The sequence below is a fragment of the Nocardia sp. 852002-20019_SCH5090214 genome (assembly GCF_001665865.1).
Taxonomy (GTDB): domain Bacteria; phylum Actinomycetota; class Actinomycetes; order Mycobacteriales; family Mycobacteriaceae; genus Nocardia; species Nocardia nova.
In genome coordinates, this window is the sequence record NZ_LZMK01000221.1 from 1 (window position 1) to 56021 (window position 56021).

At 67.1% G+C, this 56021-nt stretch carries 57 protein-coding genes and 1 pseudogene (1 of these 58 running past the window's edge); 32 read left to right on the forward strand and 26 right to left on the reverse strand.

Going from position 1 to position 56021, the window contains the following annotated elements; all coding sequences use genetic code 11:
• Positions 1 to 117: 117 nt before the first annotated feature.
• The 4 genes from A5780_RS17750 to A5780_RS17765 form a co-directional block, all read right to left on the reverse strand.
• Positions 118 to 1032 (reverse strand): LLM class flavin-dependent oxidoreductase, encoded by a 915-nt coding sequence (locus A5780_RS17750; RefSeq protein WP_064908996.1) that lies wholly within the window; start codon positions 1030 to 1032, stop codon positions 118 to 120.
• A gap of 3 nt (positions 1033 to 1035) precedes the next feature.
• Positions 1036 to 2580 (reverse strand): AMP-binding protein, encoded by a 1545-nt coding sequence (locus tag A5780_RS17755; protein WP_064908997.1) that lies wholly within the window; start codon positions 2578 to 2580, stop codon positions 1036 to 1038.
• Between the two features lie 67 nt (positions 2581 to 2647).
• Positions 2648 to 3685, reverse strand: coding sequence for an alpha/beta hydrolase (locus A5780_RS17760; RefSeq protein ID WP_063009733.1), 1038 nt, complete (start codon positions 3683 to 3685; stop codon positions 2648 to 2650).
• A gap of 90 nt (positions 3686 to 3775) precedes the next feature.
• Positions 3776 to 5008, reverse strand: coding sequence for an NAD(P)/FAD-dependent oxidoreductase (locus A5780_RS17765; RefSeq protein WP_064908998.1), 1233 nt, complete (start codon positions 5006 to 5008; stop codon positions 3776 to 3778).
• A 104-nt stretch (positions 5009 to 5112) separates the two neighbouring features.
• On the opposite strand from A5780_RS17765, the gene A5780_RS17770 reads away from it, so the two are divergent.
• The 4 genes from A5780_RS17770 to A5780_RS17785 all read left to right on the forward strand — a co-directional run bounded on the left by A5780_RS17770 (position 5113) and on the right by A5780_RS17785 (position 8084).
• Positions 5113 to 5760, forward strand: a complete 648-nt coding sequence (locus A5780_RS17770) for a TetR/AcrR family transcriptional regulator (RefSeq protein ID WP_197521783.1) — start codon at positions 5113 to 5115, stop codon at positions 5758 to 5760.
• The gene (locus A5780_RS17775) at positions 5757 to 6098 is read left to right on the forward strand and encodes a nuclear transport factor 2 family protein (RefSeq protein WP_064909000.1); all 342 of its coding nucleotides are present in this window, start codon (positions 5757 to 5759) and stop codon (positions 6096 to 6098) included. Before A5780_RS17770 ends, A5780_RS17775 begins: the two co-directional genes overlap by 4 nt.
• 201 nt (positions 6099 to 6299) lie before the next feature.
• Entirely contained in the window at positions 6300 to 7070 is a 771-nt protein-coding gene (locus A5780_RS17780; protein WP_064909001.1) for an SDR family oxidoreductase, read from the forward strand.
• Between the two features lie 216 nt (positions 7071 to 7286).
• Positions 7287 to 8084 (forward strand): FadR/GntR family transcriptional regulator, encoded by a 798-nt coding sequence (locus A5780_RS17785; protein ID WP_338067205.1) that lies wholly within the window; start codon positions 7287 to 7289, stop codon positions 8082 to 8084.
• Between the two features lie 4 nt (positions 8085 to 8088).
• On the opposite strand, the gene A5780_RS17790 is transcribed toward A5780_RS17785, so the two are convergent.
• Positions 8089 to 8910, reverse strand: a complete 822-nt coding sequence (locus tag A5780_RS17790) for an enoyl-CoA hydratase/isomerase family protein (RefSeq protein WP_064909002.1) — start codon at positions 8908 to 8910, stop codon at positions 8089 to 8091.
• 228 nt (positions 8911 to 9138) lie between these two features.
• Here A5780_RS17790 and A5780_RS17795 point away from each other — a divergent pair, with 228 nt between their 5' ends.
• Together A5780_RS17795 and A5780_RS17800 are read left to right on the forward strand one after the other, a co-directional pair.
• The gene (locus tag A5780_RS17795) at positions 9139 to 10353 is read left to right on the forward strand and encodes an amidohydrolase family protein (protein ID WP_064909003.1); all 1215 of its coding nucleotides are present in this window, start codon (positions 9139 to 9141) and stop codon (positions 10351 to 10353) included.
• Between the two features lie 104 nt (positions 10354 to 10457).
• Positions 10458 to 11279, forward strand: coding sequence for an acyl-CoA thioesterase II (locus tag A5780_RS17800; RefSeq protein WP_064909004.1), 822 nt, complete (start codon positions 10458 to 10460; stop codon positions 11277 to 11279).
• Between the two features lie 76 nt (positions 11280 to 11355).
• Here A5780_RS17800 and A5780_RS17805 read toward each other — a convergent pair whose 3' ends face one another.
• The gene (locus tag A5780_RS17805) at positions 11356 to 12249 is read right to left on the reverse strand and encodes an enoyl-CoA hydratase (protein WP_064909005.1); all 894 of its coding nucleotides are present in this window, start codon (positions 12247 to 12249) and stop codon (positions 11356 to 11358) included.
• Positions 12250 to 12402: 153 nt separating this feature from the next.
• On the opposite strand from A5780_RS17805, the gene A5780_RS17810 reads away from it, so the two are divergent.
• On the forward strand, positions 12403 to 13059 hold the full coding sequence (locus tag A5780_RS17810) for a cysteine hydrolase (protein ID WP_082976539.1): 657 nt from the start codon (positions 12403 to 12405) through the stop codon (positions 13057 to 13059).
• An 11-nt stretch (positions 13060 to 13070) separates the two neighbouring features.
• Here A5780_RS17810 and A5780_RS17815 read toward each other — a convergent pair whose 3' ends face one another.
• Entirely contained in the window at positions 13071 to 13715 is a 645-nt protein-coding gene (locus A5780_RS17815; RefSeq protein WP_082976540.1) for a TetR/AcrR family transcriptional regulator, read from the reverse strand.
• 269 nt (positions 13716 to 13984) lie between these two features.
• Here A5780_RS17815 and A5780_RS17820 point away from each other — a divergent pair, with 269 nt between their 5' ends.
• Positions 13985 to 14749 (forward strand): FadR/GntR family transcriptional regulator, encoded by a 765-nt coding sequence (locus A5780_RS17820; RefSeq protein WP_064909007.1) that lies wholly within the window; start codon positions 13985 to 13987, stop codon positions 14747 to 14749.
• Between the two features lie 69 nt (positions 14750 to 14818).
• Here the strand turns inward: A5780_RS17820 and A5780_RS17825 are convergent, their stop codons facing one another.
• Both A5780_RS17825 and A5780_RS17830 read right to left on the reverse strand, forming a co-directional pair.
• Positions 14819 to 15979, reverse strand: a complete 1161-nt coding sequence (locus tag A5780_RS17825) for a thiolase (RefSeq protein ID WP_064909008.1) — start codon at positions 15977 to 15979, stop codon at positions 14819 to 14821.
• Positions 15976 to 17169 carry an OB-fold domain-containing protein gene (locus A5780_RS17830; RefSeq protein WP_064909009.1) on the reverse strand — a complete coding sequence of 398 codons (1194 nt, stop codon included), beginning with the start codon at positions 17167 to 17169 and terminating at the stop codon, positions 15976 to 15978. Before A5780_RS17830 ends, A5780_RS17825 begins: the two co-directional genes overlap by 4 nt.
• Before the next feature lie 732 nt (positions 17170 to 17901).
• On the opposite strand from A5780_RS17830, the pseudogene A5780_RS43140 reads away from it, so the two are divergent.
• From A5780_RS43140 to A5780_RS17870, 9 genes and pseudogenes are all read left to right on the forward strand, one after another.
• Positions 17902 to 18039, forward strand: a pseudogene (locus A5780_RS43140) (zinc ribbon domain-containing protein); the annotation flags it as partial.
• 9 nt (positions 18040 to 18048) lie between these two features.
• Positions 18049 to 18312: an OB-fold domain-containing protein gene (locus tag A5780_RS17835; protein WP_342749323.1), complete on the forward strand. Its 264-nt coding sequence runs from the start codon at positions 18049 to 18051 to the stop codon at positions 18310 to 18312.
• Positions 18305 to 19498, forward strand: coding sequence for a thiolase family protein (locus A5780_RS17840; RefSeq protein ID WP_063009707.1), 1194 nt, complete (start codon positions 18305 to 18307; stop codon positions 19496 to 19498). Before A5780_RS17835 ends, A5780_RS17840 begins: the two co-directional genes overlap by 8 nt.
• A gap of 16 nt (positions 19499 to 19514) precedes the next feature.
• Positions 19515 to 20996, forward strand: a complete 1482-nt coding sequence (locus tag A5780_RS17845; protein ID WP_064909011.1) for an aldehyde dehydrogenase family protein — start codon at positions 19515 to 19517, stop codon at positions 20994 to 20996.
• Positions 20997 to 21044: 48 nt separating this feature from the next.
• Positions 21045 to 22256: a CaiB/BaiF CoA-transferase family protein gene (locus tag A5780_RS17850; protein ID WP_064909012.1), complete on the forward strand. Its 1212-nt coding sequence runs from the start codon at positions 21045 to 21047 to the stop codon at positions 22254 to 22256.
• 55 nt (positions 22257 to 22311) lie between these two features.
• On the forward strand, positions 22312 to 23151 hold the full coding sequence (locus A5780_RS17855; protein ID WP_064909058.1) for a mycofactocin-coupled SDR family oxidoreductase: 840 nt from the start codon (positions 22312 to 22314) through the stop codon (positions 23149 to 23151).
• A 65-nt stretch (positions 23152 to 23216) separates the two neighbouring features.
• Positions 23217 to 24080, forward strand: coding sequence for a 3-carboxyethylcatechol 2,3-dioxygenase (locus A5780_RS17860; protein WP_197521784.1), 864 nt, complete (start codon positions 23217 to 23219; stop codon positions 24078 to 24080).
• A 30-nt stretch (positions 24081 to 24110) separates the two neighbouring features.
• Positions 24111 to 24698: a nuclear transport factor 2 family protein gene (locus A5780_RS17865; protein WP_064909013.1), complete on the forward strand. Its 588-nt coding sequence runs from the start codon at positions 24111 to 24113 to the stop codon at positions 24696 to 24698.
• A gap of 96 nt (positions 24699 to 24794) precedes the next feature.
• The gene (locus A5780_RS17870) at positions 24795 to 25298 is read left to right on the forward strand and encodes a nuclear transport factor 2 family protein (protein ID WP_064909014.1); all 504 of its coding nucleotides are present in this window, start codon (positions 24795 to 24797) and stop codon (positions 25296 to 25298) included.
• Positions 25299 to 25395: 97 nt separating this feature from the next.
• Here the strand turns inward: A5780_RS17870 and A5780_RS17875 are convergent, their stop codons facing one another.
• The 4 genes from A5780_RS17875 to A5780_RS17890 are packed head-to-tail and all read right to left on the reverse strand — an operon-like array spanning position 25396 to position 29176.
• Entirely contained in the window at positions 25396 to 26250 is an 855-nt protein-coding gene (locus tag A5780_RS17875) for a crotonase/enoyl-CoA hydratase family protein (RefSeq protein ID WP_156769546.1), read from the reverse strand.
• Entirely contained in the window at positions 26247 to 27344 is a 1098-nt protein-coding gene (locus A5780_RS17880; protein ID WP_304528422.1) for a CaiB/BaiF CoA-transferase family protein, read from the reverse strand. Before A5780_RS17880 ends, A5780_RS17875 begins: the two co-directional genes overlap by 4 nt.
• Positions 27337 to 27642, reverse strand: coding sequence for a hypothetical protein (locus A5780_RS17885; protein WP_064909015.1), 306 nt, complete (start codon positions 27640 to 27642; stop codon positions 27337 to 27339). The genes A5780_RS17880 and A5780_RS17885 overlap by 8 nt, the downstream gene beginning before the upstream one ends.
• A 25-nt stretch (positions 27643 to 27667) precedes the next feature.
• Positions 27668 to 29176 (reverse strand): class I adenylate-forming enzyme family protein, encoded by a 1509-nt coding sequence (locus A5780_RS17890; protein ID WP_064909016.1) that lies wholly within the window; start codon positions 29174 to 29176, stop codon positions 27668 to 27670.
• Positions 29177 to 29520: 344 nt separating this feature from the next.
• On the opposite strand from A5780_RS17890, the gene A5780_RS17895 reads away from it, so the two are divergent.
• Entirely contained in the window at positions 29521 to 30705 is a 1185-nt protein-coding gene (locus tag A5780_RS17895; protein ID WP_064909017.1) for a CaiB/BaiF CoA-transferase family protein, read from the forward strand.
• A gap of 20 nt (positions 30706 to 30725) precedes the next feature.
• Here the strand turns inward: A5780_RS17895 and A5780_RS17900 are convergent, their stop codons facing one another.
• Genes A5780_RS17900 through A5780_RS17915 form a run of 4 tightly spaced genes read right to left on the reverse strand, consistent with a single transcriptional unit; the run spans position 30726 to position 34081 of the window.
• Positions 30726 to 32060: a TetR/AcrR family transcriptional regulator gene (locus tag A5780_RS17900; protein WP_064909018.1), complete on the reverse strand. Its 1335-nt coding sequence runs from the start codon at positions 32058 to 32060 to the stop codon at positions 30726 to 30728.
• 34 nt (positions 32061 to 32094) lie between these two features.
• The gene (locus A5780_RS17905; protein ID WP_064909019.1) at positions 32095 to 32541 is read right to left on the reverse strand and encodes a MaoC/PaaZ C-terminal domain-containing protein; all 447 of its coding nucleotides are present in this window, start codon (positions 32539 to 32541) and stop codon (positions 32095 to 32097) included.
• Positions 32538 to 32984: a MaoC family dehydratase N-terminal domain-containing protein gene (locus A5780_RS17910; protein WP_064909020.1), complete on the reverse strand. Its 447-nt coding sequence runs from the start codon at positions 32982 to 32984 to the stop codon at positions 32538 to 32540. Before A5780_RS17910 ends, A5780_RS17905 begins: the two co-directional genes overlap by 4 nt.
• Entirely contained in the window at positions 32981 to 34081 is a 1101-nt protein-coding gene (locus A5780_RS17915; protein WP_064909021.1) for a phosphotransferase family protein, read from the reverse strand. The genes A5780_RS17910 and A5780_RS17915 overlap by 4 nt, the downstream gene beginning before the upstream one ends.
• Before the next feature lie 84 nt (positions 34082 to 34165).
• Here A5780_RS17915 and A5780_RS17920 point away from each other — a divergent pair, with 84 nt between their 5' ends.
• The 3 genes from A5780_RS17920 to A5780_RS17930 all read left to right on the forward strand — a co-directional run bounded on the left by A5780_RS17920 (position 34166) and on the right by A5780_RS17930 (position 37941).
• Positions 34166 to 35212, forward strand: coding sequence for a TIGR03857 family LLM class F420-dependent oxidoreductase (locus A5780_RS17920; RefSeq protein WP_064909022.1), 1047 nt, complete (start codon positions 34166 to 34168; stop codon positions 35210 to 35212).
• Positions 35213 to 35314: 102 nt separating this feature from the next.
• Positions 35315 to 36751: an aldehyde dehydrogenase gene (locus A5780_RS17925; protein WP_064909023.1), complete on the forward strand. Its 1437-nt coding sequence runs from the start codon at positions 35315 to 35317 to the stop codon at positions 36749 to 36751.
• Positions 36752 to 36804: 53 nt separating this feature from the next.
• Complete coding sequence (locus A5780_RS17930) at positions 36805 to 37941, forward strand: NDMA-dependent alcohol dehydrogenase (RefSeq protein ID WP_064909062.1); 1137 nt, start codon at positions 36805 to 36807, stop codon at positions 37939 to 37941.
• A gap of 49 nt (positions 37942 to 37990) precedes the next feature.
• Here A5780_RS17930 and A5780_RS17935 read toward each other — a convergent pair whose 3' ends face one another.
• Positions 37991 to 38782: an SDR family NAD(P)-dependent oxidoreductase gene (locus tag A5780_RS17935; protein WP_064909024.1), complete on the reverse strand. Its 792-nt coding sequence runs from the start codon at positions 38780 to 38782 to the stop codon at positions 37991 to 37993.
• Positions 38783 to 39032: 250 nt separating this feature from the next.
• Here A5780_RS17935 and A5780_RS17940 point away from each other — a divergent pair, with 250 nt between their 5' ends.
• The 6 genes from A5780_RS17940 to A5780_RS17965 all read left to right on the forward strand — a co-directional run bounded on the left by A5780_RS17940 (position 39033) and on the right by A5780_RS17965 (position 44296).
• A complete protein-coding gene (locus tag A5780_RS17940) occupies positions 39033 to 40247 on the forward strand; it encodes an amidohydrolase family protein (protein WP_223273598.1) in 1215 nt (404 codons plus the stop codon).
• 13 nt (positions 40248 to 40260) lie between these two features.
• Positions 40261 to 40485, forward strand: a complete 225-nt coding sequence (locus A5780_RS17945) for a hypothetical protein (RefSeq protein ID WP_063009677.1) — start codon at positions 40261 to 40263, stop codon at positions 40483 to 40485.
• A gap of 350 nt (positions 40486 to 40835) precedes the next feature.
• The gene (locus A5780_RS17950; protein ID WP_064909063.1) at positions 40836 to 42089 is read left to right on the forward strand and encodes a cytochrome P450; all 1254 of its coding nucleotides are present in this window, start codon (positions 40836 to 40838) and stop codon (positions 42087 to 42089) included.
• A complete protein-coding gene (locus A5780_RS17955) occupies positions 42086 to 42883 on the forward strand; it encodes an enoyl-CoA hydratase/isomerase family protein (protein WP_064909026.1) in 798 nt (265 codons plus the stop codon). The genes A5780_RS17950 and A5780_RS17955 overlap by 4 nt, the downstream gene beginning before the upstream one ends.
• A 39-nt stretch (positions 42884 to 42922) precedes the next feature.
• Positions 42923 to 43336, forward strand: coding sequence for a Zn-ribbon domain-containing OB-fold protein (locus A5780_RS17960; protein ID WP_064909027.1), 414 nt, complete (start codon positions 42923 to 42925; stop codon positions 43334 to 43336).
• Between the two features lie 36 nt (positions 43337 to 43372).
• The gene (locus tag A5780_RS17965) at positions 43373 to 44296 is read left to right on the forward strand and encodes an SDR family NAD(P)-dependent oxidoreductase (protein ID WP_064909028.1); all 924 of its coding nucleotides are present in this window, start codon (positions 43373 to 43375) and stop codon (positions 44294 to 44296) included.
• 88 nt (positions 44297 to 44384) lie between these two features.
• Here the strand turns inward: A5780_RS17965 and A5780_RS17970 are convergent, their stop codons facing one another.
• The 8 genes from A5780_RS17970 to A5780_RS18005 are packed head-to-tail and all read right to left on the reverse strand — an operon-like array spanning position 44385 to position 52065.
• Positions 44385 to 44591 carry a ferredoxin gene (locus tag A5780_RS17970; RefSeq protein ID WP_063009669.1) on the reverse strand — a complete coding sequence of 69 codons (207 nt, stop codon included), beginning with the start codon at positions 44589 to 44591 and terminating at the stop codon, positions 44385 to 44387.
• On the reverse strand, positions 44588 to 46132 hold the full coding sequence (locus A5780_RS17975) for a class I adenylate-forming enzyme family protein (protein ID WP_231982997.1): 1545 nt from the start codon (positions 46130 to 46132) through the stop codon (positions 44588 to 44590). Before A5780_RS17975 ends, A5780_RS17970 begins: the two co-directional genes overlap by 4 nt.
• The gene (locus tag A5780_RS17980) at positions 46129 to 47280 is read right to left on the reverse strand and encodes an acetyl-CoA acetyltransferase (protein ID WP_064909029.1); all 1152 of its coding nucleotides are present in this window, start codon (positions 47278 to 47280) and stop codon (positions 46129 to 46131) included. The genes A5780_RS17975 and A5780_RS17980 overlap by 4 nt, the downstream gene beginning before the upstream one ends.
• Positions 47277 to 48320, reverse strand: a complete 1044-nt coding sequence (locus A5780_RS17985; RefSeq protein WP_064909030.1) for an acyl-CoA dehydrogenase family protein — start codon at positions 48318 to 48320, stop codon at positions 47277 to 47279. The genes A5780_RS17980 and A5780_RS17985 overlap by 4 nt, the downstream gene beginning before the upstream one ends.
• Before the next feature lie 17 nt (positions 48321 to 48337).
• Positions 48338 to 49510 (reverse strand): acyl-CoA dehydrogenase family protein, encoded by a 1173-nt coding sequence (locus A5780_RS17990; protein WP_063009663.1) that lies wholly within the window; start codon positions 49508 to 49510, stop codon positions 48338 to 48340.
• 55 nt (positions 49511 to 49565) lie between these two features.
• Positions 49566 to 50354, reverse strand: a complete 789-nt coding sequence (locus A5780_RS17995; protein ID WP_304528423.1) for an aldolase/citrate lyase family protein — start codon at positions 50352 to 50354, stop codon at positions 49566 to 49568.
• A complete protein-coding gene (gene hpaH, locus A5780_RS18000) occupies positions 50354 to 51169 on the reverse strand; it encodes a 2-oxo-hept-4-ene-1,7-dioate hydratase (protein ID WP_064909032.1) in 816 nt (271 codons plus the stop codon). Before hpaH ends, A5780_RS17995 begins: the two co-directional genes overlap by 1 nt.
• 8 nt (positions 51170 to 51177) lie before the next feature.
• Positions 51178 to 52065 (reverse strand): alpha/beta fold hydrolase, encoded by an 888-nt coding sequence (locus A5780_RS18005; protein ID WP_064909033.1) that lies wholly within the window; start codon positions 52063 to 52065, stop codon positions 51178 to 51180.
• 243 nt (positions 52066 to 52308) lie between these two features.
• Between A5780_RS18005 and A5780_RS18010 the strand changes: the two genes are divergently transcribed.
• The 5 genes in view from A5780_RS18010 to A5780_RS18030 are tightly spaced (at most 32 nt apart) and all read left to right on the forward strand, a layout consistent with a single transcriptional unit that may run on beyond the window.
• On the forward strand, positions 52309 to 52584 hold the full coding sequence (locus A5780_RS18010) for a hypothetical protein (RefSeq protein WP_064909034.1): 276 nt from the start codon (positions 52309 to 52311) through the stop codon (positions 52582 to 52584).
• A 32-nt stretch (positions 52585 to 52616) separates the two neighbouring features.
• A complete protein-coding gene (locus A5780_RS18015) occupies positions 52617 to 53738 on the forward strand; it encodes a thiolase family protein (RefSeq protein ID WP_064909065.1) in 1122 nt (373 codons plus the stop codon).
• Positions 53735 to 54217, forward strand: coding sequence for a Zn-ribbon domain-containing OB-fold protein (locus tag A5780_RS18020; protein ID WP_064909035.1), 483 nt, complete (start codon positions 53735 to 53737; stop codon positions 54215 to 54217). The genes A5780_RS18015 and A5780_RS18020 overlap by 4 nt, the downstream gene beginning before the upstream one ends.
• Complete coding sequence (locus A5780_RS18025; protein ID WP_082856635.1) at positions 54214 to 55503, forward strand: aromatic ring-hydroxylating dioxygenase subunit alpha; 1290 nt, start codon at positions 54214 to 54216, stop codon at positions 55501 to 55503. Before A5780_RS18020 ends, A5780_RS18025 begins: the two co-directional genes overlap by 4 nt.
• Positions 55504 to 55506: 3 nt before the next feature.
• A protein-coding gene (locus A5780_RS18030) for an aromatic-ring-hydroxylating dioxygenase subunit beta (protein WP_063009652.1) crosses the window boundary here: on the forward strand, positions 55507 to 56021 show its 5' portion. It continues 4 nt past the right edge of the window; only the first 515 of its 519 coding nucleotides appear in the window; it begins with the start codon at positions 55507 to 55509; its stop codon lies beyond the right edge, outside the window.

Consider the following 56021-nt stretch of genomic DNA (forward strand, 5'->3'; position numbering starts at 1 on the left):
TCACGCTACCGACCACCGAAGCGTCACCAGGCAAAACATCAACCAGCAACTTGACGAAAACCATAGGGACACCCCCCTGACGTGGGGGCGACCAGGGCCTCGCGGCCGGTGGCGCACCTACCGATCCGCGGCCGCGCGCCGCAACGGCGCCGCGACCTGGGTGGCGAACAGGTCGAGCGTGCGTGCGGGGGCGTGATTGTGGAAGCGCAGGATGAACAGATCCACGCCCCGCGCCCGCTCGCGGGCGAAGTAGTCGACGAGTTCGGCCGGGGTGCCGACAACCGGTGGGCCCCAAGATGATTCGGGCATGCGCCGCAGAAGTTTCGCGCGCACGGCTTCGGGGTCGTCGCCGGGATGGACGAGGCCGACCGGATATTGTGCGGAGATGCGCGCGCTGCCGCGCAGCGGCGCCAGTTGGTCCATACGCTCGCGGGCGCCGGCGACACAGTTCCACCAGTCGGCGTATTCGGCGACCAGTGGCATCGTCAAGGTCGGCCCGCCGCCACCGATGTGGAACGGGATCCGGTCCTGTGCCGGTACGGGCAGTCCCCACGCGTCCCGCAACCGAAAGTGCTTGCCGGCGTAGTCGAAACGTTCACCGGTGAACATCAATCCCAGGATCTCGAGCGTCTCGGCCAGTCGTTGCGAGCGCACCCGCGGCGAACCGGCCTCGATGCCGAACCGGGCGAATTCCTCCTCGATCGACCCCCAGCCCAGGCCCAGATCCAGGCGGCCGCCGCTGATGCGATCCAGGGTCGCGGCCATCTTCGCCAGCACCGCCGGATGCCGCAATGGTGCACATCCGACCAGATGGCCCAGGCGGATTGTGGCGGTCGCGGTGGCGATGGCGGTGAGCAGAATCCAGCTGTCCGGCACATCCACCGGCGGGGCGGCGGGGGCGTAGAGATGATCCATGAGCCAGAACGAATCGAAACCCGCGTCCTCGGCCGTGCGAGCGGTGGCTATCACGGCATCCGGGCTGGTGTTGAACTGCGGGAGGAAGACCCCGAATTGTGGAATCGGCGCGGGCATCGGTCACAGCCTCGCCTGGGCCCAGTACGGGTCGCGCAGCAGCTTCTTGTACAGCTTTCCGTTGTCCTGGCGGGGAAGTTCGCGGGCGAAATCGATCGATCGCGGCCACTTGTAGGAGGCCAGCCGGCCACGGCAGTGGTCGAGTAGCCGCTGGGTCAGCTCAGGTCCCGCATCGGCCCAATCGGCGGGCTGGACAACGGCTTTGACCTGTTCGCCGAGTTCTGGGTCCGGCACTCCGAAGGCGGCCACATCGGCCACCTGCGGGTGCAGGATCAGCACATCCTCGATCTCGCGGGGATAGATGTTGACTCCGCCCGCGATGATCGTGAAATCACGCCGGTCGGTGAGATATAGATATCCGTCGGCATCCAGCTGCCCGATATCGCCGAGGGTATGCCAGTCCGGATGCTCCGGATGTGAGACGGCCGCGGTGCGCTCGGGGTCGCGGTGGTAGCTGAAGTTCGCGCCGGCGGTTTCGAAATAGACGGTGCCGATGTCGTCGTATGACAGTTCGTCGCCGTTGTCGTCGCAGATATGGACGGTGCAGCCCACCGGCCGCCCGACCGAGCCCGGATGGTCGAGCCATTGCTCGCTGGACAGGGCGGTGGTGCCGAAGTTCTCGGTGCCGGAGTAGTACTCGGTGATGATCGGCCCCCACCAGTCGATCATCTGCTTTTTGACCTCGATCGGGCACGGCGCCGCGGCGTGCACGGCCACCCGCATGCTGGACAGGTCGAAGCGGGACCGAATCCGCGGCGCCAGCTTCAGCATGCGCACGAACATCGTCGGTACCCACTGACTCGAGGTGACCGAGTATTCGTCGATGGCGCGCAGCGCGGCCTCGGCATCGAATTTCGGCATGATTGCCACCGTACCGCCGCTGCAGTGCACAAGACATGAAACACGCAGTGGCGCAGCATGGTACAGCGGAGCGGGGGACAGGAACACGGTGTCGGCATCGAGACCGAACAGGGCTCGCCCGCTGGGCAGTAACTCCGCGTCACCGTCGGCGGCCGGGTGATCGGGCAGCGGGTAGCGGATGCCCTTGGGCCGGCCGGTGGTGCCGGAGCTGTAGAGCATGAAGGTGCCGCGGACCTCCTGATCGTCCGGTCCGACGGAATACCGCGCGGCCGCGTCGTCCAGCGATTCGTAGGATGTGCTGGTGCCGTCGAGCATGAAACGCCGCACGACGTCGGGAGTGAGGTCGACGATCTGTTCGGCCACCGAGGCCAGCGCGGCGGTCGTGATGACCACCTTCGCGGTGCTGTCGTTGATCAGATAGGCGACCTCGGCGGCGGTCAGGTGGGAGTTGACCGGAGTGACGTACAGACCGGAATTGAGTCCCGCCCAGACCAGTTCGAAATATCTCAGGTGGTTCTCGGCGAGAACCACGTAGTGGTCGCCGGGCCGCAATCCGGCCTCCCGCAGCAGCCGGGCGAGCCGGTTCGCACCGGCGACCAGCTCGCCGTAGGTCTGCACGGCGCCGGTGGCGGTGTCGATCACCGCCGGCTTGTCCGGGGTGGATGCGGCGAAGTGGGCTGGATACACGAACTCTCCCGTTCTTGCTCGATGCGTTGTCATCCGCCGGCGTCGCCGTCGAACACGATGCGCGGCTTCATGATTCGCTGATGCTGTGCACCCATTCGGCGGCCCGGTCGAAGAACTCGGCGCTGTTGAGCGCCAGGTTCATCGAATGGCCCGATCCCGGCAGCACGTAGGTTTCGAGCTCCGCGCGGGGGAAGAACGGGCGTTCGGAGCTGTACAGAGCCGCGGCGCTGGAGCAATCGGTGAGCGAGCCGCCTGCTCCCTGCGCGCAGAAGACTTTGTCCGCGGTCCCGTTCGCGATGAGCACCGGCACCGCGATATCGAAAGTGGCGGGGATGAATACCGGGATGGTGGCCAGAATGCCGATAGTGCCGGCGGCGCGCGTGGCCTCGTCGGCGGCCACCACCTGGGGATCGGAGTCCCCCGGTGCGTGGAAGGCGGCCTGGCGGGCGCCCGGAACGCTCAGGTAACCCAGGTCGCCGGCGGGTATCCGACCCGCGGTGGCGGGATCGTCGAGTGCCGGACGTGCCGCGCCGACGATGGTGGCGATGCCGCCGGGCCCGGGAGCGTGTGACGCGCCGCTGACCAGGAGCCCGTCCACGTCGTGATAGGTCCCGGCCTCGAGCATCGAGGTCAGTGAGCCGAACGAGTGGCCCACCAGCACGACGTGGTTCCACGCCCGTCCCAGTGCCCCGGCGCGCGCGGCGCCGATGACCTCGTGCACGGCCTGGGCCGCCGACAACGCCGAGACCTGTACCCCGACCGGCTTGGAACTCTTGCCGACGCCGATCGGGTCGATGGCGAGGGTCGCCAATCCGGCGCGGGCGGCGTGCCGCACATAGGAGTAGCGGCCGTCGAATCCGGGGAAGTCCCAATAGGTCCGGTCGTAGGTGGCTCCGGGCACGAGTATCTGGAGTGCGGAGGACGGATCGGCCGGCCGGCAGTAGGTGCCCGCGATCCGGGCCTCGCGGTCGACGGTGACCGGGATGGAGACCTCCGTGCACCGGGGGCCGGCCGCCGGCGCGGCGGTGGCCGGTGCCGCCAGGCCCGCGAACGCTATGACCGCTATGACCGTCGGCCAGAACCGTACTGCCCGCAGACTTCTCATTCTCGACCCTTCCGCTGTGCCCCCGGTGTCGAGCATGCTAACAGCTAATAGGGTAATGAGATTACTTATTCATCTAATTGATGGCGGACCTCAGGTCAGGGCGAGCGTGGTCAGGATGTCGGGGCTGAAGGCTGCGGCCGGCGGCGTCCAGGGGCCGGAGTGGATGCCCCCGAGCGCCGCGTTCGTTTCCGGGCGCTCGGCCACCAGTTTCAGCATGCGTGCCCGCTTGGCGGTGCGGTCGGGCAGCCCGAACGCCGAGAGCATGTCGGTGAGTGCGGTGGCGAAACGCAGCCGGGCCATGCGCACGCTGCGCTCCTCGCTGTAGCCGCGCAAGCTCGCCGGAGTCCACGTCCGGTTGTCCAGCAGCGCTTCGGCGAGCAGCCGGGCATCGCGCAGGGCGATACTGAGTCCCTGGGCGCCGATGGGATTGCTCCACCCCGCCGCGTCGCCGATCAGCGCCACCCCGGGGACGACGGGGGTATCGGTCCAGGCGTCGGTCAACGGAAAGGTGGCGCAGGGGCCCAGGGGCTGCGCCGTGGCCAGGGCGTCGCCGCACGGCAGCGCCGGGGTGCGGTAGGCATCGAGGAATCGGCTGATCCGATCCGGCCCGGTGATGCGTTCCGGATCGGTGGTGCGGCGGCCCACGTAGAGCCGGATCCGCCCGTCGGCGCGCGGGATGACGATGTACTGGTTGCGACCGCTCACCGCGATCGTGGTCTCGGCGCGATCCCATGCGCCGTGGTCGTCGACGAGCATGCCCGACAGCATCACTCGCGGGCTGGTGATGGTGAACGGGATCTGGGTCGCGGTCCGGGTGGCCGAGTTCTTGCCGTCGGCGCCCACCACGATCCGGCAGTCCAGATGGTGTTCGGTTCCCGCGCTTTCGTAGTCGACCGATGGTGTCGCGCCGTGCCCGACGACGCAGCGTGCGACACCGCGCACGACCGTGGCGCCCGCCTTGGTCGCCGCGGTGGCCAAGGCCTCTCGCAGCTCGGGGTGGCCGACTCCGATGACGCCGGGCGCCTGCGGTACCACCGCGCTGAGATCGATCGCCCCGCGCCGCGCCCGGGCGATGTCGAGACTTTCGTCGTAGGGCACCATCCGGGTGATCACCGAGGCGCCGGCGGCGCCGGTGACGGCGTCGGCGATGCCGAGATCGATCGCTTCGAGAAATCCCCACGGCACCAGGGCCTCGCCGCGAACCTGGTCTCGGTAGACCGGCTCGCGCTCGAGTACGGTCACCGCCACCCCGGCGGCCGCCAGCCGGGCCGCCAATGCGCATCCGGCCACACCGCCGCCGATTATGACTGCGTCACAACGCATTCCATCCTCCTTCGGTTCATTTACTGGTGCATAATGAGATTCTCATTTACTGTGACATAATGATTCGCGGAACGCGAGAGAGGCTTGAGCACCCGGAGGTGTCGGTGGCGCGTCAGCGTGGTGGGACACAACCCGTTCCGTTGTCGGCGCAGGACATTCTCGAGGCCGCACTGCGGATCGTGCAGCGGTGTGGTCTGGATCGGCTGACGGTGCGCGCGGTCGCCGACGAGCTCGGGGTCACGCCGCCGGCGGTGCACTATCACCTGCGCGGCGGGGAGGATCTGGACGCTCGCGTGATCGAAGCGGTGGCCTCCCGCATCGAGATAGCCGTCGATCCCGAGGCGCATTGGGTGGATCAGTACGCCGATCTGGTGTCGAGCATGGACCGCGCGTTCCTGCGCTATCCGGGCACGGGCACTCGGGTGCTCACGGCCGCACGGGAATCCCCGGCCGCCGAACGCCTGACCGGTGCGGCGCTGTCGATTCTGCGCACCGCCGGGTTCGGCGCGGCGGACGCCGTCGACCTCTTCACGGCCACCTATCTGATGTTCGCCGGATGGCTGGTCACCCGCGGCCTGCGCGAGACCGGCGGCACCCATCCGGCGCTGATCGCCGCAGGTGTCACGGCACCGGACCTGGCAGACGGAACGGCGCTCGACCGGGCACTGCGGCGACTGCTGGAAAACGCTGCGGCGGCCCGGTCGGGCACCGGGAACGAACGAGACAATCCACGAGACGGGAGAAAACCATGACCGAAACGACCGCGATCGAACGCTACTTCGCCGCATGGAATGCCGGTGACGCCGACGCGATCATGGCAGCGCTCGATACCGATGTCGTACTCGAGGATGTGCCCAGCGGCCACGTCGCCCGCGGCCCCCGCGAGGCACGGGCTTTCGTCGCCGGGGCGCTGGAGAAGGCGCCCGGGGCCTCCTACGACGTGGTGAGCAGCCATATCAGCGGGGATGCATTCGTCGTGGAATGGATCATGCAACCGATCGGGTTGCGGGGCGCGTCGGTCGGCTCGCTGCGAGGGGGTCGCATCGGTACCAACCGCGATTATTGGAATGCGGGCCCGGCGCCGGCCTGAGAGTGTCCAACGGGGGTGCCTGCATGCCACCGCCGTGGCGGGTGTGGACCGGCTACCTACGGCGCAATCCGCTCTATCCGCAGAATTAGAATATTTAGATAACTGATTCTACTATGGGGGTGATATCGCCCAGCGTCGCGGCCGGGTGCCGTCAGGTGCTCGCGGTCGCGACGGGCGATCGGATCGAGACGAGGAGCAAATATGAATCTGGCCGACAGTGTGGTGTTGGTGACCGGTGGCGCGGGCGGACTCGGTGAGGCCGTGGTCCGGGAGGTCGCCGCGGCCGGTGCCGCGGTGGTCATCGCCGACCTCGCCGACGAGAAGGCCGAGAAACTCGCTGCCGACCTCGGCTCCAAGGTCAAGTACGTGCGCACCGACGTGACCGACGAGGACAGCGTGCGCAATGCGGTGGCCGAGGCCGGCAAGCTCGGCACCTTCCGGTACGCGGTGGTGGCGCACGGTGGTTTCGGCGTCGCGGAGAAGGTGGTCGGCAAGGATGGCAACCCGGCGAGCTTGACGGGCTTCACCAAGACGATCGACCTGTATCTGACCGGTACGTACAACGTGCTGCGCATCGCGGCGGCGGCCATCGCCGGGACCGAGCCCGACGAGGACGGGCAGCGCGGCGCCATCGTGGCCACGGCCAGCATCGCCGCCTTCGAGGGGCAGATCGGCCAGATCGCCTACTCGGCGGCCAAGGCCGGTGTGGTCGGCATGACCATCGTGGCGGCCCGCGACCTCGGGTCCCTGGGCATCCGGGTGGTCACTATCGCGCCGGGCACGATGCGCACGCCGATCATGGAGTCCGTCGGCGACGAGGCGCTGGCCAAATTCGCCGCCAACATCCCGAATCCGCGGCGGCTGGGAAAGCCGGAGGAATACGGTGCGCTCGCGCGCCACATCCTGGAGAACGCATACCTCAACGGCGAGACCATCCGGCTCGACGGTGCGCAGCGGTTCACCCCGCGGTGAGCGCGTGACCTGGGCCCGCCCCCGGGCGGGCCCACGTCGGCCGGGTCGTGGAGCTGAACGCTCGCCGGTTCTACCGCCTCCTTGCGGCCGCTCCGGCGCAGGTGGGCGCGGCGAGTTGAGCTCGCGCCGGCAGCGACCGCCGCCATGTCCGCAGTGCGCACAATTAGTTCTATTATATGATTCATTTAAGGTACCGTTCGGCGGTGGGAGGTAAGCGTGGCAGTCGATTCCCCGACCGGGGCGTCGCGTGGTGCCCAGCGGTCCCCGGCTCGCGGCACCACTCAGCGCGTCCGGGTGCCCAAGATGGCCGAACTCGTCGCTGCCGAACTGCGCCGCCGCATCATCCGGGGCGAATTGTCCGAAGGTGAGGCGCTGTCGTCCGAAACGGAGCTGATGAGCCGATTCGGGGTGTCGCGTCCGACCCTGCGCGAGGCGTATCGGGTGCTGGAGTCCGAACGGCTGATCGTCATCCGCCGCGGCGCCAACGGCGGGGCGCGCGTGCAGCCGCCGCGGCGTGAAGTCGCCGCCCGCTACGCGGGTTTCATCCTCGAGTATCAGGGTGCCTCGGTCAAAGACGTCTACGAAGCACGTGCCGCGCTCGAGGTGCCGAGCGTCGGCCGGTTGGCGCTGCGCCGGTCCGCGGCCGATCTGGCCGCGCTGACCGAGGCGCTCGACCGCTACGACGACGAATACGACCCGTCGCGGTCGATCCGGCTGCACGGCGAATTCCATCAGCTGGTGGTCCGGCTGGCCGGTAACGAAACCCTGACCCTGCTCTCGGAGATGGTGCATCACATCATCGAGACCGCCAACGTGACACTGCAACCCGACAGTGGTCCCTCCGCCGAGCGGGCCCGGCGCGACACCGGCAGGGTCCATCGCAAGCTGGTGGAGCTCATCCGTGGGCGAGATGCGCGCGCGGCCGAGGAACTGTGGCACCGTCACCTCGGCGAAGCCGAGGGCTACGTTCTCGGTGACGATGCGGCGACCAGCGTGCTGGATCTGCTCGGCTGAGAGCTCACAGCCGGCCGTCGCGGCGCAATTCGGCGGGCACCCAGTGCGGTGAGCGGCGCTGCTTGAATGCCTGAAAGCCTTCCAGTGCTTCGGGCCCGGCGAGGCTGGACTCCATCGCGATACGAGCGAAATGCCCGAGGTAGCCGTCCAGACTGGCCTTGATCTCCCGGCGCGCGGCCGGCGCGGTCCGGCAGATCTGGGCCAGGGCTTCGGTTGCGGCGCCGAGAAGTTCGTCGTGGGGCACCACCCGCGAAACGAGCCCCCAGTCCAGTGCCTCCTGCGCGGACAGTGTGCGCCCGGTGAGTAGCAAGTCGCGGGCGCGCACGACGCCGACCACGCGTGCGAGCACCTGGGCGTAGTAGGTATCGGCGATGCCGCGCAACAGTTCCGGGGCGCGGAAACTCGCCCGGTCGCTGACCACCGCCAGATCACTGCACAGAGCGATCATCAGGCCGCCGCCCTGGCACAGGCCGTTGACCGCGCACACCACGGGCTTGGCCGAACGGCGCAGCGTATCGAACGGCGTGACGTCCATTCCGAGCGCGGTTTCGAAATCCAGCCAGTCGTCGGTGCCGCTCTTGCCGAGGTCGCCGCCCGGGACGAAGGTGTCGCCCGTGCCGGTCAGCAGCAGTCCGGCCACGGCGGGATCGCGGTCGACCCGGTTGATCACGTACCGCAGACCGAAGTACATCGCCGGGGTCAGCGCGTTGCGTGCCTCCGGCCGGTCCACCGTGCAGACGGCGAATACGCCGTCGCGCTCGAAGCGAAGATACGGAGTGCCGAGCCAGTCGCCCGAGGGTGGTTTGGGCTGCTCCTGTGCGGACATCGTCTTCCCTTCGTCGGCGGAACCGATCCGATACGGCTAACTTATTATGCTGTATAGGCCGTAACGGCACTGGGGTTGACGATTAGATCAGAGTTTTAGGAATATTGTGCGATATATAGCCGCTGAACAGCTTCTATAAGTTTGACACTTTCGTCAAGTTGGTCCTATCGTAGAGATCGACTCAGTGGCCATGCCGCAGCAACCGCATTTTCGGACAGGGGACATCCCATGACGCAGTTCACCGACGCGCCGATCTTCGACGCCGATCAGCACATGTACGAGACGCCGGACGCGCTGACCCGCTATCTACCTGAGAAGTACCGCCGCGCAGTGCAATTCGTGCAGGTCGGGAACGCGGCGCGGATCGCGATCCTCGGCCGGATCACCGAATACATCCCGAACCCGACATTCGACCGGGTGGCCGCGCCGGGATCGTGGGAGAAGTTCTTCGCGGGTCAGAACGCCGAGGGCAAATCGCTGCGCGAGCTGTCGATCGGCATCGATGCCGAACCCTCGTTCCGGGAGCCTGGACCCCGCATCGCCGAACTCGACCGTCAGGGTGTCGATGAGGCGCTGATCTATCCGACGCTGGCCAATCTGGTCGAGCACTCCGCGGCCGAGGACCCCGAACTGGTGGTCGCGGTGATCCACGCGCTGAACCGTTGGATGCTCGACACCTGGGGCTACACCCATCAGGATCGGCTGTTCATGACACCGGTGATCAGCGCCGCCATGGTCGACGACGCCCGCCGGGAACTGGCCTATGTCGTGGAGAACGGGGCCAAGGTAGTGCTGATGAAGCCGGCTCCGGTGAAGGGCCTGCGGGGCTGGCGCTCGCCGGCGCTGCCGGAGTTCGACCCGTTCTGGAGTGATGTCGAGCAGGCGGGGATCCCGGTGGTATTCCACGCCAGTCAGCCGCCGCTGGACGGCTACATCAACCAGTGGGAACCGCCGGAAACCAACAACCACCTGGAGATGAGCGCGTTCCGCTGGATCGCGTTGGGGCACCGCGAAATCGCCGACATGATGACCAGCCTCATCTGCCACGGCACGCTGACCCGGTTCCCGAAGTTGCGCGTGGCCAGTGTGGAGAACGGCAGCGCCTGGATCCAGCCGCTGTTCGACGATTTCGAGGCCACGTACGCCAAAATGCCGCAGGCCTTCGACGAGCATCCGCACGAGGTGTTCCGCCGCAACATCTGGGTCAGCCCGTTCTGGGAGGGCAAGGTCGCCGATGTGGTGCACACCGTAGGCTGGGACAAGGTGCTGTTCGGTTCCGACTTTCCGCATCCGGAGGGCCTGACCGAACCGCGTGGCTTCTACAAATACGCCGAGGGCATGGACGAGCGGCGCACCCGCGACTTTATGGGTGACAACGCACGTCGTCTGCTCGGGCTTCCTGTGCGCAACCCCGCCGGTGACAGCGTGCCCGTCCCCGCCTAATCAAAATATATTGTGCCACACTGGTATTCGATGAGCGGTATGGCACACGCCGGTTGACGACCCGGTCGGCCCGGCGCGCGGGTGTGCGCCGAGAAAGGTGTGAGATGTCGCTGGAGTCGGCACCGATAGCGTCTGCGACGCTGCTGGATCTGCTGGAGCTGGAGCAGATCGATCGCGATCTGCACCGTTCGGTCGTGCTTTTCGACGAGCCGTTCTCGCTGTACGGGGGGCAGGTCGCCGCGCAGGCCCTGTACGCCGCCGGGCGGGCGGTACCACCGGGGCGATTGCCGCATTCGCTGCACTGTTACTACCTGCGCGGTGGCAGTGCGGCGCGGCCGGTGCTGTTCCGGGTCGACCGGGACCGCGACGGCCGGTCGTATTCGGCGCGCCGGGTGACCGCACTGCAGGATGGCGAAGTCATCTTCACGATGTCCGCGTCGTTCGCGACGCCGCGGCGCGACGCGGACCACGAGGTCGAGCCGATGCCCGACATCGCAGCGCCGGAGTTGCTGCCCGAGTGGGAATTCGAGCGCATGTGGTCGATGCAGGCGCGAGTGCCACCGCAGCGAACCCGCTCCACTCCGTGGCCGAGCCGGTTCTGGGCTCGCAGCGCGATCGAGCTGCCGGATTCGCCGCTCGTGCACGCCTGTGTCCTGACCTATCTGTCCGATACGTCAAGTGGTCTGGTGGATGTGCCCGGCGGCGCGCAGTGGGCGGGTTCGACTCTCGACCACACCGTGTGGTTCCATCGTCCGGCGCGATTGGACGAGTGGGTGCTGGTGGACCTGCTCCCGCGGACGGTAGCCGGAGGGCGGGGGCTCTACACCGGAACGGTTCGCCGGGCCGACGGCGCCACGGTGGCCACCCTGGCTCAGGAGTCGCTGTTCCGGGAGCCGCCGCCAGGCAGGCCCCTGCCGAAGATCTGAATCGCCGCCGCGGCTGTGAAACCTGATGCGCCGCCGGAAAATCCGGCGGCGCTCGGTCTCCACGGGGCGGCGGTCGTCACGGCGTGTGCTTGTCCGCGGGCCGCAGCGCGGAGGCCGTCCGCCAGTCCTCCAGTCCGTAGTCCACCGTGCCGACGTAGGTTTCGCCGCGCGAGATCTCACTCCAATGGGCGTGGTTGAGCTGATGGATCGTGAAGCAGGCGTCCAGCGCGGTGCTGAAGCCCTGGGCGTCCTGTGCCTGGTTGACCGAATCCTTGATCAGCAGCGCGGCCATCGACGGGACCTTGCCGATGCGGGCCGCGAATTCGACCGTTCGCTCCGATACGCTTTCGGCGGGGAAGATCTTGCTCACCATGCCGAGCGCATACGCCTGTTCGGCGTCGATCGAATCACCGGTCAGCAGTAGCTCTTTGGCTTTGCGAGGGCCGAACTCCCACGGGTGGGCGAAATATTCGACGCCGCACATGCCGAGCCGGGTGCCGACCACATCGGCGAAGACAGTGCCCTCGGCGGCCACGATGAGATCGCAGCACCATGCCAGCATGAGTCCGGCCGAAAGGACTTTGCCGTGCACCTGGGCGATGGTGATCTTGCGCAGCTGTCGCCAGCGCTTGGTGTTCTCGAAATAGTAATGCCACTCTTGACGCAGCCGCGATTCGGCGCCGTCGAGAGTGCCTCCGTTGCATTGGAAACTCGGATGCTGGTCGGGTCCGGGCTCGCGTTCGGCGACGCTCTCGGCGGTGCCCAGATCATGTCCGGCCGAGAATGCGGGACCGTCGCCGCACAGAACCACCACGCGGACTGTGTCGTCGGCTTCGGCGCGTTCGAAGGCCTCGCCCAATTCCACGAGCATCCCACGGTTCTGGGCGTTGCGCGCCTGCGGCCGGTTCAGGGTGATGCGTGCGATGCGGCCCTGTTCGAGAGTTTCGTAGCGGATGTAGCGGTAACTCATGGGGACGCCTTTCCCGGCAGCTGCCGACGGCGAGCTCCGGACTTTAATTGACGATAGTGACAAACTGGCCCGTTCCGGACGGGTATGGGCGGGATCCTACGAAAATCTCCTGTTGCTACACAAACAAGAACCCACTTTCGATAGTATTTGACGATGACGTCAAGTAAGAGTAGCGGAAGTGGATCCAGCGCCCGCGCCACCCGGGCGGGGGCCGATCCCACCGGAGTCGCCGTCGTATGCGTCGAATGTCAGAACGGCGTGATCGGGCCCGAGTCGGTTCTTCCTGCGCTGGCCGCCGATGTACGGGCCGTCGTGTCGGGTATCGCGCGGCTGCTGGCCGGCGCCCGGACCGCCGGTATCCCGGTGGTCCACGCGACGTTCGAAGGATTCCTCGGTGCCGGTGGGCCCGGGCAGGCGCCGTTGTGGCGTGCACTGGACCGAGCCGGCGGGTGGGGGCCGGGGGACCCGTCCACCCAAGTCGTCGCGGAGCTGCTGGATCCGGCCGACTTCGTGCTCGGCCGGCATCAGGGCCTCTCGCCCACACACGGGACGGAACTTCTTCCGGTACTGCGCAGCATGGGAATTCACACTGTGGTGCTGGCGGGGGTCTCGCTGAATGTGGCCCTGCCGTTGACCGCGGCCGATGCGAGCGAGGAGGGATTCCGGGTGGTGGTCGCGCGCGACGCGGTGATGGGCACCCCGGCCGAGTACGCCGAGCAGGTGCTGCGCAATACGATGGCTATGCTGGCCGATATCGTCACCGTCGACGACCTGACCACCGCCTGGGCCGCGTCGGCTCTGCGCGCGTAACCGGACGGGGCTCAGGCGGTCAGGATCGCCATCAGGAAATCGGTTGCGGTGCGGACGATGTCGTCGGGATCCACCGGCAGCTGTTGCTGGGTGTGGCTCAGATACCAGGATCGGTCCAGCATGGCCTGGACGCACAGTCCCAGCGCCTCCGGTGCGGCGGCCGGGTGGCGCTGGCGGTTGCGCAGATTCATCCCGAGCAACCACACCACCCGCATCTGCATCCGGGTGCTGGCAATCTTGACATCTTCGTCGGAAGGGCCCGGTTGGGCCGAGAGTATGAAGGCCCCGTGCTTGTCCATGAAGGCGAAATAGCCGCGCACCCAGGTCTCGACGTCCTCGCGAGTGCACGGCTGGGCAATGGTGTCCCAGCGTGCGACCACGTCGAGCAACTCGTGATAGGTCTCCTCGCCCAGGGTGTTGAAGATTTCGCGCTTATCGCGGAAGTAGGTGTAGAAACCGGCCCGCGAGATCCCGCAAGCATCGGTGATGTTGTTGATCCGGGTGCCCGAATAGCCGCGTTCCAGAAACAGCTGTTTGGACGCCTCCAGGATGGCGTTGCGCGTGCGCGCCGCGCGTGCGCCCAGCCGGGGGTCGCCGGTGCCGTCGTCGGTCCGGCTGCTGTCGTCGTCGAGTGCGGGCGCCGATGAATCGTTCATGATGGGGCCAGTCTAGGAGATTCCGGTGCGGGATCCGGCGGTGCGCGCCCGGGGCCGGCGGGAATCCGGACAGTTTTGTCAACTGTGGCGCCCGGGAGCTTCCGTCATCGGCTCGGCCGGTCGAGGGTGGGATCTGCGCCGGTGCCGAGGTGCGGTAATACCCGTTGATCGGTGGTTCGACCCCTGGGCCGGATCACGGTCGGTTGGCGCCGGATACAGGTGGATAGGTGATAATAGTGGTATCAGCTGACCCATACCGGAGGAAATTCATGTCTGCGATGCCACTGTCGACGTCGGTCGTCCGCGTGCCGAAGGCCGGTGAAATGGTGGCCGCCCAATTGCGCCGTCAGATCGTCACCGGTGAACTGCGTGAGGGCGATGCGCTGCCGTCGGAGACCGAACTCATGGAGCGATTCGGCGTGTCGCGTCCCACCCTGCGCGAGGCATTCCGAATCCTGGAGTCCGAACAGGTGATTCAGGTGCGGCGCGGTGCGCGCGGTGGCGGCCGGGTGATGATGCCCGACGTATCCGCGGCCGCTCGCTACGCCGGCACCCTGCTGCAGTACCGCAAGGCAACCCTCGCCGACGTGCACGAGGCCCGAGCCAATCTCGAGGTGGCAGCGGTGGCCACGTTGGCGCGTAAGCGGACCGCGGCCGACCTGCGGGCCCTCGATGACATGCTTGCCAAAGGCGAAGCGCTGCTGAGTGACCCGCCGGCCTTCGGTAAGGGATACGACCTGGAGTTCCACCGCACACTGATGCAGTTGGCGGGAAATCAGACGATGATCGTGCTGCTCGACATCGTCTCGACGATCATCGAAAGCCACGTCGAGAACTTCCTGCGTGAGCACCGCGGTGACACCGGCGCCGAATCCAAGGCCGCGGCAGCGCACCGGGCACACGTCAAACTCGTGCAGTTGATCCGGGACAAGGACGCCGTCAAGGCCGAAACCTTCTGGCGTAAACATCTGGCTCAGGTCAAGAACTTCATGATCGAGGACCCGGAGGAGTCGGTCCTCGACGTGCTGCCTTAGGCCGCCGCCCGGCCGCGCGCCCGGTGGGGACGCGGCCGGGGCGGGCAGCGCTATCCGGTCCCGCTCGGGTCAGGCCCGATCTCGTCCGAGGACGGTGACCGCGGAGACCGCGGTGGGGCCGCCGATATTGTGCGCCAAGCCGATCCGCGCGCCGTCGACCTGGTTGGCGGCGCTACCGCGCAGCTGTTCGAAGATCTCGAAGCACTGCGCCACGCCCGTGGCCCCCGGCGGGTGCCCCTTGGCCTTCAGTCCGCCGCTGGGATTGACCGGCAGTGATCCGCCGATCGTCGTCGCGCCGGACTCCATGAGTTTGTATGCCCCGAACCGGTCGGTGAATCCCAGGTCCTCGTAGCTGATCAGTTCCACACCGGTGAAGCAGTCGTGCACCTCGGCCACATCGATGTCGCCGGGCGTCAGGCCCGCCATGGCGTAGGCGGCCTTCGCCGCGCGCACGGTGGCGGGGAAGGTGGTCATATCGGCTTTGTGCTGATGCATCACCCGATCGACGCCCAGGCCCACGCCCCGGATCCACACCGGTCGATCGGTATAGCGGTCCACCACATCCTCGGCGGCCAGCACCAGCGCCGCGGCGCCGTCGCTCTGCGGTGTGCAGTCGTAGAGGCCGAACGGCTCCACCACCATCGGCGCGTTGAGTACCTGCTCGATGGTGATCTCTTGCCGCAGTTGGGCTTTCGGGTTCGGCACCGCGTGGCGGTGATTCTTCACCGCCACCATCGCCATATGTTCGCGGGTGGCGGGGGATTCGTGCAGATAGCGGCTCACGTGCAGCGCGAAATTCGCCGGGGCGATCAGTCCGAGCGGATAGTCCCAGGCCATATCGCGGGTCATCCCGGCCCATTCCCAGAAGGTGTCCTTGCTCGCGGACTCCCGGACCTTGTCGGCGCCCATCACCAGGGCGGTGTCGAAGGCGCCCGACGCGATCCCGAACAGCGCGTTGCGCACCGCGTCATTGCCTGTGGCGCAGGCGTTTTCGACTCGAGTTATCGGGATGTCGAGCAGGCCGCAGCTGTCGGCGAGGATCCCGGACGGGAAGCCGTCGGTGGTGGACAACTCGCCGAACCAGGCCGCCTGGATCTCGGCGGGAGCGATGCCCTTGTCCACGTTCGCGATACACTCCGCGAAGGCCATCGGCAGCAGATCTTTGATGCCCAGCCCGAAATGTTCGCCGAACGGTGTCATTCCCGCCCCGACGATCGCGACCCTTCTCATGCGATCTCCTTCTGTGTGTGTTGCGCGGTGTCGGGGATGAAGGCGTACCCGTAGTCGGGAACGCCCGAACGCACCGCGACCCGGCGCAGGACCATGCGGCCGCGGTCACCGATGCCGACCGAACCGGATTCGGCGGCAGTGGTTTTCGCCAGTGCGCGCACCGCGACTCCGTCCAGTTCGACGATGACCAGTGAATACGGGCTGGGCAGGCCGGGGACGGGCACGTGCACCGTGACTTGCGTGTAGACGGCTCCGGTGCGCGGCAACTCCACCAGCTCGGCCGGCTCGACGAGGCGGCCCTCGGTGTCGATCGACAGCCGCGGCGGGAAATCCAGCGCGCCGGTGGCGGGGTTGCGCGAGGCCTGCCAGCGCAGCTTGGCATCGAAGGCGCGCTCGTAGGCGGCCAGCGAGATGGGGATGTCGAGGCCCGGCGCCCGGACGAGGTGCGGAACGGGGCGCGCCTGGAGTTCGTTGCGCACCACCGATGCGGTACCGCCATCCACGCCGAGACCGCTCACCGTCGCCTGTTCGACACCGAGAAGTACACCCTCGGTGCCGGTTTCGGCCATCCGAGCCAGGGCGAACACGGCCGCGGACGCGCCTGTCGTCGGCAGCTGCGGCGCAGTGGCACTCGACAGCGCGGTGGCCGTCTTGTGATCCACTCCAGCAACCGCGCTCACCTCACCTGGCCAGGCGGTCCGCACCGATCGCAGGATTCCGCGTTCGCGCAGCAGGCGCGGATCCCCGTAGTCACGGGTCGCGCCCGCGGCGTCACGGGTCCGGACCGGAAGGCTGCGGGCCAGCCGGGCCACCGGACGGACGGTGAGACCGGTCTCGCCGATGACCGCCGCGGCGGCGCCGGCCGGTTCCAGATCGACGGCAATGACCAGGGTGCGCGGGCGCGCGGTGGCGATCGCGTCCAGCGCCGCGGGGGCGCCGCCGATGCGCTCGGTGACCTCGATGTCGGGATCGAGTCCGAGTCCTGCCAGCAAGACTGCTCCGCTACCGCCCTCCAAGAGCGGAAAGTCCCTGGTGACCAGGGTGACCCGGGCGATCTGTCCGCCGCCTCGCCGGGCGGCGCACCCGGCTTCGACCGCCATCGTGACCGCATCCTCGTCGTCCCCGGCGGTGCGCCGCTGCGCAGTTCCCCATGGCGGCAGGTAAGTGCCTAGTGAACTGATCCAACTCATTGCCACAACCCCTGTTCGGTCGTCGGCGCTAAGGGCGCTCGAAGTAGCATATTTAACTAACTATTTATACTACATTGGGGTGCGATGTGCCGATGCGGATCGGCGCGGATGCCGAGCGGTGCGGCCGTGAACCGAGGGCGCGCCGGCCTACTCACGCAGCCGCGCGAGAGCGGCTCCTCTGTCGACTCGCGCCGGCCGGCGCCGCCGAGATCGAGAACGCTACCGGCCGCAGCGTGATCCCTTACGGCGTACGCGGGGGTTGCTGGGGCGAGCTGGACGGTCCGGTCGAGGTGCCGCACGGCAACCTCGGGACTGATACAGCTAAATAATTGTGGTGTTATTACGATTATTCCTATTTGGATCCGACGCCGGGCGCTGCGCTCCTATCATGTCGCCAAGGCTGCACCGCCGACACGTGCCATGGGGTTGTTCCGGTGCGTCTGCTCGCGCAGGCCCCGCCGGGCCGGCCGGCCTGTCTTTGGCGTGGCGGATTAGTGACGCAGTGTCAGACTACTCCCTACGGCGCCGGAAAATCATCGCGCTTTACCGTCGTAAAGTCACTGCGCAATATTGACGCTACTGTCAGATCAGTTCTACAGTGAAGAGGATCAAGTGGTTGCGGCCGATCGTGACGACGTGCCGCATGGACACGGGATGTGACTGGATTTGTTGGAACAGGCCGAGGGTGTGTCGCACGGTGGTGCGGTCGCGGTCGAATACGTGCGGCCGGAGGTGCGGCTGCTGCCGGCGCCGACGGCGGTATCGGAACCATTCTGGACCGGCGGCCGCGACGGGAGGTTGCTGATCTACCGGTGTCGCAGTTGCCAGCGGTGGTTTCATCCCGGATCGGCGGCGTGTTTCCGCTGCCGGAGCACCGATGTGGTCCCAGAACCGGTTTCCGGCCGCGGCCGGGTGGCCGCGTTCACCGTCAATCGCCAGCCTTGGATTCCGGGATTTCCGCCGCCCTATGTCGTGGCGATGATCGAACTGGCCGAAGAGCCCGATGTCCGAGTGGTGAGCAATGTGGTCGGGGTGGTGCCGGAGACCGTGTCGGTCGGCCTCGAGGTCGAGGTGTTCTTCGAGCAGTGGGACGACATCTGGCTTCCGCTGTTCCGTCCCGCGGCAGGAGTGAGCGATGAGTGAGCCGAGCGGTCTGTTCGGACGCAAGGCCGTAGTGACCGGCGCCGGCAAGTCTCAGGTCGGGCGGCGTCTGGGCCGCAGCGGTCTGGAATTGACCGTCGAGGCCGCCCTGCGGGCCATCGCCGATGCGGGCCTCGAGCCTGACGATATCGACGGGGTGGCCAGCTATCCCGGTCCGGGCGTCCCCGATCCCGGTTTCTCCGGGGCCACTGTGCACGAGCTGCGCAACGCACTCGGACTGCGCAGCCGGTGGTTCACCAGCAGTATGGAGACCGCGGGGCAGATCGGCCCGGCGATCGATGCCTGTATGGCGGTAGCCACCGGGCTGGCCGACCACGTGCTGGTGTATCGATCGGTATGGGAGTCGACCGCGCAGACCGCCGGGCGCGCATCGGTACTGTTCGGGAGCGGCCGGCTGCCCGATCACCTGGAATACTTCGGCCCCTTCGGCGCGGTGTCGGCGGCGAACTGGCTGGCTATGGCCGCCCAACGCTATATGCACGACTTCGGTCTCACCCGCGAACAGCTCGGCGCCATCGCGGTGAACGCCCGGACCAACGCCGGACTCAATCCCGACGCCGTCTATCGCACCCCCATGTCGCTCGAGGATTACCTCGAGGCGCGGATGATTTCCGATCCGTTCTGCCTCTACGACTGCGATGTGCCCTGCGACGGGGCCAGCGCGGTGATCATCTCCCGGCGCGAGGCCGCCGCCGGTCTGCCGAAGCCGCCGCTGACAGTCGAATCCGTCGGCACCGGCATGTTCGAACGCGCGACCTGGGACCAGCGCGCCGACATCACGACGATGGCGGCGCACGATGCCGCGACGACGCTGTGGGAGCGCACCACCCTGCGCCCGGCCGATGTCGATATGGCCCAGCTCTACGACGGCTTCAGCTTCCTGACGGTGCAGTGGCTCGAGGCGCTGGGATTCTGCGAGCGCGGCCGCGTCGGTGAATTCGTCGAGGGCGGGCATCGCATCGCTCTCGATGGGGAGCTGCCGCTCAACACCAGCGGCGGCCAGCTGTCCGGTGGCCGCCTGCACGGCATGGGATTCCTGCACGAAGCCTGCGTCCAGCTGTGGGGTGAGGGTGGCGATCGGCAGGCGCCCAAGACTCCGGAGCTCGTGGCGGTGGCGGTCGGCGGCGGCCCTGTCGCCGGGGCCATGCTGCTCAGCCGGCGTGATTGAGAGGTCCTCGGAGATCATGACAGCCCCCACGACATCGCACATCACCCGCGGAGAAGCGCGGATGCTGATCGCCGGCGTCCTGACCGATGCCGCCTCGGGCGCGCGCTATGACAACATCGATCCGGCGACCGAGCAGGTCATCGGTGATACCGCCGACGCCGGCGCGGCGGATGTCGATCGTGCGATCGCCGCGGCGCGGACGGCATTCGACGACGGTGTCTGGGCCACCGATCGCGAATTTCGCAAACACTGCCTGCGTCAGCTGCACGAGGCTCTGCAGGACGAGAAGGAAGCCTTCCGTACCGAGCTCGTCGCCGAAGCCGGATCGCCGGTGTCGATCACCTATATGGCCCAGCTCGATTGGCCGCTGGCCGACGCGATCGCCTATCCAGCTGAACTCATCGATGATTTCGAGTGGGAGCGAACGCTTCCCGACACCGAGCTGTTCGGCGCGGTCAGTCATCGTCGCGTGGTGAAGGAGCCGATCGGCGTCGTCGCGGCCATCGTGCCGTGGAACTTTCCGATCGAAGTGGCGCTCAACAAGATCGGACCGGCCCTGGCCACCGGCAATACCGTCGTTCTCAAGCCTGCCCCGGACACCCCGTGGGGCGCGGCCCGCATCGGCCGGCTCGTCGCGGAGCGGACCGACATCCCGGCGGGTGTGTTCAACGTGGTGACGACCTCCGACAACGGTGTCGCCGAGCAGCTACTGGTGGATCCGCGCGTGGATATGGTGTCGTTCACCGGCTCGACCGGCGTCGGCAAACGCATCGTCGAGTTGTCGGCGGCGACGTTGAAACGGACCTTCCTCGAGCTCGGCGGCAAGAACGCGATGGTGGTACTCGACGACGCGGATTTCGGTGCCGTCATTCCGCAGTCGATGATCGCCTGCATGCACGCCGGTCAGGGATGTGCGCTACCGTCCCGGTTGCTGGTGCCGCGCAGCCGCTACGCCGAAGCGGTCGAGATCGCGACCGCGACATTCGGTGGTATCGCGTACGGCGATCCCACCGATCCGGCCAATTTCTCCGGCCCGCTGGTCAACGCGCGCCAGCGCGACCGTGTGCTCGACTACATCCGCAAGGGCGAGTCGGAAGGCGCCAGGATCACCGTCGGGGGCGGTCGCCCCGAGCATCTTTCGCAGGGCTACTACGTGCAGCCCACGGTGTTCGCCGACGTCGACAACACGATGACCATCGCGCGGGAGGAAATCTTCGGCCCGGTCCTCGCGGTGATCCCGTTCGAGGACGACCGCGATGCGATCCGCATCGCCAACGACAGCCCGTATGGGCTGTCCGGCTCGGTGTGGGGTGGCGACCCCGAACGTGCCGACGCGATCGCTCGTGGCATCCGCACCGGCACGCTGATGGTCAACGGCGGAATGTTCTACGGCGCTGATTCACCGTACGGCGGCTACAAGCAGAGCGGTCTGGGCCGCCAGAACGGTCGCGAAGGTTTCGAACAGTACCTCCAGACAAAGGTTGTCGGATTCCGCTGATCCCTCGCGGGGTGTTCCGGAACGAGCAGGAAGAAAGGACTCCGATCGATGGAGCCGATTCTCGAAGGTGTGAAAGTCGTCGAACTCGCGGCGTGGACATTTGTGCCGTCCGCGGGCGCCGTGCTGGCCGACTGGGGCGCCGACGTCATCAAGATCGAACACCCGGAGACCGGGGACCCGCAGCGCGGACTGGTCAATTCCGGGGTGGTGGCCGGGTCGACCGGGGTCAACCATTTCATCGAGCAGCCCAACCGGGGGAAGCGCAGCGTCGGACTCGACGTCGCCAACCCGCAAGGACTGGAAATCCTGTACAAACTCGTCGAACAGGCCGATGTCTTCGCGACGAATCTGTTGCCCGGGTCCCAGCAGCGCCTCGGCGTCGACCTCGACGCGATCCGGGCGCGCAATCCGAAGATCATCTACGCGCGCGGGCACGGTTACGGGCCGAAGGGACCGCAGGCCGATCGCGGCGGATTCGACCTCGCGGCCTACTGGGCGCGCGGTGGCATCGGTGACGCGCTGGCCGCGGGTGACGGCAGCTATCCGCCGATCCAGCGGCCGGCCTTCGGCGATGTCTTCGGAGGTTTCGCCATCGCGGGCGGTGTCGCGGCCGCCCTGTACCGGCGCGAGCGCACCGGGCAGGCCTCGGTTGTGGACGTATCACTACTGGGAACCGCACTGTGGCAGCTGGGTCCGGATGTGGTGGGGTCCAAGGTGATCGGCTCGAACATCCCGAAATACGACCTCGATGAAATGCCGAACCCGGTGACCAGTATCTATCGCACCCAGGACAATCGGTTCCTGGCACTGGTGCTGCTGCAGTCGGACCGATTCTGGCCCGACCTGTGTGCGCGCATCGGCCGGTCCGATCTCGTCTCCGACGACCGATTCTCCGACGCTCGTGTTCGTTTCGCCAACCGCCGGGAATGCACCGCGGAACTGCGCCGGACCTTCGAAGCTCAGCCGCTCGAGTATTGGCGCAAGCAGTTGGAGGATTTCGACGGGGTGTGGGATGCCTTCGAATCCGCCCTCGAACTGCACGATGATCCGCAGGTGACGGCCAACGGCTATCTGCCGAAGGTGACCGACGCCAACGGAAACACCTTCGCGCTGGCGGCCAATCCCGTCCAGTTCGACGAGACACCCGCGGCATTGCGCCCGGCGCCCGGCCACGGGGAGCACACCGACGACGTGCTGCAGGAACTGGGGCTGGACTGGGACCGCATCATCGCCCTGAAGGAGTCGGGGGCCGTCATCTGATCTGGCCGCCTTCGGGGACCGAATCACTACTGCGACAAGAGAAATGGGCAAGACAGTGGGCAAGCTGGAAGACAGGGTCGTCTTCGTCACCGGAGCCGCGCGCGGCCAGGGCCGGTCGCATGCGATTCGGTGCGCGGAGGAAGGCGCCGACATCGTCGGCATCGATATCTGCGCCGACATCGACCTCGTCCCGTACAAACTCGGCACCTCCGAGGACCTCGACGAGACCGTGCGACTGGTCGAGAAGACCGGCCGGTCCATGCTGGCCCGCAAGGCCGATATCCGCGATCTGGCGTCGTTGCAGTCCGCATTCGACGCAGGCGTCGAACGGTTCGGTCATATCGACACCGTCTTGGCCAATGCCGGTGTGCTGCTGAGCAATACCGGCGAGAGAGATGCCGCCGAGGTGTTTCGCGCCGGTATCGATCTGCTGCTGATCGGGCCCTGGAATACGGTTCGTGTCGCCTTGCCCCATCTGATCGAGCGGGGCGAGCAGGGGCACCGGGACGGCAATATCGTCGTGACGAGTTCGATGGCGGCCATGTTGGGACTCGGCAACGGAACGGGCGGTGACGACGCCTACGGTATGGCGAAACTCGCGCTGACCGGAATGGTGCGCCAGTACGCGAATTACCTTGCCCAGTACCACATTCGGGTGAACGGTGTCGCGCCGACCAATTGCGCGACACCGATGGTGACGCAGAACCCGGAACTGTTCAATGTGCTCGGCGCCTATCCGAACCTGGCCAATGCCATGCAGACCCTGTTACCGGACCTGCCGATGATCGAGCCGCGCGATGTCAGTGAGGCCATTGTTTTCCTCATCACGGAGTCGGGGCGCTCGTTCACCGGAAGCACCCTCAATGTCGATGCGGGAATGGCGACTCGACGCTAGAACCAACGTCGCACGCGGGCGGTCACCGCCGTACGCACGTGCGACGAACAGAGTAAGGAGTGCATATGTCGGGGCCGGATCGGCTGATCGTCTGCGCGAGCCACAGTCCGGGAATGATGCGCGATGTGGAACATGTCTACGGCAAAGAGTTCCGGGATGGTCTGGTGCGGGTACGCGCCCTTGTCGAGGAATTCGCACCGGATGTGGTGGTGCTCTTCGGCGGTGACCATCGTCGCGCCTTCCGCAAGGCGGTGCCGTCGTTCGCGGTCGCGCTCAGTGCCTCGATCATGGCCGAGGCGGGTCAGCCCGCAGGAGCATTGCGGGTGCCGCCCGAGCCGGCGCGGGGGCTCGCGGACCATCTGCTCGACGCCGGATTCGATATCACGGTATGCCGCGATATCGAATTGGATCACGCGTTCGCACAGCCGCTGCGCGATCTCACCGAGGGCCTGGCCGCCTATCCGGTGATTCCGGTGCCGATCAACTGCGCCACGGCACCGCTGCCGGCGCCGAGGCGCGTACTCGAATTCGGCGCCGCCGTCGGGAATTTCCTCGACGGTCTCGACGAGCGGGTGCTGGTGATCGGCACCGGCGGGCTCTCGCACTCCCCGCCGAGCCTGGAGGTCGATACCCACGATATGAGCGACGAGGAACGGGCGCGCATCATCGCCGCGGGCTACGCCGCCGCCGAGAAGAAGATCCGGCCCGAGTGGGACCGCGCCTTCCTCGACGCGCTGACCACCTGGGACGTCACCCGGCTGGCCGAGCTCGCCGCTGTCGCCACCGAACAGGCCGGTGTCGGGGCCAATGAGGTCCGGACCTGGCTGGCCGCGGGCGCGGCCGGTGCCGGGAAGCCGTTCGAATGCGTCTGCTACGAACCGGTGGAGAAATGGATCACCGGGATGGGGCTCGCTATCTCGCGCGGATGAATGGCATCCGCCGGAACAAGGAGGGTCACGATGGCTGAATTCGACCGGAGCGAGGTCGAGGCTGCATTCCACAACTATGTGATGACCGGATTGGTCTACGAGGACTGGCAGGTGTGGGCGAATCTGTTCACCGACGACGCCGTCTACACCGATCACTACTACGGCCGGTTCACCGGCCCCGGTGAAATCGTGCGGTTCCTGGAGGGGACGATGGGCGCCGCCCCGCAGGTGTACAGCCCGCTGAAGTGGTATCTGATCGACGGCGGCCGGGTGGTGTACGAGATCGTCAATCGCGCCGACAATCCGGAACCGGGTGCGGCGCCGATCGACTTCCCGTCGCTGCAGATCATCGAATACGCCGGCGGCGGCCGGTGGCGTTCGGAGGAAGATATATGGGTTACTGGCGAGATGGCCGATTTCTCCGCGCGATATCAGCGCGCACTCGACGCGTATCCGCAAACCCCGCAGCAGCGTTTGAGCCGCCGCGACTGGGGACCATGGGTGTCGTGGGCGCGTCCCGAACCCGGTCACGTCGCCGAACCGTCGTGGGTGACCCGCGAGGGTTTCGTTCCCTTCTCCGGTATCGCCGATATCGATTTCGGCGTGCGGAGCCATTGAATTGCAGCGCCATCTGGATGGCGGCCGCGTCGGACCGCAGTGCCGGCGAATTGGGGCCGTCGAGATGTGGCCGAGACCTGGTGGAGGAATTGACCGATGACACAGCTGGGCAGTGAGATCGACACCGCTTTCCGGCATTTCTACTCGACCGGCCCGATACACGGGGATTGGGCGAGCTGGGCCGACTCGTTCACCGCGGATGCGAAATACCACGATCCGCACCGGGGCGCCGCCGTGGGCCCCGAGGCGATCCGGGAATTGGTCGAGTCGAGTCTGGCCGGCTCGATTCCGGTCTATTCACCGCTGGTCTGGTACGCCGCCGACGGGGACCGCGTCGCCTTCCGCAGCGTGCATCGCGCGGACCGTCCCGATGGGGGCAGTATCGCCGCGGAATTCACCTCGACTACGATCCTCACCTACGCCGGGGACGGCCACTGGTCGGGCATGGACTGCTGGTGGCTGCTGCCGGAGCGAAAGAAGTTCGTCCGCGAATACCTGCGGGCCCGTGAGGAGCCCGGGCCGGTGCGGGAACCGGCCGCACCGCGCGATTGGGGCCCGTGGGTCGACTGGGCCCGGCCCGTCCCCGAAACCCGTCGCTGAGATCGCGGCGGACGGAAAACGCTGGGTGCCTGGACGAAATGTCCGGGCACCCAGCGTTTTTCGTGTCGTCGAGGTCTGGGGCGACAGTCAGCGGGGGTCAGCGTCCCTTCCACACCGGCTTGCGCTTCTCGGCGAAGGCACGCGGGCCCTCCTGTGCGTCCTCGGAGTAGGCGACTGCGGTCAATTCCGCGGTGGTGGCGGCCCAGCCGCGATCCTCGCCGGGGCGCTCGCCGGCGCTGCTCTGCCCGAGGGCGATGCGCTTGGTGGCCTGAACCGCCAGCGGTGCGTTGTCCGCGATCCGGTGGGCCAGATCCAGCGCCTGCTCGAGCACCTGCCCCGCGGGGACCACGCGGTTGACCAGATGCAGTTCCAGGGCCCGCTCGGCACTGATCGCATCGCCGGTGAGCAGCAGCTCCAACGCCACTACCTGCGGCAGCCGGGTGGGTAGCCGGAACGCGCCACCGGCACCGGCGATCAGCCCGCGGGTCACCTCGGGCAGGCCGAAGCTCGCGGTGTCGGCGGCGATCGCCAGATCGCTGGCGAGCACCAATTCGGTCCCGCCACCGAGGGCGGGACCGTTGACCGCGGCGATGGTCGGCTTGCTGATCGGATGCGAGACGTAACCGGCCAGTCCCCAGTGCTCGCGCCCCTCCGGAATCACCGCCTCTCCGCGCGAGATGGCCTTCAGATCGGCGCCGGCGCAGAACGCCTTGTCGCCGGCGCCGGTGAGCACGACCGCGCGGATCTCCGGATCGCGGTCGGCCGCTTCCAGCGCGTCGCCGATCCGGACGCACATCTCGGCGTTGAGGGCATTGCGGGCCTGCGGGCGATTGAGCGTGATGAGCAGGACATAGCCGTGGCGTTCGACGAGAACGGTCGGCGCCGCGACCTCGGTCTGGCTATTGGTCACCTGGGTCCCTATCTTTTCCGGTCCGCCGTGCGGCGGATTCATTTCCATACTGATGCGATGTCCACCGGCCACCGCGGCGGTGGTGCGGGGACGGCCGGGGGAGTGCGGGAGAACACCGGCGCGGGTGCCGGTTGCACCGCGCCGTCGATGTCGACGAATACGCCGCGGGCGCGCATATGCTCGTCGTCCTGGGCTTCGGTCATCGTCAGCACGGGTGTCACACACGCGTCGGTGCCGTCGAACATGTTCGCCCAATCGTCGCGGGAGCGGGTCGCGAACTTCTCGGCGAAGACCTTGCGCATCTTCACCCAGCCTTCCGGATCTCGTTGCGGGCCCAGGGTTTCCGGCTCCAGATCGAGGATTCGCAGCAGTTCGGCATAGAACTTCGGCTCCAGCGCCGCCACCGCGACATAGCGTCCGTCGCTGCATTCGTAGGTGTCGTAGAACGGCGCGGAACCGTCGAAGATATTGGTGCCGCGCTCATCGGACCAGCGTCCGGAGGCGCGCATCGACCACAGCAGATGACCCAGCGCCGGGGCCCCGTTGACCATCGCGGCGTCGACGACCTGGCCCCGGCCGGAACGCTGCCGCTCGACCAGTGCCGCCAGCACGCCGACGACCAGCGACATCGAGCCGCCACCGAAATCGCCGAACAGGTTCAGCGGCGGAACCGGCCGCTGATCCGCACGACCCACGGCGTGCAGTAGTCCGGTGATCGAGATGTAGTTGAGATCATGGCCGGCCTGCTGGGCGCGTGGACCGGTTTGTCCCCAGCCGGTGACGCGGCCGTAGATCAACCGCGGGTTGCGCTCGAGCGCCACCCGCGGCCCGATGCCGAGGCGCTCGGTGACCCCGGGCCGGAAACCCTCGAGCAGCACGTCGGCTCGTTCGATGAGGGACAGGATCTGCTCACGGTCGGCCGGGTGCTTGAGGTCGGCTTCGACCAGGGTGCGCCCGCGCTGCTGAGCGGGCCGGTGGCCGGTCGCGCCGGGAATTCGGCGGTCGATCAGCACCACGTCGGCACCCAGATCGGCCAGTGTCATCGCGGCGTGCGGTGCGGGACCGATGGCGGCGAGTTCGACCACTCGCACACCGGCCAAGGGGCCCGCACCGCCTGCCTGTACCAGGTCAGTCACTGGCGGGCAGGGGTTTCGCGGTCTTGACCGACAGCGCGGTGTCGCTCAGGGACAGCGAGCCCTCGCCCGGCTTGGTCACCAGCACCTCGATGGTGCCCTCGGCATCCACGTAGCGCTTGCCGATGAGGGTGCCGCCGGAGAACTCCGCGGCCGGGCTCGCCCCCGATTCCCGAGGCCGGTCCAGATCGACCATCGGCGCTCCACCGCAACGCAATTCCGTGGCGTTGTCACCGGCGCGCACCACGATCACCTCCGTGCTGCAAACCTGACTCCGTAACCGGGTTCCGGACTTCACCATTGCTACTCCTTTCCGGGGGTGCGGATCAGCGGACCGAATCGGCGGCCGCGTCCGCGAGATAATCGGCGGCGATGTCCTTGCGCAGGATCTTTCCGGTCGGGGTGGCCGGCAGCTCGTTGCGGAAGACGAGGTGGTCGGGCGTGCGTGAAGAACGCAGCCGCGAGCGCACGAATTCGAACAGCTGCTCGGGGTCGGGCAGCTCATCGCCTTCGGGGACCACGGCGGCGAGAATCGCCTGGCCCCAGTGCTCATCGGGAATTCCGACCACCGCGACCGAGCGCACGGCCGGGTGGTCGATGAGGACGTCCTCGATTTCGGCCGGGGCGATGTTCTCGCCGCCGCGAATGATCGTGTCGTCGTTGCGGCCGACGATGTACAAGAAGCCTTCGCCGTCCTGATAGGCCAGGTCGCGGGTGGGGAACCAGCCTTCCGCGTCGAGCACCGAGCCCGAGCCCATGTACTCGCCGGAGACCTGTGGCCCGCGAACCCAGAGTTCACCCTGTTCGCCGGGAGCCACCGGACTGCCGTCGGCGTCGCGAATGAGAATCTCGATATCGGGCACCGGACGCCCGATCGAGCCGAGCCGGGCGCGCACGGCGGGATCGTCGCTGTCCATCGCGGCCCGGTGGTCTTCGGGGCCCAGCAGTGCGATGGTCGAGCTGGTTTCGGTGAGACCGTAGGCGTTGACGAATCCGGTACCGGGGAATGCTCGTAGCGCCGCCTCCAGCGTGGGGCGCGGCATGCGCGCGCCGCCGTAGGACAGCGATCGCAGCGCCGGGGCGTCGGCGACCGCCCCGCCCACCGCGGACACGATCCGGTCGAGCATGGTGGGTACCACCATGGCCGAGGTGACGGCCTCCTCGCGGACCAGGCGCAACCACTCCCGCGCGTCGAAATCGGGTAGGTACACGATGCGGCGGCCCGCGTAGAAGTTCGTCAGGATCGTTCCGATCCCCGCGATGTGGTACGGCGGCACACTCACCAACGTGGCGTCCGCCGGATCCGCCGAACCGAATTCGACGGTGCCCATGACGTAGCTGAGCAGATTGCTGTGACGCAGCAGGACCGCCTTGGGCTCCGAGGTGGTTCCGCTGGTGAACAGGATGACCGCCGGACTCTCGGGATCGACGTCGGCGATCGGCAGCGCACCGGTCGCCGCGCGCGCGAAGAATGCGTCCGTGGTCTCGACGGTGGCACCGGCGTGGGCGACCGACTCGGCGTAGCGCGGAGCGGCGACGACGAGTGCGTTGCCGACCCGCTCGATGAGCCGGACCAGCCGGCCGGCCTCGAGCCGGTAGTTCACCGGGACGAACGGGATTCCGGCGTGGGCGGCGCCCCACAGCAGTGCGGGCAGTTCGACACCCGAGCCGCCCAGATAGACGATGTGCTCGGCGCCGGATCGGCGCAATGCGGAGCCGACGCCCTGGACCAGATCGCTGAATTGCTGGTAGGTCAGCGACCGGTCACCCGCGGTGAGGGCGACGCGGTCCGGATTCGCGGCAACCGCCATGTCGAGGAGGAGGGAGATCGTCATCGTGTGTTCCGATCGGCATAGTTCGGTGCGGCCTCGTCCGCGCGGGCCGACCGGATGAACCGGTGCCGGGGCCGGCGCTTTCCGGCACGACCAGATGATGTGTTCGTGGGGTCTGTGTCACACGACAGTAAGCGATGATCTGACAGCTTGTCTATATTGGGCGGGCACTTCGGCTCTCAGTCGAAATCACCCGATACTGCGCACAGTAGGCCGTCGGCCGGTAATTCTTGCCAGTCCGACAGGGCATTCTGTAGTGTCGATCTGACAATCTACGTCATTTTTGAGTGCTGTCGCGGCGGCCTCGGCTACCGAGCGCTCGCGCCGAATGAGCAGGGAGAAATTCGATGGGCGAATTGCCGCTGCAAGGCGTGGTCGTCGTCAGCCTGGAACAAGCGGTCGCGGCCCCGTACGCCACCCGGCAGCTGGCCGACCTCGGGGCCAGGGTGATCAAGATCGAACGACCCGGTGCGGGGGATTTCGCCAGGGGATACGACACCACGGTGCTCGGCCAGTCCAGCTACTTCGCCTGGCTCAACCGGTCCAAGGAATCGTTGACGCTCGATCTGAAATCCGAGAACGGCCGTGAGGTACTGCACCGGTTGCTCGCTGGTGCCGACGTCTTCGTACAGAATCTCGGGCCGGGTGCTGTGGCCCGGATGGGCCTGGGCGTCGACCGCCTGGCGCAGCGGTATCCCACTGTCATTCCGTGCGGAATCTCCGGATATGGCGGTGACGGACCCTGGCAGTCGCGCAAGGCCTACGACCTGCTGGTCCAGGCGGAGGCGGGCCTGCTGTCGGTGACCGGTACGGACGCCGACGTCGCGAAGGCCGGTATCTCGGTGGCGGATATCGCCGCCGGAAGTTTCGCGTTCTCCGGCATCCTGACCGCCCTGTACACTCGGGCCACGACCGGGCGGGTGCGGGCGGTGTCGGTATCGCTGTTCGAAGCATTGGTCGAATGGATGGGCTCGCCGCTCTACTATGCCCGCTACGGTGGCACGGCCCCGGTGCGGACCGGGGCCCGGCACGCGACCATCGCGCCCTACGGCCCGTTCACCGCCGGTGACGGCGGGACGGTCCTGCTGGCGGTGCAGAACGATCGGGAATGGCAGCGACTGTGCGCCGAGGTGCTCGAGCGGCCGGAGCTGATCACCGATCCGCGATTCGCGACAAATCCCGGCCGGGTCGCCCATCGCGACGAACTCGAGTCGATCATCGCCGCCGTGACGAACAGCCTCACCACCCAGGCGCTGATAGCGCGCCTGGAATCGGCGGCCATCGCGACCGCCCGGATCAACGATATGACTCAGGTATGGGAGCATCCGGTTCTGGCCGTGCGCGATCGCTGGCGCCAGGTGGATACTCCCGGCGGTGATATCCGAGCGCTGCTGCCGCCCGCGGCGCTCGACGGCGTGGAACCCCGGATGGATCCCGTCCCGGCCGTCGGCGCCCATACCGAGGCGGTCCTGCACGAACTGGGTTTCTCCGCGGCCGAGATTCAGCGGTTCCGCTCCGCCGGCACCATTTGATCGCCGGGCCTGTATCGGGGTCAGTTTCGGGCGCGCGAGAAGAATCCGCGCTCTATCACCGCGGACATCAGATCCACGATCTGCTCGGGGTCGAGAGGAGTCTCGATCTCTTGTGACGCGCGGGCCAGCCGCTCCATGATGGCGCGGAATATCAGCACCGAGGCGATGGGATCGAACGGAATGTCGGGCCGATCGACGGTGCTGAGAAAATCCAGGATCGCGGAGTCGGTCATAGCTTCGCCATAGGCGCCCAGATCGGCGACCAGCGACTGTTCGGTCCCGCGTTCGGTCCAGACATCGATGACCCCGCCGAACTCCGCCTCGAACTCCACGAATCTCGACAGCCAGCCGCGGAACGCGGCAGGGTCGGCAGCGGGCGGGCGCAGATGACGCAGTTCGTCGCCCAGGGTGATCGCAGTGGCACCCGCCTCGGCGCTGACCGTGAGCAACAGGTCCTGCTTTTCGTTGAAGTATTTGTAGAAAGTGCCGCGGGCGTAGCCGGCCGCGGCGACGATATCGTCGACATTGGCGCGGTGGTACCCACGAGCTGCGAACTGCGCCGCACCCGCGGCTACGAGCCGCTCGACGGTTCGCCGGGCGCGCGTGCTGAGATCACGCGTGCGTTCCTCGATCGTTATTCCCCGCGCCGACGGTATCGGCGGGATAGTGATGACCTGCGCCGAGTCGACGCGCAGCGGCAAAGTATCGAAGACGTTCGCGGGTGTATCCGGGAAGAACACCAGCTGCAGGAAGACCGACAGGGCATCGACCACCGATTCGATGCTGCGGCCGTGGGCGCGGTCGGTGTGCAGGTAGAGATTCACCCGGTGCACGACCGCCATCATCGCCATCGCGGCGAATTCCGGGTCGAGCCCGTCGAGTTCCGCGTCGGCCAAGCGATTCGCCAGCTGATGCTGGTATTTGCCGACGAAACGGTCGATCTCCGGCTGCACCACGCTTTCGGTGGCGGCCACATTGGCCCACTGCACGAACATCGTCGAATAGCGTTCGAAGACCCAGCTCCACTCGCCGAGCCACCAGTTCAGATTGTCGAAACCCGTGGGAGTGGGCCCGAGCGGGCCGATGCGGCGGGTCACACGCAACAGGGCGCTACCACACTCGTCCATCAGCTCCAGGAAGATCTCGTCCTTGCCCGGGAAATACTGGTACAGAGTGGCTCGCGAGACCCCGGCCGCCTTGGCGATCGCATCCACGGAGGTGTTGAAGAAGCCGAGTTCACCGAACAGCACAAGCGAGACGTCGACGATCTTTCGCCGCGTGGTGGTACCCCGGGTGCCGATCTCGGGGCTCGACGGGCCGTAGCTCGCCCGGCGAAGGATTCGGTTCTCTGACATCAACGGCTACTTTAGTCGATCTCGCGCGTGCGCTTCATGTGCTGGCCACCACTGTGTCGTGGCCGTTGTCGAGCAGGAACTCCGCGGTTCCGGCGAGGGCGGTGCCGCCCGTCTGACGTTGACATGCAAGTTCGACGGTTACTCTGTGGCCGCCGTCGACCGGCTCGATCGCGGTCACCGTGCCGGTGCAGGTGAGGACGTCGCCGGGCCAGACCTGCTCCCGGAAGCGCACGCCGAATCGCCGCAGGTTGTGCGCACCCAGCCAATCGGTGGCGAATGTCGCCAGCAGCGCCGCCTGATGCATGCCCTGGGAGAACACCGAGGGGTATCCGGCCGCGATCGCCATGGTGTCGTCGTAGTGCATGGGATTCAGGTCGCCGGAGGCACCGGAATAGCGTACGAACATCTGCCGGGTCAGCGGGCCGAATGTGCGCGGTGGGGCCGTGGTGCCGATCTCGAATGCGGCGGCCGGGGTGGTCATGCGGATTTCTCCTTCTTCTCCCTGGGTGCGGTTTCGATGAATGTGGCTCGTGCCTCGGCCACCAATTCCCCGTCGCCGGTGCGGAATTCGGTGGCCACCACGGCGAATCGCATGACGCCGCCGCGTTTTCCCGGTTTCTCGAATCGATCGACCACCTTTTCGCGCGCGGTCAGGTGATCTCCGGCCCGTGGCAACGGCCCGTGGAAGATGTACTCCTGTTCTCCGTGCAGCAGGCGGGCGCGGTCGAATCCGACGTCGACGCGCGCGCCGGAGGGCGCCCACTGACCGGCGGTGATCAGGAAGGTGGGGGGGACGATCGCGTCCGGGCCCGCGTAGGCGGAGTTCTCCGATTGCATCGCGCGAGCGAATTCGCGGATCTTTCCGCGCTCCACGATCACTTCCCACGGCGTGCCTACGGTGCCGACCGGGGCAGGTTCGTTCATCGTGTGATACTCCTTCGTTCGATGCGTTCGCCGAGGTAGCGCCGTACCAGCTCCAGCGCGGCGGCGGGATAGGAACGCGCGGTCGTCGGGTCGAGACCGTCTCGGACCAGCAGGGCCGAGAGCCGGTTGGTGATCAGCGTCAAGACGACTGCGGCCAGCAGCGTGTAGTAGCCGATATCGCCGGTTCGTCGGCCACCGAGTTGTTCGTAGCGGAGCACGATATCCGGATCGTCGGGCACGCCTTCGGGGCGTCGCAGGCCGATGCTTTCGCACAGAAACCGCTCGAACATCAGCCACCAGCCCAGATCGATATCGGGCGGTCCGGTGGTGGCGCCCTCCCAGTCGAACAGGGCGGCGACCGACAGATCCGCCGCGAAGGCCATATTCCCCACCCGGGCATCACCCCAGACGATGCCCTCGGCGTCGGTGTCTGGGACGTTGGTGGTCAACTCGGCGACCGCCGCGGCCAGCATCTCGGGGTCGACCACCAGCTCGTCGCGGGCGCTGAGGTACCAGCGGTGCACCTGATCGACGTAGCGAGTCAGGGCAGTGCCGGGCCCGGGTGTGGCCAGCGTGTCGATCGTGGCACGGTCGGTAATTCCGTGGAGTGCGACCAGTGCGCGTAACCCGTTGTCGTACAGCTGTTTTCGTTGATCCGGGGTGAGGTCGGCGGTCCATCCCGCCTTGTGCCAGCTCGGAACGTCCGACGGGACGCGCCCGTCGACGCGGTCCATGACGTAGAAAGGTGTGCCGAGTACGCGGGGATCGGGCTCCTGGGCGGCGATGACCGGCATCGGCGCATACCGGGTCAGCGCACGCATCACCTCGGCCTGCCGGATGGCATCGGGGGCCATGAACAGCTGATGATCGGGTGCCTGCATGCGCAGTACCAGCGCACGGCGTATGCGCCGGCCGCCCGCTTCGGTCCATGCGGCGGTGAAGAAGACGGTCTTGCCGGAGTATCCGGCGCCCGGGGCGGAGAACTCCGACAGTTCCAAGCCGGTGTGACCCGGCGGTGCCAGACGGGTACGCGCCCACGCCGTCAACGCGCCGCGGGACCGGTCGTCGAGGTGTCCTCGCTCGGCGGTGTAACTCACTGAAACTCGCTCTCTGTCGCACGGCCCGGCCGCCGACCTCGACCGCGTCGGCCCAAAACTGACCATTACTGTCAGAATATGGGTATGAGTGAACAAAAATCCAGTGCTGCCGAGCGGGCAGGCAGGCTTGGCGCCTACGTCGTTCCCGGCCGCGTAACCGATCCCCGGCCCGCGCTGACCCAGGCGGCCGAGGCCGAACGCCTCGGGCTGGGCACGGTCTGGCTCAGCGAACGCTGGGGTGCCAAGGACTTCGGGGTGCTGTTCGGTGCGATCAGCCAGGTCACCAGCGATATCGACATCGCCGCCGGCGTGACGCATCTGAATTCGCGGCATCCGGCGTTGCTGGCATCGATGGCGATGACCGCGCAGGCGCTGTCGGACGGTCGCCTGGTGCTGGGTGTCGGGCGCTCGGTGGCCGCGATGTGGCAGTCGGTGGGACTGCCGGTGCCGACCAATCGCTCACTCACCGACTCCGCCGACATCTTCCGGCGGTTGTGTCGCGGCGAAAAGGTCCGCTACCAGGGGCCCGCCGGCAATTTCCCGGCGCTGCGCTTGACCGACGTGCCCGACCAGCCGGTGCCCCCGCTGCTGCTCGCCGCCATCGGTCCGCGCGGGCTCGAGCTGGCCGGCCGCCATTTCGACGGAGTCATCCTGCATCCGTTCCTGACCCCCGAGGCGGTGGCGCGGTCCGCGCAACTGGTGCGCGCCGCCGCGGCGGCCGCGGGCCGCCCGGCCGATGCCGTGCGGATCTGCGCCACCGTCGTCACCGCCTCGGGACTGGCCCCGGCCGAGGAAGCTGCCATTGTCGCCGGCCGGGCGGTGAGCTACTACCAGATTCCGGGATTCGGCGAGCAGCTCGCGCGGGTCAATGACTGGGACCCGGACCAGCTCGCGGTGCTGCGCGCACATCCGCAATTGGCCGGCATACGCGGGTCCGCCGACTCGGTCCGGACCGCCGCGCAGCTGGCGGAGGCCGCCGCGGCGCTGCCGGCCCGCTGGCTGAACGAGGCATCGGCGGTCGGCACCGCGGCGCAGTGTCACGCCGTGTTCGACCGCTACCTCGACGCGGGCGCCGACGAACTGATCCTGCACGGCAGTACACCGGATCGACTGGCATCGGTCGTCGGCTGAACCGGCCCTTGCGGATAAAGTGACATTACTGCCAGAATTCAGTCATTGCGGCCGGATGGATCCCGGCCGGCTCTGGCGCAGTATCGGACGGAAGAGGTAGCAGTGCGCGACTTTGCAGGGTGTTATATCGCCGGGCAGTGGCGAGCCTCCGACGGGCCGCGGATCGAGGTGCTCTCGCCCGCGTCCGGTGCACTGCTGGGCACCGTGACCGAGGCGACCGGCGCCGATGTCGGGGCGGCGGTTGCCGCAGCCCGCGCCGCGCTCGATGAGCCGGAGTGGGCGGCCGGCACCCCTGCCGACCGGGCCGAATTGCTGAGCGGCCTGGCCGCCGCACTGAAACGGCGTTCGGGCGAATTCGCCGACCTGCTCTGCGCCGAAGTCGGGTCGCCGCGCAGCTTCTCCTCCTTCGGCCAGGTCGGATTCGCTGTCGGGGTGTATCGCTCCCACGCCCGGATGGTGGCGGATTTCAGCTTCGAAGAGATCCGTCCGGCCGGAGCTGGGGGCGAGGTTCTCGTACGCCGCGTGCCCGTGGGCGTCATCGCGGCGATCGTGCCGTGGAACGTCCCCTTGTTCATCGCCGCGATGAAACTGGCGCCGGCGCTCGCGGCCGGATGCACCGTGGTGCTCAAGCCGGCCCCCGACGCACCGCTGGGTGTGTCGCTGTTCAGTGAGGTCGTCGAGGAGGCGGGGATACCGCCGGGCGTGATCAATATCGTGTCGGGCGGCGTGGCGACCGGTGAGGCGCTGGTGTCGCATCCGGGCGTGGACAAGGTGAGTTTCACCGGCTCCACAGCCGCGGGAAAGCGGATCGGCGCGGTCTGCGCCGCCGCGGTGCGGCGCTGCGCGCTCGAGCTGGGCGGCAAATCACCGGCCATCGTGCTCGACGACGCCGCATTCGACGCCGAGACGATCGGCAGTCTCGTCACCGGGGTGATGGGCAACAACGGCCAGGTGTGCATGGCACAGACCCGGATCCTGGTCCCAGCCACGCGCTACGCGGAGTTCGTCGACATCTTCGGCAAGGCCGTGTCGGCGCTGCGGGTCGGTGATCCCGCCGATTCCTCGACCGATGTCGGCCCGCTGATCAACCGCGCCGCGCTGGAACGGGTCGAATCGATGGTGTCCGCCGCGGTCGGGCAGGGGGCGCGAGTAGTCACCGGCGGCGCGCGCCCCGACGGATTCGACACCGGCTGGTACTACCAGCCGACCGTGCTGGCCGATGTGGACAACGACATGGCCATCGCCCGTGACGAGATCTTCGGACCCGTGGCGGTGGTCATTCCGTACGCCGACGACAACGACGCCGTGCGCATCGCCAACGATTCCGACTACGGCCTCGCCGCCGCGGTGTGGTCCGGCGATCGATCGCGCGCGGCCGGGGTCGCGGCCCGGCTGCGAGTCGGATCGGTCTCGGTGAACTCCGCGGCGCCGCTCGATCTCGGCAGCCCGTTCGGCGGTTTCAAGCAATCGGGAATCGGCCGCGAGGGCGGTCCGGAAGGGATCGCTGGGTTCTTGGAAACCCAGTCGATCATTCGCTGATCAAAAATGTTGTCGCCGTTGTCGTTTCGGTCACGGCGGAAGAAGGGAACATGATGGAGACCACTGCCGCCGTGCTCTGGGAGCGCAACACGCCCTGGTCGGTCGAGACGATCGAACTCGATCCGCCGAAGGCCGAGGAGGTGCTGGTCGAGTTGCACGCCTCGGGAATGTGCCACTCCGACGAGCACATCGTCACCGGCGACATGCCGTTTCACCTGCCGTGTATCGGTGGCCACGAGGGCGCGGGCGTGGTGAAGCAGGTCGGTTCGAGTGTGTCCTGGCTGCGAGAGGGTGATCATGTGGTCTTCGGATTCATCCCCTCGTGCGGGCGGTGCCCGTCCTGCGCGACCGGCCATCAGAGCCTGTGCGATCTGGGCGCGAAGATCTACAGCGGTCGCCAGATCTTCGACGACACCGCGCGCCACCATGCCCGCGGCCGGGATCTCGCGCTGGCATGCGGGGTCGGCTCGTTCGCGCATCACACCGTTGTGCACGAGGCCAGCTGCATCAAGATCGAGCCGCATCATCCGCTGGACCGGGCCTGCCTGTTGGGCTGCGGTTTCGTCACCGGGTGGGGATCGGCGGTCTATGCCGCCGATATCCGGCCCGGCCACAATGTGGTGGTCGCCGGTGTCGGCGGCATCGGCGCCGCGGCGGTGCAGGGTGCGCGACTGTCGGGGGCGCGCACCATTGTCGCCATCGATCCGTCGGAATCCAAGCGCGAGGCGGCACTGCGGATGGGCGCCACTCATGTGGCGGCGTCCTGGGAGGAGGCGCCCGAGGTTGTGCGGGAAGCGACCTGGCACCGCGGCGCCGACCGGTTCATCTGCACGATGGGGGTGGGTGAGGGCCGCCTGATCGCGCAGGCGCTGGCGATGGTCGCCAAGCGCGGCGAATTGATCGTGACCAATATTCATCCCATGGCCGAGAACGAGGTTTCGGTCAACATGATGGATCTGACGCTGACCGAGAAGCGGATCATCGGCAGTCTCTACGGTTCGGCCAATCCGCGCGCGGACATCCCGAAGATCCTCGAACTCTGGAGCAACGGCCAGGTCGACCTGGACGCCGTGGTGAGCCGCGCCTATCCGCTGGAGAAGATTAACGACGGTTACGAGGACATGCGCGCAGGCCGCAACCTGCGCGGCGTACTGCGCTATCCGGCCGCCGACGCCGTGGCGCCGGGTTAGGCGACGCGGTGGGGGAGTGCTCGCACGCGTCCCCCACCGTTCGCCCCGGTCAGAAGTTCGTGCCGCCGTCGATGTTGATCAGCGCGCCGGTGAGGAATCCGGCCCGCGGCGAGAGCAGGAAGGCGATGAGCTCGCCCACCTCGTGCGGCCGGCCCGGTCGGCCCAGTGCTGCGGTGAAACCCCACTCCTCGACCATGACGCGTTCGAGTGCCTCCTCGCGGGGGTAGCCGCGCTCTGCGGCGAGGTAGTCGCGTATCGCGCTCAGCGCGTCGGTTTCGACCGCACCCGGGCATATGCAGTTCGCCCGAATGCCCTGTTTCCCATACTCTTTCGCGATCCCCTTGGTGAATACCGCTACGGCGCTCTTGAGTCCGGCGAAAGGCAGGCGCGCGATCTCGGGTGACCTGATCGAATAGGCGGCCGTGGTGACGATGGTGCCCTTGGTCGCGATCAGATGCGGCAGTGCCGCCTCGACCGTGCGAGTGGTGCCCAGTACGACATCGCGGAAGGCCGCGGTCCATTGCTCGTCGGTTGCCGAGATCGGATCGTGGCCGGTGGTGCCGGTGGTGATCGCGACCCCGTCGAGCCGGCCCAGAAATTCCACCGCGTGTTCGACCGCTTGCGCGGCCTGGCCCGGCTGCGCGGCGTCGAACGGCAGGCTGGTCACCCCGGCGGCCCCGGCCTCGGCCAGTTCGGCGGCCGCTTTCCCGCCGCGTTCGCGATCGCGCCCGACGATCGCGATCCTCGCGCCGTCCTCGGCGAGTGATCGCGCGGCGGCCAGCCCGATGCCCGCGGTTCCCCCGAGCACCAGATAGCCCTTGTCGCGCACTGACAGATCCATGTGTCAATGTCCTTCCCGAAAAGTTGCGGATAGTGACGATGATGTCAGAACAGTCAATCCAGAGTCAGATTGGTGGCCGATGTGTCACGGCTTAAAGCCTGGAGTATGCGGTTGAACGCGGCAATCGAACTGGTAGTTGACGGCTGTGACTGCAGTCACTAGATTACACGGTGTCAGATAGTGGACACGAACGGTGGCCTGCATACGCGGTCCAGGTCGGTCAGCCAGTTATTTTTTCCGAGGAGGCGTTGTGCCGCTTCAAGATTCCATGCAGATGATTTCCGTCGATGACCATCTGATCGAGCCGCCATCGGTGTGGGTCGATCGGTTGCCGAAGAAGTTCGTCGAGGATGGTCCCCGAATCGTCGAGATGGATATGTCGCAGAACGCCGGCGACGAGGAACTGTCCAAGGTGCTGCTCGATGCGGCGCGGGGCGGAGGGCGGGGGGCCGAGCGGCTCGCCGAGGTCTGGGTCTACGAGGGGCGGGTGTATCCGAACATCGGCCTGAACGCCGTGGCGGGGAAGAAGCCGCAGGAATATGGCATGGACCCCACCCGCTACTCCGATATGCTGCCCGGCTGCTACGACCCGGTGGCCCGAATCGCCGATATGGACGTCGACGGCGTCCAGGCGGCGCTGTGCTTCCCGTCGTTCCCTCGCTTCTCCGGCACCGTGTTCCTCGAGGGCAAGGACAAGGAACTGGCGCTGTTGTCGGTGCGAGCGTGGAACGACTTCCATCTCGACGAGTGGGCGGCGGCCGCACCGGATCGATTCATTCCGCTGATCATCCTGCCGCTGTGGGATCCGGCCGCCGCGGCCGCCGAGATCTACCGCTGCGCCGCCAAGGGCGCAAAGGCCATAACCTTCCCGGAATGCACTGTCCCGCTGGGGCTTCCGTCGTTCTACACCGACCACTGGGATCCGGTCTTCGCCGCCGCGCAGGAGACCGGCCTTCCGCTGTGCATGCACTTCGGCTCGTCGGGCCGCCCGCCGATCACCTCCCCGGAGGCCCCGATGGCGGTGATGATCTCGCTGTTCGGCACCAACTCGATGTATGCGACCGCGGATCTGCTGTTCTCCCCGGTGTTCTACAAGTTCCCCAACCTGAAGGTCGCCCTCTCCGAAGGTGGCGTCGGCTGGGTGCCGTATCTGCTCGAGCGCATCGACCAGGTCTGGGAGAAGCATCGCTGGTACCAGAACGTGAACAAGGAGGTGCGCCCCTCGGATCTGTTCCGCGAGCACATCTGGGGCTGCTTCATCGACGACAGCGAGGGCATCGTGCGCCGCGAGGCGATCGGCGTGGACAACATCCTGTGGGAGTGCGACTACCCGCACTCGGATTCGAACTGGCCGAACAGCCGCGAGTTCACCGGCAAGCTGCTACAGAACGTTCCCGACGACGAGGCGCACAAGATCGTCGAGTTGAACGCCCGCAAACTGTTCAACTTCCCCCGCGCCAACTGAAGGGCGAAACATCGTGGCCGAGAAGGACATTGATGCCGCCGATTGGGTCGAGCAGGACTTGCTCACCAAGCAGGAGGCGGGCGAACGTCTGGCCGAGGAGATCGTCCGGGTGCGGGCACGTCTGGGCGAACTCCGGGCCGGAGCCGGGGATGCCGCGGCGATGACGATGGTCGCCCGGCGGCTGGCGGCGATGGAGGCGATCCGGGATTCGCTCCAGACCGCATCAAGTGGGCATTGAAGCTGAATTATTAAGCTATACAATCGACTGTGTGACGGATCGCGGCGGTTCTCGGCGCATGTATGGACCCCTGGAGGAGACGGGGGCGGTGGCCCGGCGGTGGCCCGCCGCGATCTGGTCGAGACTGCTCGGGCAGCCCTCGCTCTCTTCCCGAAGAAGGGCCACTTAGTGACACTGATGTCCAGCTAATAGCATGCTCGCATGCCATTTGCTTGCAGAATGTCCAGGTAAGCGCGGTTGCAAAATAGTGACACTAGTGCCAGAATCGGATGGCAATGGGGATTTCGGCCGCGTACCGGTACCGTCCGGGGGCCGCCGAAGATGTGACGACGACGAGCGAGGAACAGCCGATGATCGGAGCCGATGAGGCCGCGGACGTGCTGATCGATTTCGACTGGTGGCAACAGACCGGCCAGGCCGAACGAGATGCCCGGTTCGACGCGCTGCGCAGGGAGAATCCGCGGGCGTTCGTCCCGCTCGGCGGCGAGCCGGCCCGGAGTAAGGGTTTCTGGGCGTTGACCCGCCATGCCGACATACTCGAGGTGAGCCGCCGTCCCGAGGATTTCGCCTCGGGGGAGGGCACCCAGATTTTCGACCAGCCGCGCGCGTTGCGTGACTATCGCGGGTCGATCATCGATATGGACAATCCCGAACATTCCCGGGTCCGCAAGATCGTATCCCGCGGGTTCACCAACAAGAGCCTGGAATCGATTCGCGGGCTGGTCGAATCGACCACTCACGAAATCCTCGACGCGATGCCGGTCACGGGCGAATGCGATTTCGTCGACAATTTCGCGGCGCTGCTCCCGCTGCGGATCATCAGCACCATGCTCGGCATTCCGCAGGAGCACGAGGCCGATATCCTCGCGGCGACGAACACGATTCTGGGCGCCTCGGACGCGGAATACATCCCCGACCAGTCCGGCGCGGGTATCGCGGGTGCGGTCACCGAGGCCAGCGAACGGCTCATCGGGCTGCTGCAGAATCTGTCCGAGGAGCGGATAGCCGATCCGCGCGACGATGTCATCAGTATGCTGGTCGCCGCGAAGGAGGGCGACAACCTGACTCCACAGGAGATGGCGAAGTTCTTCATCCTGCTGGTCGGCGCCGGCAATGAGACCACGCGCAACGCTCTGACGCACGGGGTGTACGCCCTGAGTCGCCACCCGGATCAGCGCGATGCCTGGCTCGCCGACTACCGTGCATCGGCGCCCACCGCGATCGAGGAAATCCTGCGCTGGGCGAGTCCGGTGATCCACATGCGCCGCACGGTGACCCATGACGGCGTCAAACTCGGTGATCAGGTGTTCTCTCGAGGCGAGAAGGTTGTGCTCTGGTACACCTCGGCCAATCGCGATGAGGCCGTTTTCGAGGATCCCTACGTTTTCGATATCTCTCGCAATCCGAACCCGCACTTGGCATTCGGTGCGCCGGGGCCGCACTTCTGCCTGGGCGCGCATCTTGCGCGGCTCGAGCTGAATATCGCGTTCGAGGCACTGTATTCGCGTTTTCCCGACCTCGAGGCCGTCGGCGAGCCGACACTGCTGCGGTCGAATTTCGTGAACGGCATCAAACATCTGACTGTGAGGTACACGCACCGATGACCGATGCCCTCCTGCAGAAGATCGACGGCGGGATTCTCACGATCACGCTCAACCGGCCCGAGGCGGCCAATGCCATCCGGCCCGACGATCGCGACGCCTTGATCGAACTGTTCGCCGCGGCGGACGCCGACCCCGGCATCCGGGTGGTCGTCCTGCGGGCTAACGGCAAACATTTCTGCTCCGGCGCGGACGTGGTGAAGTTGGCGGACGGTCACGCGAAGAACGTCAAACGGGTCACCGATCCGATGCGGCGCATCATGACCGGTGCGCAGCGCCTGATCGCCGCGGTATTGGATTGCGGAAAGCCGGTGGTCAGCGTGGTGCACGGCGCCGCCGCCGGCATCGGCGCCCACCTGGCCTACGCCTCGGACCTGGTGATCGCGACCGAGGCGGCCTACTTCAGCGAGTCGTTCGTCAAACGCGGGCTCGTGGTCGACGGCGGCGGCGCCTATCTGTTACCTCGGCTGATCGGCATGCAGCGCGCGAAGGAATTGGTGTTCTTCGGTGACAAGCTCCGGGCCTCGGAAGCCCTCGGTCTCGGTGTGGTGAACCGGGTTGTGGCCGAGGAGGATCTGGAATTGGTACTCACCGAACTGACCGGCCGGCTCGCGACCGCCCCGACCAGCTCGATCGCATTGACGAAACGATTGTTCAACAGCTCTCTCGACGGTGATCGTGCGGCCGCATTTCTCGCCGAGGCGATGGCGCAGGAGATCCAGTCGTATTCGGCCGATGCCAAAGAGGGCGTGCGCTCGTTCGTCGAACGCAGGCCCGCCGAATATCGCGGTTGGTGATATGCGCCGAACATCCGTGCAGTCAGATCAGGAGGATCGATAGTGGCCGGCCGTGCCGATATTCCCGTCGTCGAAGGAAACAGCGCGCAGTATTGGGATGGCGCGCGCGACCGGAAACTGCTGATCGCGAAATGCCAGGACTGTGGACGCGTCCATCATTACCCGCGGGTGTCCTGTCCGTTCTGCTGGAGCGAATCGGTCACCGCGGTCGAAGCCAAGGGCACCGGGTCGGTCTATTCGTTCTCCACGGTGTACGTCAACGACCTCGAGCCGTTCGCGGCGCGGTTGCCGTATATCGCCGCCCTCGTCGAGTTGGACGAGGGTCCGCGGGTGGTGACCAATATCGAGGGGATCGAGCCCGCCGATGTCCGTATCGGCATGCCGGTGCGGGCCGTATTCCGCGAAATCGTCGACCCGGCCTACGCGGTCGTGTTCACGCCGATCGAGGCATGACGACCATTATCGAACAATGAGGAGAGGATCGCCCAGATGAGCGGATTGCTCGACGGAAAGGTCGCGTTGGTGACCGGAGCCGGACACGGCATCGGGCGCGGGCACGCCCTGGAATTGGCCAAACACGGCGCCACGGTGATCATCAACGATCTGGGAACGTCGGTTTCCGGTGAGGGAACAGGCAAGGTGGCCGACGAGGTCGTACGCCTGATCGAGGACCGGGGTGGCAAGGCGATCTCCGATTTCAGCGATGTCGGCGATGAAGAACAGATCGATCTGCTCGTCGAGCGCGCGTATTCCCAGCTCGGCCGGCTCGATATCGTGGTCAACAATGCCGGTATCGTTCGCGACCGCGCGATCTGGAATATGAGTGCCGACGACTTCGACTCGGTGATGCGAGTTCATGTGCGCGGCACCTGGCTCACCAGCCGGGCAGCGGCGCGCAAGTGGCGGGAGGAATCGAAGTCGACCGGCGCGAAGGTGTACGGCCGCATCATCAATACGACCTCGGGCGCGGGGTTGCACGGACACTTCGGCCAGACCAACTACAGTGCCGCCAAGGCGGCCATCGTGGGCCTCACCCAGACGCTGAGTCTCGAGCTCGCCTCGATCGGCGCCACGGTCAACGCGATCAGCCCCGGCGGCCGCACTCGCATGTCGGCGACGATGTCCGGGGCCGCGGCGCCGATCGAGCCGGGGGAACTCGGCGAGGACGAATTCGATCCCAAGGACCCGTCGCTGGGCTCGCCGGTGGTCGCGTGGCTGGCGAGTCCCGAGGCCGCCCACGTCAGCGGGCAGGTCGTGCGGGCGCTGGGTGACACCATCCAGCTGATGCGCGGCTGGACCTCGGCGGCGTCGGTGTCCAGTGGCGGAAAGCGCTGGGACGCAGATAAACTCGGCGTCGTCCTGGGGACCGACATCTTCGGCACCCGGGCTCCCGGCCTGCGCCTGGGCGGCTAGCGGAAATACGCCGATAACGACCGAAGGCCGGGACGCGGCTGGTGTAGACACCAGCTACCGCGTCCCGGCCTTCGGTCGTTGTGGCGGATCAGTCCTCGCGCCACCGGATGGCGCTCATCGGGCAGGCCGTGCGCCCGGAGTCGGCTTCGTCGACGAGTTCGGGCGCGACCTCGAAGTCGGCACGCAGGGCGAAGCCGTCGTCGTCGAGTTCGTAGAGCCGCGGCGCGACGGCGGCGCACTGACCGTGTCCTTCGCACTGGTCGAGAGCAATGTGAATGCGCTGGTGGATGCTCATGGTGCCTTCCTTCTCGGCGGGGGCGGATTGTCGGCGGCCAGCTGCCGCAGGCGATGGCGGTCGAGTTTGGACATCGCGGTGCGCGGCAGGTCGCCGACCACGATCAGATGGTCGGGCGCCTTGTAGTCGGCCAGCCTGGCCTTGGCCCAATCCCGAAGTTCGGCAAGGGAAATCGGTGCGTCCGGATCCTCCGGGACGATGAATGCCACCCCGATCTCGCCGATCACCTCGGCCGCGAGGCCCACCACGGCCGCGGCGCGGACGCGGGGATGTTCGGCCAGGACCTGTTCGACCTCGACCGGGTGAACGTTGAACCCACCGCGGATGTACATATCCCCGGATCGACCGGCCAGGACCAGATTCCCGACGGCGTCGAAGCGTCCCAGATCGCCGCTGATCAGGTAGCCCTGCTCGTCGAACGCGGCCGCGGTGAGTTCGGGGTCGTTCCAGTACCCGCGCATCGAACAACCACTCTTGATGCGTACCCGGCCGATCTGTCCGGCCGGTAGCGCCGCTCCGCCGGCATCGGTGATCGCGACCTCGACGCCGGTCTGCGGCCGCCCGACGGTGCGGTACAACACTTCTGGGGGGTCACCGGGCTCGGTCCCGCAGATCGTCGGCGATTCGGTCATCGCATACCGTACTACCAGCGGCGCTCCGATGCGTTCAGTCGTCTGCCGGACCAGCGCCGGTGAAGCCGGTGCGGTCGCGACCACACCGATGCGCAGGTGCGGCAGTGACTGTGGCGTGAGCGCGGGCAGTTCCAGCAATTTCGCCCACTGTGTCGGCACCGCGCCCGCGACGGTGATCCGTTCCGCGCGAAGGACGTCGAACATCGCCGCGGCCGACCAGGGCACCGGCGCGATCACCAGGGTGATGCCCCAGACCAGTTGGTCCCACAGTTTGGACATATATCCGACGTGCGCGAAGGGCGTGGAGGTCAGGCGCCGGTCATAAGGTGCGCTCATCGCGCCGGCCGCCTGTGCCGAGGCGGCCAGATTGTTCGCGTCGAACCAGGCACCTTTCGGCAATCCTGTTGTGCCACTGCTGAAGACGATCGACACCGGGGCATCGCGGCCGATCGTCCGCGATGGTGTGGCGGCGTGCCGCAGCAGTTCGCGGGTCAGCTCCGAGGCGGCGAGTTCGGGGATGTCGCGACCCGTCGCGGGCATGGTGGCGGCGCGTACGACCAGGACCGGATCCGCCTGCTGCAGTGCGGCATCGATCTCACGAGGCCCCAGGCGCGGATTCAATCCGGTGGTGACGGCGCCGAGCATCGCCGTGGCGGCGTAGCACACCGCGTAGTCGATCCCGGAGGGCAGCATCAGCGCGACCACATCGCCGCGCCCGACGCCGTGTGAGGACAGCTGACGGGCCACGGCGCGGGCGCGCGCGACCCAGTCCGCGAAGCTGATGCGGGTGCCGTCGGCCTCGACGTAGGCGTCGCGGAATCCGTGCACGAGCGCCGCCGCCTCCAGCAATTCGACGGTATCGGCGAAGGCGCCGGCGTCCAGCGGCGCGAGGATCTCGGCGGCGGTCACGGTTTGTTCGCCCCCAGCAACACCGTCCCGCTGGAACAGAACCAGCCACCGGTGCCGCTCACGCAGGCGATCTCGGCGCCGGGTACCTGGCGGGGCCCGGCCGCACCGCGCAGCTGGCGGGTCGCCTCGACCAGCAGGAACAGCCCGCGTTGGCCCGGATGACACGCGGACAGGCCGCCGCCGTCGGTGTTGGTGGGCAGGGCGCCGCCCAGGCGCAGCGCGCCGCTCTCGGCGAAAGCGCCGCCCTCGCCCTTACCGCAGAATCCGAGATCTTCGAGGGTGAGCAGCAGCATGTAGGTGAACGCGTCGTACAGTTCGGCGACGTCGACATCGGCCGGTGTCAGACCCGCGCGCCGGAACGCGAGCGGACCGGTGACCGCAGCCGGGCCGATGGTCATATCCTCCCATTGGCTGGTCAGCATGTGAGAGGTCGCCTCGGCCGAGCCGAGTACCCAGACCGGATCCGATTTCAGGTCCGGTACGCGGTCCTCGGCGACCAGGATGGCGGCCGCGCCGCCGTCGGAGCGGATGCAGCAGTGCAGTTTGGTGAACGGATCCGCGATCATCGGCCCGGACAGCACGTCCTCGACGGAGATCGGGTCGCGGTAGTACGCCTCCGGATTGTCGGCGGCGTTGAATCGCGCCGACACCGCCACCTCGGCGAGCTGCTCGATGGTGGTGCCGTACTGGAACATGTGCCGCCGCGCCGCCATGGCGTATTTGGACACCAGCGTGTGCCCGTAGGGTGCGTCCCATTGCAGCGGTCCCCGCGCGCCCCAGTTGATATTGGCGGTGCGCAACCCCTTTCGCAGATCCGCACGGGCGGTGGAACCATAGGTCAGCAGCACCACGTCGGCGTGACCGGCGGCGATGGCGTCGGCCGCATGCGAGACCATCACCTCCCAGGAGGCGCCGCCGACCGAGGTCGAATCGATCCAGCGCGGCCGCAAGCCGAGATATTCGCCCACGTCGGTGGGCGGCAGCATTCCCTGGCCGGTGGAGCCGAGGCCGTCGATGTCCTGCGGTGTCAGTCCGGTTTCGGCGAGTGCGCGCGCGCTGGCCTGAGCCATCAGTTCGTAGGCGTTCTTGTCCTCCACCCGGCCTACATCCGACAGGGCGACACCGGCGATGGCGACCTTGCGGCTCATGCGGCGACACCGTCCTGGGCGAGGTCCTGGGCGAGCAGTTCCGCCAGTACCTCCGACGGTTCGGCGAACAGGTGCCGGTAGACGTGCGCGCGTTCGAGGTACAGGTGCGCGTTGTGCTCGTAGGTGTAACCCATGCCGCCGTGGACGTGAATTCCATTGGCGCCGTTGTCGATTGCCGCGTTCGCGGCGACCGTGCGGGCCGCCAGCGCCTGCGCCGGGGCATCGTGCCGGTGCGAGGCCAGGCACACCGCCGCGAAACAGACCTGGGTGAAGGCGGCCTCGGTGCGCACGGCCATATCGGAGCACATGTGCTTGATCGCCTGGTTGACGCCGATCGGCCGGCCGAACTGAATCCGGGTCTTAGCATGTTCGGTGGCCAGCGCCGCCGCGCCGTCGGCCAGGCCCGCGAGGAAGGCCGACGACAGCACCACCGCGCGCAGCCAGGTCGAATCGGCCCGTTCGGGCAGCCAGTGTGTCACCTCACCCGCGGTGACGGTGGCGGTGGCGAGCCGGGTGCCGGGGTCGACGCAGTCCAGGACGGTCGTCTCGCCGAACTGCTCGGCCGCGACCAGCGCCGAACCGTGCCGCGTGACCAGCAGCAGATGGCTGCACCCTGCGGTATCGATGAGGTCGAAGGTGCCCTTGAATCCGCCCGACGTGACCGATCCGTCGCCCCGCAACTGGGCCGTGCCCACCCGAGCCTGCCCGCTCGCGATGCGCCGGCACAGCTGTTCGTCGCCGGAGAACGCGGCGATCCGGGCGCCGAGAGTGGAGGCCAGGAACGGGCCGGTGGCCAGGTGCCGGCCCAGCTCGACGAACAGCAGTGCCTCATCGTCGAAGGACTGGCCCGCCCCACCGTATTCCTCGGCCAGGCCCAGGCTCAGGAATCCGAGTTCGGCCCCTTCGGTCCACACCGAGGTATCGACCGCGGAGTCGGCGTCCGCGCGGCGGCGAATTTCCTCGATGGGCATCCGTGTCTGCAGGAAATCCGTTGCGGCAGCGACGAGTTCGAGTTGCTCGGCTGCTGGTAGAAGGTTCATGACTGGCTGCTTTCTGGTTACCGCGGCAGGCCGAGCACGCGCTCGCCGATGATGTTGCGCTGAATTTCGGAGGTGCCGCCGCCGATGGCCTGGGAGAACGAGTAGAAGTAGTTGCCGACCCAGCCGTGGCGGTCCCAGCGCGAGGTGCGCCGCAGCGCGTCCGGGCCGACGATGTCCATGGCCAGCGCGCCGACCTGTTTGGCGAGGTCGCCGTAGAAGAGTTTGAGCATCGATCCCTTCGGTCCGGGCGTCTCGGTCTGCATGGCCCGGCAGATGCCGGCATAGGTCATGGCCCGCAGCGAGGTGACCGAGGCGCGGGCGGTGGCGAGGCGGCGGGCGATCTCGTCGTCGAGGATCGCCGGCCGCTTACCGTCGGGCCCGACGTGATCGCGCGCGAATTCGATCAGATCCTCGACGACCTTGGCCAGGCGCACCTGATTGGCGGTGAAAGCGGTGCCGCGCTCGAACGACAGCGTCGACATGGCCACGCTCCAGCCGTCCCCGACCTCACCGACCACATTCGAGACCGGGATGCGCACATTGTCGTAGAACACCTCGCAGAAGTCGGCGCCGCCCTCGATCGTCTCGATGGCGCGGATCTCGATGCCCGGACTGTGCATATCGCAGATCAGCCACGTGATGCCCTGGTGTTTGGATCCCGAGGCATCGGTGCGTACGAGCAGTTCCTGATAGTCGGCGCAGGCGGCGAAGCTGGTCCAGATCTTCTGGCCGTTGACCACGAACTCATCGCCGTCGAGTACCGCCCTGGTACGCAACGCCGCCAGGTCCGAACCCGCGTCGGGCTCGGAGAATCCCTGGCACCACACGACCTCGCCGCGCAGAATCTTGGGCAGATGGAACTGCTTGTGTTCCTGGGCGGCGCGGGTGATCAGGGTGGGACCCGCGTGGCTGAGGCCGACGAAGTTGGCGTCGATGCCGGGCAGTCCCGCCGCGGCGTACTCCTCGTACCAGATCAGCTGTTGCAGCAGCGTCAGGCCGCCGCCACCGTATTCGCGGGGCCAGGCGATTCCGGCCCAGCCGCCGTCCCACTGGGTGCGCTGCCAGGCCAGATCGAATTCCCGGATGCCCGCGTGATCGCGGGGCCGCGGCTCGGTGGGCTTGTGCTCGCGCAGCCACGTGCGGACCTCCTCGCGGAACTCCAGTTGTTCCTTCGTGAAGTCCAAATCCATCGGTAGCCCTTTCCTCGTTGCCGGTCCGGCACGTCCAGGATAAGTGACATGACTGTCAGATGTTGTGCGGGGTCGGAAATTGGATGTCGTTCTGGTAGGCCTGCGCCAAGGCCTCGGCACCACGTGCGAGCAGTGTCACGTCGGCGCCGACGAGAACGAACGACGCGCCGGCGGCGATGTATCGCCGGGCGGTGGCTGGATCGAACGCGTTCACGCCGGCGGCCACGCCCGCACCGTGAAGGGTCCGCAAAGCCTCCTCGATTACCTCGACGACCGGCGGCGCCTGTGGTTTGCCCAGATAGCCCAGCGAGGCCGCGAGATCGGCCGGGCCGATGAAGACCGCATCGACGCCCTCGACCCCGGCAATCTTGTCCAGTTCGGCCAGACCCGCCGCGGACTCGATCTGAACGGTGACCGAAATCGAGCTGTCCGCAGTGGTCAGATAGTCAGAAATGCGATTCCAGCGGGAGGCGCGGGCGAAAGCGCTGCCGACCCCGCGAATACCGGCGGGCGGGTAGCGGGTCGCCGCGACCACCGCCTGCGCGGCCGCGGCCGATTCGATCATCGGCACCACCAGATCGGTGACCCCGAGATCGAGCAGCTGCTTGATCAACACCGGATCGGCCGACGGCGGGCGGACCAGCACCTCGACCGGATAGCCCGAGACCGCTTGCAGCTGGCTCAATGTGGAGCGCAGATCGTTGGGCGCGTGCTCCTGGTCGATGAGCAGCCAGTCCAGTCCGGCCCCGGCGCAGATCTCGGCCGAATATGGGCTGGCGCCCACCACCCACATGCCGATCTGGGTCCGTCCGGTGGCCAGGGCCTGCCGCCAGCGATTGCGAATCATGGTGCGGGCCTTTCGAATGCGCACGACACCGTGCCGAGCGGGCCGAAATCGGCGACGAAACTGTCACCGAGTTCGGCGAAGACCGGCGTGGTGAAGGAACCGGACAGGATCACCTCGCCCGCGTGCAACACCTCCCCGAAGGGTGCGAGCCGGTTCGCCAGCCACGCGACGCCGTTGCCCGGATGATTGAGCACCGCCGCCGCCACACCGGACTCCTCGATGGTTCCATTGCGCAGCAGCAGCGCCGCGATCCAGCGCAGGTCGGTATCCAGCGGGCGGATCACCCGTCCGCCCAGGACGAGCCCCGCATCGGCGGCATTGTCGGCGATGGTGTCGACGATGGTGCGGGTTCGCCCGGTATCGGGATCGCTCATCTGCACCCGGGCATCGAGGATTTCCAGTGCGGGAGTGACGAATTCGGTGGCCCGCAGCACGTCGAACAGCGTGACGCCGGGGCCGGCGAGCTGCTCGCCGAGCACGAACGCCAATTCGACCTCGATACGAGGACGGATGAACCGGCCCGCCGGGACCACCGCACCGTCATCGAAGAACATGTCGTCGAACAGCACGCCGTAATCGGGTTCGGAGATCGACACCGCGCGCTGCATCACCTTGGAGGTCAGCCCGATCTTGCGTCCCCGGACGCCGCGCCCCGCGGCCGTCTCCAGGTCGATGAGGGCGCGCTGCACGGCATAGGCGTCCTCGATCGTCATATCGGGATGGACGAGCGAGGGCTGGCGAATCGGCACCCTTGTGCGCGCGGCCTCATGGAGCTGCCGGGCGAGATCGGCGACGGAATCAGGTTCGAGCATCCTGTTCGTCACTTCCCGAGAAATTCCAGTGCCGCCCGGTTGAAGGTCTCCGGATCCTCGAAGTGTGGCCAGTGCCGCACATCGGGCATCTCGAAGATCTGCGAGTCGGGGATCAGCTCGGCGATCCTGCGGGCGGTGTCCTGATAGACCCCGTGATCGCGGCCGGAGGCGACGATCATCGCCGGCGCCGCGATCCCGGCCCACTGCGGCGGTGTGATCAGATTGCGGTCGCGCGCGGCGGGGTCCTGCAGGATCAGCAGCCGATCGATCGTCTCCCGGGTGTCGGTGCGCTGGTAGATGGCGCGGCGCAAGGCGATCAGATCGGGAATTCGATTGTGCTCCTCGGCAATCAGATGTTCGAAGACCTTGTGGATCGACTCCCAGCTCGGATCCTCGACCGCCTTGGTCCGCTCGGCGCGGATACGGGCCATATTGGATTCGGAGGCTTCGAAACCGGCCGGTGACATCAGGATCAATTTGCCGACCCGCCCGGGATGGGCGACGGCGGTCGCGGAGGCGACCCAGGCCCCCAGCGACATCCCGATCAGATGTGCGCTGTCCATGCCGAAGTGGTCCATGACGCTCACGATCTGGCGCACGTAGACCGCGATTTCGTAGTCGTAGTCGGGCTTGTCGGAGAAGCCGTTGCCGACCATGTCGATCGCCACGCAGTGGTACTGCGAGCTCAGTGCGGCCAGATTCGGCGCGAAGGTCTCCCAGTGCCCGCCGGTGCCGTGCAGCAGGATCGCGTGCGGTTTGTCGGGGGAGCCGGCCTCGGCTGTCCGGGTGCGCACCCCGCCGATGTCGAGGAATGCCTGGCGGAAGTCGAGTTCGCGCAGGTAGCCCCAGATGCTGCGGTAGTCCTGCGTGCTGGAAATGGTCGGTGTCTGCGTCATGCGAGCCCTCCGTCGGTGCTGCGGTAAGCGCCTAATCTGTCCATAGTGTTCATCTTCTTATCGTCCTACGTCAATGCCTCTGAGCTGCGCGCATCTGGAAGGTTGCGATATCGGCAGGCGATCTAGCGTCTCTTGTTTCTGACAGTCGTATACGCTAATACTTGAAGTGGCCGCCGGGCGAATGGGCGGCGGAGACCGGCGCCGTCCGGTATCAGACCAGCAACGATCGGGTTATCGAGGAACATGTCTGCAGCAGAGGAAGGCCGCACCATCCGGCGGCGGGAGTTGGCGGTACTGGCCAACGAGTTCGCTGCCGCCCGGATCTCCCTGGATACCAGCGGCAACGGACCGCGCCTGCTCGTGGAGGATCTGGACAGCGGGGCGCGGATCTTCCTGTCGCCGTTGGAACTGGCCTGCTTCTGTCTGGCCACCAGCGAAGACCGTGACAACTGGCTGCGAGTGGGCACCTATCGCGACGAGCGCTCGCCGCACCGCGCGCCGGTGGGGGATTCGCGGTGAGCGCGCCGAGCGTCGCCATCGCCGGTCTGGGCATGACCGAGATGTCGGTGCGGCCCGGCGGGACCCCGCTGCAGCTGGCCGTCGAGGCCACCGGCGCGGCGATCGCCGATGCCGGCATCGAACACCGCGATGTCGACGGCGTCCTGGTCGGTTCCTCGCAGGGTGTGCGCCCGGACCGCTTGGGCGTGGGCTTCGCCGCCCAAGCCGGATTCGGCGATCTGCGCCTGCTCGAGCACGTCGAGATCAAGGGTGCCACGACCATCGCCATGGTGCAGCGCGCGCAACTGGCGATCGAGACGGGTGCGGCCACCACCGTGCTCTGCGTCTTCGCCGACGCACCGCTGGTCGCGGACAAGGGCGCCGGATCGGCCTATGCGCACAGCGGTGGGAATGCCGGGCCTCGCGGTCTGGAACGCGCCTCCGGTGTCCTGGGATCGGTGCCGACCTACGCCCTGCTGGCCCGGCGCTGGCTGCACACCACCCACTCCTCGGAGGCCGATCTGTGCCGGGTGGTGACGACCGCGCGCGGCTGGGCGCTCGGCAATCCGGCCGCGGTCGTGCGAACCCCCCTCGAGGAGCAGGGCTACTACGACAGTCCGATGGTGTCGGACCCGCTGCGGCGGCTGGACTGTGCCCGGCCGGTGAACGGCGCGGTCGCGGTGATCGTCAGCGCGGATCCGGCGGTCGGCGCGGACGGGCGGCTCATCGTGCGTGGCATCGGACGCCACCATCCGATCCGTCGCCGCCGCGCGGGACGTGAGTCCTGGTTCGGCGGCGGCCGGCGCGCCGTCGACGACGCGCTCGAGCAATCGGGGATGTCGCGCGGCGACCTCGATATCGCCGAGCTCTACGACCCGTTCTCCGTTGTCACCCTGATCCTGCTCGACGAATATCGGCTCACCGGCGCACAGCCCGTGTCCGAGTTCGTCCGAGCCGGAGGTATCGGTCCCGGCGGAGCGCTGCCGACCAATACCGGCGGCGGCCAGTTGTCCGGTTTCTATCTGCAGGGGATGACCCCGCTGGCCGAGGCGATCGTGCAGTTGCGCGGCGCGGGCGGCGAGCGGCAGGTGCCCGATGCCGTGACTGCCCTCGTGGGCGGGATCGGCGGCCGGGTCGACCATCACGCGGCATTGATCTTGGAGCGTGCGGCATGACCACGGCACTCGGACTCGACTGGCTGCTCGATCCCAGCCTGGCGCCGGACGCGGGGGACGCCCTGCTCGAGCCGTTCTACACCGCGGCCTCCTACGATCAGCTCGCATTGCCCTTCTGTGCCGACTGCGGCATCCCGAAAGACCTCGATCAGCACATCTGCGATGACTGCGCATCGGCCCGAACATCCTGGCGCACAGTCGAATCGAGCGGAACCGTGCACTCGGTCACGGTGATGCACCGGCTGGAGCCGGGACTGGTCCGCACCGACGCGCCCTACCCCATCCTCGACGTCGAACTGGCCAGCGGGCACCGGTTGATCATGACCACTCGCGACCGCACCGACGTCGCCTTCGGCATCGGCGACCCGGTCGCCATCGGATTCCGCCGGCTCGGCGGCGTCGCCGTTCCGGCCGCCGTCCCACTGCCGGCGCCGGCCCACGAATCCACCGCTCACCCCATTTCGGAGGAACCCTCATGACCACACTCGAACCGGCCGCGGTGACGGCGGACTTCGACGTCTCGACGGTCGTACGACACGATCGAGTGCACGGGTCGGTGTACACCTCACCCGAGATATTCCAGCGGGAGCTGGACACGATCTTCCGCCGCGGCTGGGTGTACGTGGCGCACGAGAGCGAGGTCAGCGAGCCGGGCGACTATCTGACTCGCCGGATCGGCACCGATCCGGTGGTCGTGGTGCACGGCCGCGACGGCGAGATCCGGGTGCTGCTGAATCGGTGCACGCATCGGGCCAACAAACTGTGCAATGCCGAAAAGGGCAGTGCCTCCTCGTTCCGTTGCCCCTATCACGGCTGGACCTTCAGCAACACCGGGGCGCTGAGTGCGGTTCCGATGCGGGAGGGCTACGGTGAGACCTTCCGGCAGGTCCGTTCCGAACTGGGGCTCGCGGCGGTGCCGCGGGTCGAAAGCTACCGCGGATTCATCTTCGCTTCCCTTGCCGCCGAGGGTATTTCGCTGACCGAACATCTCGGCCGGGCGACCACCGCGATCGACCGCCTGCTGGCGTTGTCGCCGACCGGCACGATCGACCTGCGTGCCAACTGGATGAAGCACCATCACCGGGCCAACTGGAAGATGGTGGTGGAGAACAACGTCGACGGCTATCACGCCCTGTTCACCCACGCCTCGGTCTACGACGCGATCCGCCCGGCCAAGGTGTCCCACATTCCCACCAAGGTCGACGTCGTGGTCCGCGATATGGGCAACGGCCATTCCGAGATCGACTATTCGGCCGAATACCGCAAGCTCGACGAGGAATTCGTCTGGTACGGCCGGATTCCGCGCGCCAAGCTGCCGAAATACATCGCCGACCTGGAATCGGCCTACGGCGCCGAGAAGACCCACGACTCGCTGGTGGTCGGGCCGCCGCACACGCTGATCTGGCCGAATCTGTTCCTCGCCGAGATGAACATCATGTACGTCGAGCCGATCGCGCCCGACGAGACGGTCGCCTACACGACCGCCGCGCTGTTCCCGGGCCAGCAGGAGATGAATCAGCGCATGCTCCGGCGCGCGGAGGGCGCGATGGGGCCGTCCGGATTCCTGATCGCCGACGACGGCGAAATCGGCATGCGCAACCAGGCCGGGCTCGCCGCCCGCAAGCCGGACTGGCTGGTGCTGGCCCGCGGCATCGAAACCGATACCGAGGACGAAACCGGAATCGTCAACAGCGACAAGAGCGCCGAGACCCCGCAGCGCGGTTTCTACCGGCAGTGGGCGGCCGTCGTCGGACAGGAGATCTAGGACATGACCACCGCGCAGGCTTCCGCCGACACCTCGATCGCGGCCCCGCAACCGTTGCGCGTGCCCGATCCGGACATCGAGGCGTTCCTCTATCTGGAGGCGCGCCTGGCTGATGAGGCCCGTTATTCCGAGTGGGAAGCGCTGTGGGCCGACGACGCGCTCTACTGGGTCCCGATGCGTCCGGAGGACGATCCGGCGGTCAATCTGGCCTATATCCACGACAACCGTCGCCGCATCAAAAGTCGTGTGGCGCAGTTGAACACCGGCCATCGGCATTCGCAGACACCGCCCTCGGTGATGCGCCGCATGCTCGCCAATATGGAGGTCACCGACGAATCGGATGGCGTGGTGACGGTCGCGTCGAATTTCGCGCTGTTCGAATACCGCTACACCCAGCGAATCTGGGCCGGTCGCGTCGTGCATCGCATCCGACGGACCGAGGAGGGCCTGCGACTGGTCGCCAAGACGGTCCACCTGGTCAACGCCGCGGGCCCGGTCGAAACCTTGGCCTTTCTTAT

Coding starts and splice junctions, on each gene's coding strand:
- A5780_RS17750 (WP_064908996.1), bottom strand. CDS start 1,032: ATGCCCGCGCCGATTCCACAATTCGGGGTCTTCCTCCCGCAGTTCAAC.
- A5780_RS17760 (WP_063009733.1), bottom strand. CDS start 3,685: ATGAGAAGTCTGCGGGCAGTACGGTTCTGGCCGACGGTCATAGCGGTC.
- A5780_RS17765 (WP_064908998.1), bottom strand. CDS start 5,008: ATGCGTTGTGACGCAGTCATAATCGGCGGCGGTGTGGCCGGATGCGCA.
- A5780_RS17775 (WP_064909000.1), top strand. CDS start 5,757: ATGACCGAAACGACCGCGATCGAACGCTACTTCGCCGCATGGAATGCC.
- A5780_RS17780 (WP_064909001.1), top strand. CDS start 6,300: ATGAATCTGGCCGACAGTGTGGTGTTGGTGACCGGTGGCGCGGGCGGA.
- A5780_RS17790 (WP_064909002.1), bottom strand. CDS start 8,910: ATGTCCGCACAGGAGCAGCCCAAACCACCCTCGGGCGACTGGCTCGGC.
- A5780_RS17795 (WP_064909003.1), top strand. CDS start 9,139: ATGACGCAGTTCACCGACGCGCCGATCTTCGACGCCGATCAGCACATG.
- A5780_RS17800 (WP_064909004.1), top strand. CDS start 10,458: ATGTCGCTGGAGTCGGCACCGATAGCGTCTGCGACGCTGCTGGATCTG.
- A5780_RS17805 (WP_064909005.1), bottom strand. CDS start 12,249: ATGAGTTACCGCTACATCCGCTACGAAACTCTCGAACAGGGCCGCATC.
- A5780_RS17810 (WP_082976539.1), top strand. CDS start 12,403: ATGACGTCAAGTAAGAGTAGCGGAAGTGGATCCAGCGCCCGCGCCACC.
- A5780_RS17815 (WP_082976540.1), bottom strand. CDS start 13,715: ATGAACGATTCATCGGCGCCCGCACTCGACGACGACAGCAGCCGGACC.
- A5780_RS17820 (WP_064909007.1), top strand. CDS start 13,985: ATGTCTGCGATGCCACTGTCGACGTCGGTCGTCCGCGTGCCGAAGGCC.
- A5780_RS17825 (WP_064909008.1), bottom strand. CDS start 15,979: ATGAGAAGGGTCGCGATCGTCGGGGCGGGAATGACACCGTTCGGCGAA.
- A5780_RS17830 (WP_064909009.1), bottom strand. CDS start 17,169: ATGAGTTGGATCAGTTCACTAGGCACTTACCTGCCGCCATGGGGAACT.
- A5780_RS17840 (WP_063009707.1), top strand. CDS start 18,305: ATGAGTGAGCCGAGCGGTCTGTTCGGACGCAAGGCCGTAGTGACCGGC.
- A5780_RS17845 (WP_064909011.1), top strand. CDS start 19,515: ATGACAGCCCCCACGACATCGCACATCACCCGCGGAGAAGCGCGGATG.
- A5780_RS17850 (WP_064909012.1), top strand. CDS start 21,045: ATGGAGCCGATTCTCGAAGGTGTGAAAGTCGTCGAACTCGCGGCGTGG.
- A5780_RS17860 (WP_197521784.1), top strand. CDS start 23,217: ATGTCGGGGCCGGATCGGCTGATCGTCTGCGCGAGCCACAGTCCGGGA.
- A5780_RS17865 (WP_064909013.1), top strand. CDS start 24,111: ATGGCTGAATTCGACCGGAGCGAGGTCGAGGCTGCATTCCACAACTAT.
- A5780_RS17870 (WP_064909014.1), top strand. CDS start 24,795: ATGACACAGCTGGGCAGTGAGATCGACACCGCTTTCCGGCATTTCTAC.
- A5780_RS17875 (WP_156769546.1), bottom strand. CDS start 26,250: ATGAATCCGCCGCACGGCGGACCGGAAAAGATAGGGACCCAGGTGACC.
- A5780_RS17885 (WP_064909015.1), bottom strand. CDS start 27,642: ATGGTGAAGTCCGGAACCCGGTTACGGAGTCAGGTTTGCAGCACGGAG.
- A5780_RS17890 (WP_064909016.1), bottom strand. CDS start 29,176: ATGACGATCTCCCTCCTCCTCGACATGGCGGTTGCCGCGAATCCGGAC.
- A5780_RS17895 (WP_064909017.1), top strand. CDS start 29,521: ATGGGCGAATTGCCGCTGCAAGGCGTGGTCGTCGTCAGCCTGGAACAA.
- A5780_RS17900 (WP_064909018.1), bottom strand. CDS start 32,060: ATGTCAGAGAACCGAATCCTTCGCCGGGCGAGCTACGGCCCGTCGAGC.
- A5780_RS17905 (WP_064909019.1), bottom strand. CDS start 32,541: ATGACCACCCCGGCCGCCGCATTCGAGATCGGCACCACGGCCCCACCG.
- A5780_RS17910 (WP_064909020.1), bottom strand. CDS start 32,984: ATGAACGAACCTGCCCCGGTCGGCACCGTAGGCACGCCGTGGGAAGTG.
- A5780_RS17920 (WP_064909022.1), top strand. CDS start 34,166: ATGAGTGAACAAAAATCCAGTGCTGCCGAGCGGGCAGGCAGGCTTGGC.
- A5780_RS17930 (WP_064909062.1), top strand. CDS start 36,805: ATGGAGACCACTGCCGCCGTGCTCTGGGAGCGCAACACGCCCTGGTCG.
- A5780_RS17935 (WP_064909024.1), bottom strand. CDS start 38,782: ATGGATCTGTCAGTGCGCGACAAGGGCTATCTGGTGCTCGGGGGAACC.
- A5780_RS17950 (WP_064909063.1), top strand. CDS start 40,836: ATGATCGGAGCCGATGAGGCCGCGGACGTGCTGATCGATTTCGACTGG.
- A5780_RS17955 (WP_064909026.1), top strand. CDS start 42,086: ATGACCGATGCCCTCCTGCAGAAGATCGACGGCGGGATTCTCACGATC.
- A5780_RS17965 (WP_064909028.1), top strand. CDS start 43,373: ATGAGCGGATTGCTCGACGGAAAGGTCGCGTTGGTGACCGGAGCCGGA.
- A5780_RS17970 (WP_063009669.1), bottom strand. CDS start 44,591: ATGAGCATCCACCAGCGCATTCACATTGCTCTCGACCAGTGCGAAGGA.
- A5780_RS17980 (WP_064909029.1), bottom strand. CDS start 47,280: ATGAGCCGCAAGGTCGCCATCGCCGGTGTCGCCCTGTCGGATGTAGGC.
- A5780_RS17985 (WP_064909030.1), bottom strand. CDS start 48,320: ATGAACCTTCTACCAGCAGCCGAGCAACTCGAACTCGTCGCTGCCGCA.
- A5780_RS17990 (WP_063009663.1), bottom strand. CDS start 49,510: ATGGATTTGGACTTCACGAAGGAACAACTGGAGTTCCGCGAGGAGGTC.
- hpaH (WP_064909032.1), bottom strand. CDS start 51,169: ATGCTCGAACCTGATTCCGTCGCCGATCTCGCCCGGCAGCTCCATGAG.
- A5780_RS18005 (WP_064909033.1), bottom strand. CDS start 52,065: ATGACGCAGACACCGACCATTTCCAGCACGCAGGACTACCGCAGCATC.
- A5780_RS18010 (WP_064909034.1), top strand. CDS start 52,309: ATGTCTGCAGCAGAGGAAGGCCGCACCATCCGGCGGCGGGAGTTGGCG.
- A5780_RS18015 (WP_064909065.1), top strand. CDS start 52,617: ATGACCGAGATGTCGGTGCGGCCCGGCGGGACCCCGCTGCAGCTGGCC.
- A5780_RS18020 (WP_064909035.1), top strand. CDS start 53,735: ATGACCACGGCACTCGGACTCGACTGGCTGCTCGATCCCAGCCTGGCG.
- A5780_RS18025 (WP_082856635.1), top strand. CDS start 54,214: ATGACCACACTCGAACCGGCCGCGGTGACGGCGGACTTCGACGTCTCG.